At 58.9% G+C, this 55,131-nt stretch carries 56 protein-coding genes and 4 pseudogenes (1 of these 60 only partly in view); 17 read left to right on the top strand and 43 right to left on the bottom strand.

Annotation, left to right across the window (positions count from 1 at the left end; all coding sequences use genetic code 11):
* Nucleotides 1-679 precede the first annotated feature (679 nt).
* Nucleotides 680-970: pseudogene (locus tag WHX55_RS16690) on the top strand (tyrosine-type recombinase/integrase); the annotation flags it as partial.
* A gap of 119 nt (nucleotides 971-1,089) precedes the next feature.
* Here the strand turns inward: WHX55_RS16690 and WHX55_RS16685 are convergent.
* Complete coding sequence (locus WHX55_RS16685) at nucleotides 1,090-1,308, bottom strand: hypothetical protein (protein ID WP_223510931.1); 219 nt, start codon at nucleotides 1,306-1,308, stop codon at nucleotides 1,090-1,092.
* A 267-nt stretch (nucleotides 1,309-1,575) separates the two neighbouring features.
* Between WHX55_RS16685 and WHX55_RS16680 the strand changes: the two genes are divergently transcribed.
* The 3 genes and pseudogenes from WHX55_RS16680 to WHX55_RS16670 all read left to right on the top strand — a co-directional run bounded on the left by WHX55_RS16680 (nucleotide 1,576) and on the right by WHX55_RS16670 (nucleotide 4,472).
* The gene (locus WHX55_RS16680) at nucleotides 1,576-2,949 is read left to right on the top strand and encodes a transposase (RefSeq protein ID WP_218498467.1); all 1,374 of its coding nucleotides are present in this window, start codon (nucleotides 1,576-1,578) and stop codon (nucleotides 2,947-2,949) included.
* A gap of 214 nt (nucleotides 2,950-3,163) precedes the next feature.
* Nucleotides 3,164-3,425: pseudogene (locus WHX55_RS16675) on the top strand (transposase domain-containing protein); the annotation flags it as partial.
* A 285-nt stretch (nucleotides 3,426-3,710) separates the two neighbouring features.
* The gene (locus tag WHX55_RS16670) at nucleotides 3,711-4,472 is read left to right on the top strand and encodes an SDR family oxidoreductase (RefSeq protein WP_110625626.1); all 762 of its coding nucleotides are present in this window, start codon (nucleotides 3,711-3,713) and stop codon (nucleotides 4,470-4,472) included.
* 296 nt (nucleotides 4,473-4,768) lie between these two features.
* On the opposite strand, the gene WHX55_RS16665 is transcribed toward WHX55_RS16670, so the two are convergent.
* Nucleotides 4,769-5,158, bottom strand: a complete 390-nt coding sequence (locus WHX55_RS16665) for a MerR family transcriptional regulator (RefSeq protein WP_218497785.1) — start codon at nucleotides 5,156-5,158, stop codon at nucleotides 4,769-4,771.
* 74 nt (nucleotides 5,159-5,232) lie between these two features.
* Between WHX55_RS16665 and WHX55_RS16660 the strand changes: the two genes are divergently transcribed.
* The 5 genes from WHX55_RS16660 (at nucleotide 5,233) to WHX55_RS16640 (ending at nucleotide 8,399) form a co-directional block, all read left to right on the top strand.
* The gene (locus tag WHX55_RS16660; protein ID WP_218497786.1) at nucleotides 5,233-6,312 is read left to right on the top strand and encodes an SDR family oxidoreductase; all 1,080 of its coding nucleotides are present in this window, start codon (nucleotides 5,233-5,235) and stop codon (nucleotides 6,310-6,312) included.
* Nucleotides 6,313-6,479: 167 nt separating this feature from the next.
* Complete coding sequence (locus WHX55_RS16655) at nucleotides 6,480-7,379, top strand: DMT family transporter (RefSeq protein ID WP_223510981.1); 900 nt, start codon at nucleotides 6,480-6,482, stop codon at nucleotides 7,377-7,379.
* A gap of 241 nt (nucleotides 7,380-7,620) precedes the next feature.
* A complete protein-coding gene (locus WHX55_RS16650; protein WP_223510980.1) occupies nucleotides 7,621-7,872 on the top strand; it encodes a hypothetical protein in 252 nt (83 codons plus the stop codon).
* 28 nt (nucleotides 7,873-7,900) lie between these two features.
* Nucleotides 7,901-8,125, top strand: a complete 225-nt coding sequence (locus tag WHX55_RS16645) for a hypothetical protein (RefSeq protein ID WP_008019294.1) — start codon at nucleotides 7,901-7,903, stop codon at nucleotides 8,123-8,125.
* A gap of 70 nt (nucleotides 8,126-8,195) precedes the next feature.
* Nucleotides 8,196-8,399, top strand: a complete 204-nt coding sequence (locus tag WHX55_RS16640; protein ID WP_218497788.1) for a hypothetical protein — start codon at nucleotides 8,196-8,198, stop codon at nucleotides 8,397-8,399.
* Between the two features lie 138 nt (nucleotides 8,400-8,537).
* On the opposite strand, the gene WHX55_RS16635 is transcribed toward WHX55_RS16640, so the two are convergent.
* Both WHX55_RS16635 and WHX55_RS16630 read right to left on the bottom strand, forming a co-directional pair.
* Nucleotides 8,538-8,840, bottom strand: a complete 303-nt coding sequence (locus tag WHX55_RS16635; RefSeq protein WP_223510979.1) for a hypothetical protein — start codon at nucleotides 8,838-8,840, stop codon at nucleotides 8,538-8,540.
* Between the two features lie 456 nt (nucleotides 8,841-9,296).
* Nucleotides 9,297-13,634: an AAA domain-containing protein gene (locus WHX55_RS16630; protein WP_218497790.1), complete on the bottom strand. Its 4,338-nt coding sequence runs from the start codon at nucleotides 13,632-13,634 to the stop codon at nucleotides 9,297-9,299.
* A 251-nt stretch (nucleotides 13,635-13,885) separates the two neighbouring features.
* Between WHX55_RS16630 and WHX55_RS16625 the strand changes: the two genes are divergently transcribed.
* Together WHX55_RS16625 and WHX55_RS16620 are read left to right on the top strand one after the other, a co-directional pair.
* Entirely contained in the window at nucleotides 13,886-14,554 is a 669-nt protein-coding gene (locus WHX55_RS16625; protein ID WP_218497791.1) for a hypothetical protein, read from the top strand.
* Between the two features lie 165 nt (nucleotides 14,555-14,719).
* Nucleotides 14,720-15,085 (top strand): annotated as a pseudogene (locus WHX55_RS16620) (transposase); the annotation flags it as partial.
* Nucleotides 15,086-15,122: 37 nt separating this feature from the next.
* Here WHX55_RS16620 and mobH read toward each other — a convergent pair.
* On the bottom strand, nucleotides 15,123-16,841 hold the full coding sequence (mobH, locus tag WHX55_RS16615; RefSeq protein ID WP_218497792.1) for a MobH family relaxase: 1,719 nt from the start codon (nucleotides 16,839-16,841) through the stop codon (nucleotides 15,123-15,125).
* 223 nt (nucleotides 16,842-17,064) lie between these two features.
* Between mobH and WHX55_RS16610 the strand changes: the two genes are divergently transcribed.
* Entirely contained in the window at nucleotides 17,065-17,259 is a 195-nt protein-coding gene (locus WHX55_RS16610) for a hypothetical protein (protein ID WP_218497793.1), read from the top strand.
* A gap of 119 nt (nucleotides 17,260-17,378) precedes the next feature.
* On the top strand, nucleotides 17,379-17,744 hold the full coding sequence (locus tag WHX55_RS16605; RefSeq protein ID WP_218497794.1) for a histone-like nucleoid-structuring protein, MvaT/MvaU family: 366 nt from the start codon (nucleotides 17,379-17,381) through the stop codon (nucleotides 17,742-17,744).
* A gap of 86 nt (nucleotides 17,745-17,830) precedes the next feature.
* Here the strand turns inward: WHX55_RS16605 and WHX55_RS16600 are convergent, their stop codons facing one another.
* A complete protein-coding gene (locus WHX55_RS16600; protein ID WP_218497795.1) occupies nucleotides 17,831-18,769 on the bottom strand; it encodes a zincin-like metallopeptidase domain-containing protein in 939 nt (312 codons plus the stop codon).
* A gap of 698 nt (nucleotides 18,770-19,467) precedes the next feature.
* The gene (locus tag WHX55_RS16595) at nucleotides 19,468-19,833 is read right to left on the bottom strand and encodes a DUF3085 domain-containing protein (RefSeq protein WP_218497796.1); all 366 of its coding nucleotides are present in this window, start codon (nucleotides 19,831-19,833) and stop codon (nucleotides 19,468-19,470) included.
* A 461-nt stretch (nucleotides 19,834-20,294) separates the two neighbouring features.
* On the opposite strand from WHX55_RS16595, the gene WHX55_RS16590 reads away from it, so the two are divergent.
* Nucleotides 20,295-20,651: a hypothetical protein gene (locus tag WHX55_RS16590; protein ID WP_218497797.1), complete on the top strand. Its 357-nt coding sequence runs from the start codon at nucleotides 20,295-20,297 to the stop codon at nucleotides 20,649-20,651.
* Nucleotides 20,652-20,655: 4 nt separating this feature from the next.
* Here WHX55_RS16590 and WHX55_RS16585 read toward each other — a convergent pair whose 3' ends face one another.
* The 26 genes from WHX55_RS16585 to WHX55_RS16460 form a co-directional block, all read right to left on the bottom strand.
* Nucleotides 20,656-22,194: a conjugal transfer protein TraG N-terminal domain-containing protein gene (locus WHX55_RS16585; protein WP_218497798.1), complete on the bottom strand. Its 1,539-nt coding sequence runs from the start codon at nucleotides 22,192-22,194 to the stop codon at nucleotides 20,656-20,658.
* A gap of 9 nt (nucleotides 22,195-22,203) precedes the next feature.
* A complete protein-coding gene (locus tag WHX55_RS16580; RefSeq protein WP_218497799.1) occupies nucleotides 22,204-22,509 on the bottom strand; it encodes a hypothetical protein in 306 nt (101 codons plus the stop codon).
* On the bottom strand, nucleotides 22,506-23,861 hold the full coding sequence (locus tag WHX55_RS16575) for an integrating conjugative element protein (protein ID WP_353743056.1): 1,356 nt from the start codon (nucleotides 23,859-23,861) through the stop codon (nucleotides 22,506-22,508). The genes WHX55_RS16580 and WHX55_RS16575 overlap by 4 nt, the downstream gene beginning before the upstream one ends.
* Nucleotides 23,861-24,838: a TIGR03756 family integrating conjugative element protein gene (locus WHX55_RS16570; RefSeq protein ID WP_218497801.1), complete on the bottom strand. Its 978-nt coding sequence runs from the start codon at nucleotides 24,836-24,838 to the stop codon at nucleotides 23,861-23,863. Before WHX55_RS16570 ends, WHX55_RS16575 begins: the two co-directional genes overlap by 1 nt.
* Before the next feature lie 224 nt (nucleotides 24,839-25,062).
* Nucleotides 25,063-27,804, bottom strand: coding sequence for a conjugative transfer ATPase (locus WHX55_RS16565; RefSeq protein WP_218497802.1), 2,742 nt, complete (start codon nucleotides 27,802-27,804; stop codon nucleotides 25,063-25,065).
* Nucleotides 27,804-28,223: a TIGR03751 family conjugal transfer lipoprotein gene (locus WHX55_RS16560; RefSeq protein WP_218497803.1), complete on the bottom strand. Its 420-nt coding sequence runs from the start codon at nucleotides 28,221-28,223 to the stop codon at nucleotides 27,804-27,806. Before WHX55_RS16560 ends, WHX55_RS16565 begins: the two co-directional genes overlap by 1 nt.
* Complete coding sequence (locus tag WHX55_RS16555; protein ID WP_218497804.1) at nucleotides 28,186-29,694, bottom strand: TIGR03752 family integrating conjugative element protein; 1,509 nt, start codon at nucleotides 29,692-29,694, stop codon at nucleotides 28,186-28,188. The genes WHX55_RS16560 and WHX55_RS16555 overlap by 38 nt, the downstream gene beginning before the upstream one ends.
* Entirely contained in the window at nucleotides 29,684-30,490 is an 807-nt protein-coding gene (locus tag WHX55_RS16550; RefSeq protein ID WP_218497805.1) for a TIGR03749 family integrating conjugative element protein, read from the bottom strand. The genes WHX55_RS16555 and WHX55_RS16550 overlap by 11 nt, the downstream gene beginning before the upstream one ends.
* Complete coding sequence (locus WHX55_RS16545) at nucleotides 30,487-31,128, bottom strand: PFL_4703 family integrating conjugative element protein (RefSeq protein ID WP_218497806.1); 642 nt, start codon at nucleotides 31,126-31,128, stop codon at nucleotides 30,487-30,489. Before WHX55_RS16545 ends, WHX55_RS16550 begins: the two co-directional genes overlap by 4 nt.
* Nucleotides 31,125-31,526: a TIGR03750 family conjugal transfer protein gene (locus WHX55_RS16540; RefSeq protein WP_218497807.1), complete on the bottom strand. Its 402-nt coding sequence runs from the start codon at nucleotides 31,524-31,526 to the stop codon at nucleotides 31,125-31,127. The genes WHX55_RS16545 and WHX55_RS16540 overlap by 4 nt, the downstream gene beginning before the upstream one ends.
* Before the next feature lie 7 nt (nucleotides 31,527-31,533).
* Complete coding sequence (locus tag WHX55_RS16535) at nucleotides 31,534-31,911, bottom strand: TIGR03745 family integrating conjugative element membrane protein (RefSeq protein ID WP_154910194.1); 378 nt, start codon at nucleotides 31,909-31,911, stop codon at nucleotides 31,534-31,536.
* Nucleotides 31,912-31,927: 16 nt separating this feature from the next.
* Entirely contained in the window at nucleotides 31,928-32,167 is a 240-nt protein-coding gene (locus tag WHX55_RS16530) for a TIGR03758 family integrating conjugative element protein (protein WP_069557615.1), read from the bottom strand.
* Nucleotides 32,154-32,489 (bottom strand): RAQPRD family integrative conjugative element protein, encoded by a 336-nt coding sequence (locus WHX55_RS16525; protein ID WP_218497808.1) that lies wholly within the window; start codon nucleotides 32,487-32,489, stop codon nucleotides 32,154-32,156. The genes WHX55_RS16530 and WHX55_RS16525 overlap by 14 nt, the downstream gene beginning before the upstream one ends.
* 254 nt (nucleotides 32,490-32,743) lie before the next feature.
* Nucleotides 32,744-33,472, bottom strand: a complete 729-nt coding sequence (locus tag WHX55_RS16520) for a TIGR03747 family integrating conjugative element membrane protein (RefSeq protein ID WP_218497809.1) — start codon at nucleotides 33,470-33,472, stop codon at nucleotides 32,744-32,746.
* A 35-nt stretch (nucleotides 33,473-33,507) separates the two neighbouring features.
* The gene (traD, locus tag WHX55_RS16515) at nucleotides 33,508-35,634 is read right to left on the bottom strand and encodes a type IV conjugative transfer system coupling protein TraD (protein ID WP_218497810.1); all 2,127 of its coding nucleotides are present in this window, start codon (nucleotides 35,632-35,634) and stop codon (nucleotides 33,508-33,510) included.
* A gap of 9 nt (nucleotides 35,635-35,643) precedes the next feature.
* The gene (locus tag WHX55_RS16510) at nucleotides 35,644-36,063 is read right to left on the bottom strand and encodes an integrating conjugative element protein (RefSeq protein WP_218497811.1); all 420 of its coding nucleotides are present in this window, start codon (nucleotides 36,061-36,063) and stop codon (nucleotides 35,644-35,646) included.
* Nucleotides 36,060-36,614: a glucosaminidase domain-containing protein gene (locus tag WHX55_RS16505; protein ID WP_218497812.1), complete on the bottom strand. Its 555-nt coding sequence runs from the start codon at nucleotides 36,612-36,614 to the stop codon at nucleotides 36,060-36,062. The genes WHX55_RS16510 and WHX55_RS16505 overlap by 4 nt, the downstream gene beginning before the upstream one ends.
* Nucleotides 36,596-37,315 (bottom strand): TIGR03759 family integrating conjugative element protein, encoded by a 720-nt coding sequence (locus WHX55_RS16500; protein WP_353740829.1) that lies wholly within the window; start codon nucleotides 37,313-37,315, stop codon nucleotides 36,596-36,598. Before WHX55_RS16500 ends, WHX55_RS16505 begins: the two co-directional genes overlap by 19 nt.
* Before the next feature lie 10 nt (nucleotides 37,316-37,325).
* Nucleotides 37,326-37,997, bottom strand: a complete 672-nt coding sequence (locus WHX55_RS16495) for a hypothetical protein (RefSeq protein ID WP_218497814.1) — start codon at nucleotides 37,995-37,997, stop codon at nucleotides 37,326-37,328.
* Nucleotides 37,994-38,503, bottom strand: a complete 510-nt coding sequence (locus tag WHX55_RS16490; protein ID WP_218497815.1) for a PilL N-terminal domain-containing protein — start codon at nucleotides 38,501-38,503, stop codon at nucleotides 37,994-37,996. The genes WHX55_RS16495 and WHX55_RS16490 overlap by 4 nt, the downstream gene beginning before the upstream one ends.
* 187 nt (nucleotides 38,504-38,690) lie before the next feature.
* Entirely contained in the window at nucleotides 38,691-39,143 is a 453-nt protein-coding gene (locus tag WHX55_RS16485; protein ID WP_353740828.1) for a hypothetical protein, read from the bottom strand.
* Between the two features lie 270 nt (nucleotides 39,144-39,413).
* Nucleotides 39,414-39,908, bottom strand: coding sequence for a JAB domain-containing protein (locus tag WHX55_RS16480; protein WP_353740827.1), 495 nt, complete (start codon nucleotides 39,906-39,908; stop codon nucleotides 39,414-39,416).
* Between the two features lie 66 nt (nucleotides 39,909-39,974).
* Nucleotides 39,975-40,232 (bottom strand): hypothetical protein, encoded by a 258-nt coding sequence (locus WHX55_RS16475; protein ID WP_223527587.1) that lies wholly within the window; start codon nucleotides 40,230-40,232, stop codon nucleotides 39,975-39,977.
* Between the two features lie 67 nt (nucleotides 40,233-40,299).
* Nucleotides 40,300-40,827: an STY4534 family ICE replication protein gene (locus WHX55_RS16470; protein ID WP_353740826.1), complete on the bottom strand. Its 528-nt coding sequence runs from the start codon at nucleotides 40,825-40,827 to the stop codon at nucleotides 40,300-40,302.
* A gap of 755 nt (nucleotides 40,828-41,582) precedes the next feature.
* On the bottom strand, nucleotides 41,583-43,559 hold the full coding sequence (locus WHX55_RS16465) for a DNA topoisomerase III (RefSeq protein ID WP_353740825.1): 1,977 nt from the start codon (nucleotides 43,557-43,559) through the stop codon (nucleotides 41,583-41,585).
* Between the two features lie 109 nt (nucleotides 43,560-43,668).
* On the bottom strand, nucleotides 43,669-44,013 hold the full coding sequence (locus WHX55_RS16460) for a helix-turn-helix transcriptional regulator (RefSeq protein ID WP_150752590.1): 345 nt from the start codon (nucleotides 44,011-44,013) through the stop codon (nucleotides 43,669-43,671).
* A gap of 141 nt (nucleotides 44,014-44,154) precedes the next feature.
* Here WHX55_RS16460 and WHX55_RS16455 point away from each other — a divergent pair, with 141 nt between their 5' ends.
* Nucleotides 44,155-44,382, top strand: a complete 228-nt coding sequence (locus WHX55_RS16455) for a hypothetical protein (protein ID WP_223462070.1) — start codon at nucleotides 44,155-44,157, stop codon at nucleotides 44,380-44,382.
* 93 nt (nucleotides 44,383-44,475) lie between these two features.
* Here WHX55_RS16455 and WHX55_RS16450 read toward each other — a convergent pair whose 3' ends face one another.
* From WHX55_RS16450 to WHX55_RS16405, 10 genes and pseudogenes are all read right to left on the bottom strand, one after another.
* Nucleotides 44,476-44,904: a single-stranded DNA-binding protein gene (locus WHX55_RS16450; protein WP_150752588.1), complete on the bottom strand. Its 429-nt coding sequence runs from the start codon at nucleotides 44,902-44,904 to the stop codon at nucleotides 44,476-44,478.
* A gap of 5 nt (nucleotides 44,905-44,909) precedes the next feature.
* Nucleotides 44,910-45,410 (bottom strand): DUF3158 family protein, encoded by a 501-nt coding sequence (locus tag WHX55_RS16445; RefSeq protein ID WP_274076491.1) that lies wholly within the window; start codon nucleotides 45,408-45,410, stop codon nucleotides 44,910-44,912.
* Entirely contained in the window at nucleotides 45,407-46,162 is a 756-nt protein-coding gene (locus tag WHX55_RS16440) for a PFL_4669 family integrating conjugative element protein (RefSeq protein ID WP_353740824.1), read from the bottom strand. The genes WHX55_RS16445 and WHX55_RS16440 overlap by 4 nt, the downstream gene beginning before the upstream one ends.
* Nucleotides 46,163-46,312: 150 nt before the next feature.
* Entirely contained in the window at nucleotides 46,313-47,518 is a 1,206-nt protein-coding gene (locus WHX55_RS16435; RefSeq protein ID WP_353740823.1) for an STY4528 family pathogenicity island replication protein, read from the bottom strand.
* Nucleotides 47,512-48,063, bottom strand: coding sequence for a DUF2857 domain-containing protein (locus WHX55_RS16430; protein WP_353740822.1), 552 nt, complete (start codon nucleotides 48,061-48,063; stop codon nucleotides 47,512-47,514). The genes WHX55_RS16435 and WHX55_RS16430 overlap by 7 nt, the downstream gene beginning before the upstream one ends.
* A gap of 16 nt (nucleotides 48,064-48,079) precedes the next feature.
* Entirely contained in the window at nucleotides 48,080-49,618 is a 1,539-nt protein-coding gene (locus WHX55_RS16425) for a ParB family protein (protein WP_353740821.1), read from the bottom strand.
* Between the two features lie 14 nt (nucleotides 49,619-49,632).
* Entirely contained in the window at nucleotides 49,633-50,511 is an 879-nt protein-coding gene (locus WHX55_RS16420; protein WP_353740820.1) for a ParA family protein, read from the bottom strand.
* A gap of 4 nt (nucleotides 50,512-50,515) precedes the next feature.
* Nucleotides 50,516-50,731: an AlpA family transcriptional regulator gene (locus WHX55_RS16415; RefSeq protein ID WP_353740819.1), complete on the bottom strand. Its 216-nt coding sequence runs from the start codon at nucleotides 50,729-50,731 to the stop codon at nucleotides 50,516-50,518.
* Between the two features lie 113 nt (nucleotides 50,732-50,844).
* A complete protein-coding gene (locus tag WHX55_RS16410; protein ID WP_353740818.1) occupies nucleotides 50,845-51,582 on the bottom strand; it encodes a hypothetical protein in 738 nt (245 codons plus the stop codon).
* 892 nt (nucleotides 51,583-52,474) lie between these two features.
* Nucleotides 52,475-53,244 (bottom strand): annotated as a pseudogene (locus WHX55_RS16405) (transposase); the annotation flags it as partial.
* Nucleotides 53,245-53,361: 117 nt separating this feature from the next.
* Between WHX55_RS16405 and WHX55_RS16400 the strand changes: the two are divergent.
* A complete protein-coding gene (locus WHX55_RS16400) occupies nucleotides 53,362-54,342 on the top strand; it encodes a LysR substrate-binding domain-containing protein (RefSeq protein WP_201783881.1) in 981 nt (326 codons plus the stop codon).
* A gap of 679 nt (nucleotides 54,343-55,021) precedes the next feature.
* A protein-coding gene (locus tag WHX55_RS16395; protein WP_353740817.1) for an aspartate aminotransferase family protein crosses the window boundary here: on the top strand, nucleotides 55,022-55,131 show its beginning. The gene runs 1,267 nt beyond the window's last position; only the first 110 of its 1,377 coding nucleotides appear in the window; its start codon is at nucleotides 55,022-55,024; its stop codon lies off the right edge, out of view.

Below are 55,131 nucleotides of genomic sequence, written 5' to 3'. Positions count from 1 at the left end.
TCACGATATGCTGCCCTTGAGTCGGATTTTTTATTGCGCAGGAGAGCACCATTTGGCAATATCTCGCCCCCACACTCTCTTGTCAGCTCTCCATCCCTCTCATTTGGGGGCTGCGTCTCGGAGAGGGTGGGTAACCCGGCCTTCGTGTCGGGTTTTTTATTTACAAGCCAACCACAGCCGGCAGAAAAATTTAAATATTTCTCTACCCTCTTAAATGGGGTGCTAGGGGTCGAGTGTTCGAATCACTCCGTCCCGACCATTTATTCTTAAAGAAATCCAGTCACTTAGCGGTGACTGGATTTTTTTATGATTTATTGTTTTTGCGCGGAGCTGATTTTTGCCCCACTTTTTGCCCCACTGAGGATTTCGATTATCCGCTGGTCGAGAGGGAGGGGAATTAACGTAGAGTGCTCCAACGCGGGGTGTTCAAGAGCATCGGGTGCGAGGCGTGCACGATTGCATCGTTAATAGGGAGGAACGTTTTCCTCTTCGGGTATGAACCTCCACGTATCCGCCACATATCTCCAAGCAGAGCCCGTAAGAGACTGGCTCTAAATCTCTACCGCGGGTGGCAGTGAGCGCTCTTTCAGGTGGCTGAAGGCATAACGGGTACGCAGGGCAGGGTCATAGGCGGGGAACGGCACGATTGCCCCTGCGCTGATTTCCTGCTCAAAAGTGCCTTCGCGGCGAGGATTTCTTGTGCCCGAGCTGGTTGCACGCCTCAGACCATCTTTCCACCAGACAATACGCTCGAATAGTCAAAGATTGGGTGGCAGCCATTGGCCTTGATCCAACCATGTACGGTACTCACACGCTTCGGAGAACCAAGGCTTCTTTGATCTATCGCAGGGCAAAGAACCTGAGGTCCGTCCAACTCTTACTAGGTCATACGAAGCTTGAAAGCACTGTTAGGTACCTGGGAGTCGAGGTCGATGATGCCTTGGAAATGGCGGAGCAGACGGAAGTCTGACCATTCATTGTGACGGTCGTGCTAGGCCGTCGCTACTCGTTCCACTATCGGTCAAATGTGCCTATAAAATCAGGGACCGATTCAGATCAGAGGGCAGCCTTAGACTGCACTGAGTGATCCTAAGACTGGCGTATCCTCATTATGGAATCTGTGATGGCTTGAGCATTTGTGTCCAGCGTTTCCATGGCCGATATCGCATTAGCGGCAACACTGCCAACCCCATTTTCTAAAAGCCACTTGGTTATTTCTTCTATTGCTGCACCTAGGGCGTGTTGATTGTGGAGTAGCAATGTCAGAGCGTCAGCCGTCGCGATCTTGCAGTCTGAGCTATCTAGCATGACGGTCATCCTTGAGAAATGTTGCCGGAAGCCTAGCTCATCTCACGCTGGCTGAGACTGGTGGCTAATTACCTAGTTCTATCTAGCTGTTTGCATTCAACATTCACCTGAATTGCGCTTGCTCACGCTCCTAATTTTTGACCGGTAGAGGACGACCTAAAGTTGACTGTGGCGACAGGCAGAAATCGGCCGATTCTGTTGAAAAAGTAGCTCCCCTGTCTGGCCTGCGGCAAAATCTCTGCATTGGCCAGCAGGGAAGCACGCAGCATGATGGGACAGTTATCGAGTGGGCAGGAACGGCTGTTTTACTCGTTCAACCTTGAAGACCACATCCCCGCCAATCACCTTCTGCGTAGCATTGATCGGTGTCTCGATCTGAGCGACTTGCGCCATTACCTCGCCGATTTTTACAGCCCAATTGGGCGTCCGTCGATTGACCCTGAGTTGATGATCCGCATGCTGATCGTGGGCTATTGCTACGGCATTCGCTCAGAGCGTCGGCTGTGCGAAGAAGCCCATTTGAACCTGGCGTATCGCTGGTTCTGCCGGTTAAGCCTTGAAGATGAAGTCCCCAATCACTCGACCTTTTCCAAAAATAGGCACGGCCGTTTTCGGGACAGCGATTTGTTTCGCTGGCTGTTCAACGAAGTGCTGCGTCGTTGCATGGACGCCGGCCTGGTCAAGGGCGAAGGCTTTGCCGTGGACGCCAGCATCATCAAAGCGGATGCCAGCCGGCAGCGCGGTGTACCGGGTGATGAACCGGTCAACTGGAACGATCCGGCCCTGAGCACCCGCGCCGTGCGTGAGTATCTTGAGGCACTCGATGAAGAGGCTCTGGCCGAAACGCTACCGAAGCGCCTATCGCTGACTGATCCTCAAGCCCGCTGGACCGCAGCTCCAGGTGGCCCAGCGTTCTACGCTTATTCCACGAATTATCTGATCGATACCGAGCACGGCGTGATCATGGACGTGGAACCCACACCGGCTCATCGAACCGCAGAAGTCGAGAGCACCAAGACGATGATCGAACGGGTCGAAGCGCAGTTCGACATCAAGCCGGAGCGCCTTATTGGCGACACCGCTTACGGCACCGCGCCGATGCTGGCCTGGATGGTGGAGGAAAAAGACATCGAGCCGCATGTGCCGGTGTGGGACAAAACCGAGCGCAAGAACAACAGTTTTTCGAGCAACGATTTCCACTGGAATGAAGAGGCTGAGGAATACCGCTGCCCGGCCGGAAACCCATTGCGCAGCGAATGGCGAGCCTTCAAAAATGAGCGTTCACACGTCACCAAAGCCAACACCATTATCTTCCGATCCCGGCAGACCGACTGCGTTGCCTGTCTGATGAAAGCCAAGTGCTGCCCGAACACTGCGTGCCGCAAGATCGCCCGCAGCGTCCATGAAGCCGCGCGCGATGTGGCTCGGCGAATCGCAGCGACACCTGGGTACGTGCGCTCTCGCCACGAACGTAAGAAGGTCGAAATGTTGTTTGCCCACCTCAAGCGCATCCTGAAATTGGATCGCCTGCGACTACGTGGCATGAGTGGCGCGACTGATGAATTCACGCTGGCCGCTGCGGTGCAGAACCTGCGACGGCTGGCCAAATTTACATCTCAAGGGCCACCTGCCACGGGATAGGTGCGCCTGCACGAAGCAAAAAACCTCAAATTAACCCAATAACAGAGCAGCAAAGGTCAACGAAGAGCCGAGAAACCACTCGATGTGGTGAGTAGGTTCTCCGATGGTGGTCGTGCCTTAGTTCAGGCCAGCTGAAAATCCGACTTTTTCAACAGAATCAACCCAAAGCAGACATTATGTGTCTAGCAAATCCGGAGCAATTCACTGATGGGGAAATCAAATCCGGCCATGGGCTTTTTGGGCTTTCAAACTGGCTATTCCCGGGCTCCTTACGTAGCGGCAAAGGTGCGGCTGCGATTATCAGTTTGAACCAGTCGGCACGGCTTAACATCCATGAACCGTATGCGTATTTAAAGGGCGTGCTCACGCGCCTGCCGACGCAGCGGGTGAGTGAAGTCGATCAATTGTTGCCGCATAAGTGGCAACCGGTTTCATCACGCAAGGCGTGGTGTCGGACGCATAAACCTAGCCGATAGCTGTGACAAAGGCGGTGTTTTTCACTTAAAAGTACGTGGACACCTTCGCCATTATCGCCAGGATTTCCATGCGTCAGAGAACTTCTTGCCCCAAACCTTTTAAAGCCCAAGTCGTCCAAGAATACGTACAGCCGGACGTCTCAATGAAAAGCGTAGCTTTGCGCCGCAGAATAAGCGCCAACCTGATTTGAAAATGGATACCTGCCTATCGTGACCGCCAGACGCCGACGTTGCCCGCTTGGTGCTACGGTGATGGCTTTTTAGCAACCAATTCGAGATATCCATATGAAACCCAATCCGACAATCGATAACGTATTACGCGTCGCGTTGGTTACAGGATCCACTTCCGGTATCGGCGCAGCCATTGCACGTGTACTAAGCCGTGCAGGCTATGCGGTGGTGCTCCATTCGCGAAATTCTGCGGATGCGGGACGCGCAATGGTTGCCGAAATGAAGCAGGCTATTTACGTGCAAGCTGATCTTGCTTTCGAAGCTGACAGGGTCAGGCTTATTAACGAGGCGATCGCCGCGTGGGGGCAGCTCGACGTATTGGTCAATAACGCCGGTATTAGCAGAGTCATTCCGCACTGCGACCTTGCCTCGGCCAACTCGACGGTGTGGCACGAACTTAACGAGGTTAATGTCGTGGCGCCGTTCCACCTAGTCGCATTGGCCGAGTCGGCATTACGCGATGCCGCCCGTGACCGTCGAGCAGGTTGCGTCGTAAACATCAGTTCGCATGCCGGTATCCGTCCTAAGGGTGCATCGATTCCCTATGCGGTAAGCAAAGCTGCGCTTAATCACATGACCCGCTTGCTCGCGGTATCGCTGGGGCCAGAAATTCGCGTAAACGCTGTGGCGCCTGGCTTGGTCGACACGCCTCTGACCGCAGAGTGGACAGGTGCTCAAGAGTTGTGGCGAACTCGTGCACCTATGCGCAGGGCCGCTAGCCCAGACGACATCGCAAAAGCTGTTGTAATGCTGGTCGAGTCGGACTACTTAACCGGCGAGATACTCCTCTCAGACGGCGGGTTGAATCTGACCTAGGTTTAGCGTGCTCCGGTGTAGCAGGTGAGAAGACGAGTCACTCTGTTTCGCCGACTCGCCCAAAGGACGGATACCATAGCTTTTCAGGGCGGGCTAGAGGACACCGCCGGACGGATACAGATTACCGAGTTGCTGCCGCATAGATGGGCGCCCGTTTAACCACGCAAGGTCTGTTGGGCGGACGTTTGCTGTCCAGGGCCTGGCCAGAAGGCTTTAGAAAATGCATAAGGGGACTTGAAACTTGAAACTTGAAACTTGAAGCAGGCTGCAGCTTCCGCTCTCTAGATGCTGACCGTTCAGTTGGAAGAGTTGTTCAACTGCTGAAGCTCAAGTTGTTTGGCAGCACTGGCTTCGAGGTTTGCACGCTCTTCATCCAGATACCGATAAATACTTTGGAGGTTGGCGATTTTCTGTTTGATTTCCGCCATCTTCTTTTCAATTAGCTTGGCGCCGTCAGCACAATCGATCAGCTTGTTCCGTTGCGCATCCAGAATCTCGCCTATTTCCCCCAGGGAAAACCCCATGCTTTGCGCGCGCTGGATAAAGTCCAGATCCTGCAGAGTTTGCGCTGTGTAATCGCGATAGTTGTTAGTTCGCCGCTGTGGTGAGATCAGGCCGATTTGCTCGTAGTAACGTAGCGTATGGCGGCTGGCACCGCTGCGGGCCTCGAGTTCGCCGATTTTCATGAAAACACCGCTTGACCATAGAGTTGGGTTGATAGTTTACGCTTGGTTCCTCACCTTAAACAAGGAACAGGGAAATGAGCGTGGAGTGCTTTGTCACGGGGGGTACCGGTTTCATCGGTCAACATTTGGTGGCGAACCTGAGTGCAAAAGGTCACACCATTCGGGTGTTGATGCGTCGCCCGGAGCGACTAGCTGCACTGCGTGAGCAAGTCGACAATTTGGGAGGGTGTGCAACCCGGGTATTTGCCGTAGCTGGCGATCTGGAACGGGACAACCTCGGGCTGAGTCTTGCTGACCGAGAAGTACTAAGGCACGCCAGCGTCGTATTCCACCTGGGCGCCCACTTCGCATGGGGGCTTTCAGTGGAGCATTCTCGTGCGGTAAATGTGGAAGGGGCAAAGCGCGTGGCGCTGTTGGCGGCTGAGCAAAAAAGCCGGCTAGTGATGATCGGCGGCTACATGCTGAAAAATCATGAACATCTGCAACGCATCGGAATTGATCCTCGTTATCCGGAGCTGACGAATTGGCCTGCCGTCTACCGACATGTCGGTGGTTACGAGGGGAGCAAGCTGGAGGCGCATTTTGCGACCCTGGAGGTCATGTCCACCAAGGGCGGGGAGATTACCGTTGTCCACCCCGCGACGGTTTGTGGCCACAGCCGCACTGGGCATATCCTTGACGGTCAGCCGCTGGTGGAGCTGATACGAAACCTTGTGCAGAGAAAGCTGACTGCAGTGCCCGGTACCGCCGAGCACTGGCTGCCACTGGTCACCGTGGATTACCTGGTTGAGCTGGTGGCGGTTTGTGCTTTTGATCCTGCCATGGTGGGCCAGGAACTGCTGGCGCTTGATGACCAAACACCGAACTTGCGAGAACTCCTGGTACAGGTGGCACAACCTTTGGGCTTAAAGTCTCCCAAGCATTACATTTCACTCCGATTGTTGAAGTTGCTACTGAGTATTCCTCCCGTCGCGCGGTTTTTGAATACAAAACCCGAAGCCTTGGACTTTATCCAGACCACTCGTTTTGATACAGCGGCGGTCGAGCAATTTGCCAATATGCATGGAATATCCAAACCGGATATACGTCAGTCTTTGCAGCACACTGCAATGTTCGTCAACTCAAATTGCATAGCCAAGGGCCAGGCCCTCTGACTTCTCCCTTGGCGGCGACAAGAAGGCGAATGGCATCCTACTGGACGATCCAGCTTATGCCACAATAAATACTGGGGTCGATGGGATCTTCGTATCCTCAAACTTTGCGCCGTCGATGTAGGGCGGCATTCTATCGAACGACAATTCAGCGACAGGGATCGTCATCAATGCAATCTACTTTCAGCAAAGGCGTCATATTTGCACTCTCCGCTGCGGCACTGAACGCTACGATCGGTGTACTCAGCAAAGTACTCATGAGTAATGGTTTCACCGCTAGCAGTGTCGCTGTCATCAAGACCGTACTGGGATGCGTGCTGCTCTCGATCTTATTATTTGTCCTCAAGCGCCCGGCGGCGTCGACCAAATGGACTCAGGCGGCTATCTGCGCATTCCTTGGCATCTTTGTGCTGTTCCATTTCGAAACGTCCGCCTATCGACACTACGCTGCGGCAGGTGTGGTGGTGGTGCTGATGGCCAGTGCCTCAATTTCCTCGATCATTCTGGGGCGCATTTTTCTCAAAGATGCCATCACCGCGAACGCGACCGTGGGCGCCGCACTGGCTATCGCCGGGATCGCGGTGATCTTCGGCGCCGACCTGCAGCAGGGCTTTACCCTGCAAGGTGCTGCGCTAGCCTCCATGGCCGGCTGCGGCTATGGGGCGTTTTCGGTTGCCATGAAGCGGATGGGCGTGTCGGGGGGACTGCACTTCACCCGACAATTGTTGTTCTTTGGCAGCCTGTACCTGCTGATGCCGGCCGCGGCCGATGATTTCGTGATCGGCGAGCTGTCGCCGCTGGCGATCGCCGCGCTGCTGGCGCTGGCCGCGCTGCCGACAATCCTGGGCTTCTTCTGCACCACCAAGGCCATCGAGTATCTCAAGCCATCCCAAGTGCAGGCGCTGGAACTGACCGAGCCGCTGTTCGCCGCCCTGCTGGCGTTTGTGGCGCTCAATGAAGTACCGCGCGAAAGCCTGTACGCGGGAGCGGCACTGATCATCGTCGGCCTGTGTTTCTCCAATGAACTAATCCGCTTGGGCAGCAAAGCATCCGTACCTTCGACCGAGTGAGCTATTTTCGGATCCTGATTACTTTAGCAACCAGTGGTTTTTAAGTGTTTTGAGCTACTGACCGCTTCTGGCCGTTCTCTGCCGATCATGGTTACAAAGCGTGCTGGTCAAATCCGATGCAATCGGTGGTCAGAACGAATGCAAATGACTGGTCAGGTCGAATGCAAGCGGGTGATCAAGTAGAGTGCAATTTCGCAGCTGAATATCGGATTAGTGTTGTGGGGACTTGTAAGGGGTGATGATGGGGCTCAACAAACCAGTGCAGGACCTGAAGCGCGATCTGCAGGGTGTCGCCTCTGATCTGAAGTGGTCGGCCGTGGAGTTAGTTCGGATTGCCGAGCGGCTAAGCCACGCAGGTAATGGACCAGACGCTGAGGCGCTTCGAAGGATGATCACAATCTTCCAGCAAGGTGAGAATCGGTTAGATGGCTGGATTAAAGAAATCGGTGCAGGCCAGGTAGTCCCGCCGGCGAAGGCTGACCACTGCCAATGATCGCGGAAGGGATTGGCAGGAGGTTGTCATGGCACTTAACAAACCCAATCAAGAGTTACGCCGCGACTTGAAAGCCGCTGCATATTCCCTCGAAGAAGCTGCCCTGGAAATGTTCAGGCTTGCAAAACAGCGCGGGGATACAGAGCTTCTGGAGGCAATGGAGACGATCGAAAAGCTGCATGAGCAAGCTGATCGGCTGACTGCTTACACAGATGAGGTGAAGGCGGGAAGGATTGTCCGGAAGGCTGAATAGCCATGCGTTCTGGCGGGCGTATTCGCGCTAGATCCTGAAATACAAGCAATGCCCTGCAAACGGTTACTCAATGAAGAAGAAGCTGACGGACAGTAAAGCAGCAGTGACTGCTGCTGAAATTGAGCGTTCTATCCAAGCTCTGAACAAAATGGCTGAACGCCTATGGGGGGATGGCCGGGAAGCCGAGGCGAAAGCTCTCCTCGATGCCTTGGACGCGTTAAACCGGGCGCTTGATCGGATCAGGACTGGAGAGAGTCGCAGGGTTCTCCATTGAACGGCACAAATTAGCTGGCGGGTTATGAAGGCGAGAAGGATTGTGCGGGGGAAGGCGGAGTAGGCGCGTGGTATGACGGCGAGATGTTGTAGCGGCCTGGCGGTCGTACCGATGTAACTCAAATGCCCGGTTCAGAGCTTACCGCCAATACTTTGGGTCGCTCTTTAACTTTTCTCGCTCAAGGCGGCGAAGCTCCTCCAAACCCTTGGATCTACTCTTGATCTCGGTCCACGCCTGCGCGAATACCGGTAGATTCAAGTTCGCTTCAATTTCCTCCAACCAACTTTGCCATACATCCGAAACAATGCGTCCACGTGCTCGGAGCGAAACTTGCTCGTTGATCAGATCAACATATCGATACAGTTCGTCGAAGGCCTCTTCATATTCGTCGTCGTTTAAGCACTCGCCCATTAAAGCTTTCTTCGACAGTTCACCGGCCAATTCGCGATATTCCTTCCCCAAGGCGTCTTCGAATTGCAGCTGCGCGATCTCACGACTGGTCTTTAGCTAGTGTCGTGCGTACCAGACGCCGGCCGCAGCTACGCAGGCCGCAAGTGCCGAGATTGCACTACCAACTGCGCTAACGATATCGGTGGTCTCAGACACGTTTCTGTTGAAAAAGTCGGTTTTCTCAAATTGCCAGAGACTGATCGGTGAACGCACCTTTTTAGTACGCTGCTATGTGAAATCCGAGTCCGAATGTCTTCGCGACAATTCAATATTTCAATCTCAAACGCTTACTTTTTGGCCATAGAAACCAAGACCGACTTTCTCAACAGAATCGGCCGATTGCTGCCTGCTGAGAAGGGTTGCAATCGACCTATTTCTATCGATCAGAAGGAACATCCAGCGATCAACGTAAATGCAGGGCAGCCGTTTGTGGCCGCCCTGTAGACGTTATCCCCAGCGACGGCTTTTGCGAAAACCGGTTTGTGTTGTTTTCCCAGTCTGGGAACTGGCCTTGCTGCCCTTGCAGATCATGCACACGCGGCCGAAACCGCCAGCACCGCCGCCTAGTGCCGGATCGTAATAATCCGTCTTTTCCCTAATTTGGCCGCATTTCGAGCACGGTTTGAGCTCTTTGTTTGCCAGGCCTTGAGCCTGAGACTGAATATGGTTGACCGCTTCTGAAATCTGCTCACCCACGGCAATTTCCACTAACTGGTAAAGACGATCTGAAATAGTAGCGACAGGGTCGTCACCCAAGTTGAAACGATTGATGCGTAGGAACCGATAACCGTAGCTCTCCAGCGTTAGCTGGCGTTCCACGTCGGCCTCATTCAGGTAGCGTTCGTGATTGCCCACGTGAACGTGTTTGCCCTTGGCAAAATGGTAATCGAAGCCGTCGTACTCGATCACGATCTGGATGGGGCCCTTGCTCGACTGGTACGTCACCAGAAAGTCAACGCGCCATTTTGGATGCTCGTAGGTCGGGTCAAGTTGCTTGAGATAAGTTCCGATCTCGAACTGAGCAAAGACATCGATGGCGTCGATATTGGACTGATAGAACTTGGTCTGGCGAAACCACTCCAGAACCTTGGCTTCCATAGGGCTGGACTGATCGGTGTGTTCGGCAGAAGGTATTCTATTGGCGTTCTCAAGAATGTTCGCATAGTGGTTAAGCGCTTGTCCGATGGCGCCGCGAAACTCATTGAGTGGCTTGGAGTGAACAAACCAAATCATTTCCTGAGCGCGGCTAAAGCCGACGTTAAGACGCTGTACCTTGAGTTTTTGCTCCACTGCCTGTTCTGCGTCACTCAGTTCAACCGGGAAGATATAGTTGAGCGCATCCTCATCAGCCGTCGCTACCATCGAGTAGAAAATGATGTGCCGTTCCTCTCCCTGGCAGCTGTCGAAGGTCATAACCTTCAACCGCAACAGACGTTCGAAGTCTGCCCCGCGGGGGTGATTAAACAGCTTCTTCGACAGTAGGGTCTGCTGTTCACGAAAGGGCGAGATAATGCCTACGGTCGGTGGCGATTCCTCCTCGATCAGCTCAAGAAGGCGGTCAAGAATGAACTCCGCCTCCGCTTCATTGGTACCTCGTGTCACTCTCTTGTCTGTCGTATCGACTATGTCGAATCGGATGACTTCGTCGACCGGGATGCCGCGGATTTTGATGGCCTGCAATTGGTGCCCATAAAACGTGCCCGAGGAGTATCCGATTAGCTCCTGGTAAGAGCGGAAGTGCTTGCGCAGCATGACTGAGTATGAGGCCGCGTGATTGCAGAATTCCAGAATGGAACGTTTAACGTCGAACATGGACAGCCGCTGTAGGGCGTCGGCTGCGCCGCTGACGTGGGTCGTGAAATAGTTTTTCAGCTCATTGCGGTACTTATCATTCTGCTCAATGCTGGCATTCGCCGATTTCACGTTTGAAAATTGTTTGTCATCGCCCAGCACGACGACCTTCTTCGCGCGTAGTAGCGCCGGTAATGCTTGGGCGACTGAGACCTGTGAGGCCTCGTCGATGACCACCACGTCGAACATGTCAGGGGCCAATGGCATGTATTCACCAAACTCGCGAATACTGGCGATGATGACCGGGAAGCTCTCGCGTACGTGCGTGAACTTGTCTTCTGGAAATTTTTGTCGGTTAGCGATTACGCCAGCTAGCGCCCGTGCGTCTGAGCGGTAATTCTCCATGAAACTCAGTAGGCGAGTGTCTACGTGTGCGTTCATGACCGAGGTGTTGAGGCGCTCGAGCTGGGTCTTGGTGCCGGCATAATCATACTGGGGCGCCGATGCGAAGGCCTCCCGAGTGCGCAGCCAGCCGTGCAGGAACCGAACGGACAGGGGCCAGAGACGGGCATCATCCTTTGGTTGCTCAAGCAGTACATCCACTATTTTGGTATCGACACGACGCAGAATGGCCATGGCTTTTGCCGCATTGCCTGCGTTGAGTTTTGGCGTTTTTCCTCGGGTAAGCAGCCGATAACAACCCTCGAATTCGTCTTCTAGATCTTCGCTCTGAAGCTTCAATCGGAGCTTATTTGCCGCCTCAACGAGGTTGGATAACATTGCTTGCCGTTGCTTGAGCTGCAAGGGGCTGCTGACGGGTAGGGCATTAAGCTGACGTTCAACTTCGCGCACCTGTGCGCCACGGAACAGGTAACCGAACAGAGGCATCTTCAGTTGACCATAGCTGACTAGAAGTCCGCCAAGCGTGCGCAGTTGGGAGGACGACATCGACTCGAACAGATCCCATGGGGCGTCAGAATGTTCCTGAGTGAAGGCTGCCAGTAATGCATCCCTTCGCGTTCTGTTCCAAAGGCTTTGTGGGTTAAAGTCTCCCTCCGAGAAGACCTCAAGAAGATACTGTTCCACCCCCGTTAGGTGCTCGGTGATGCTCTCGAGCTCTGAAATCAGACCGGCTCCACTTGCGCGTTTCAACACTTCCAGTACTGACGGGGCAAGCTCAGCGAGCTCGGTTTCGTCTTTGAGCATTGCTTGTACGCTGGTCATTTCGATGGCGCCTAATGTCGCCACAGTCAGCTTGATCTGTTCCTTCAGGTTCTCCGACCGACTTTTTCGCTCCTCTTCGAGCCGGGGCTGATTCGCCTTCATTGCCTTGGCGTAGGCCCCGATCTGGGTCACAGCCTGATTCGAGGTCAGTTTGCGGAAGTTATGGGCTTGCTGGCCGAGCCGCAGTATCGGATTCGGGAAATCACGATCGTGGCGTACGCGTGACATGGCTTCCGACAGTTTGTCGTAGACCACATCCAGCGCTTCGGTCTTATCCGATAACACCAGACAGGAGCGCTGATTAAAGGCGCAATCGGCGGCGATTGCTGTGATCGTATGGCTCTTGCCGGTACCTGGAGGGCCGGAGACAACAACGATCTTTCCTTCAGGCTGTCGCACGGCAATCAATACTTTGCGTTGCTCTTCGTTCAGGGGGATCGGTGAGTCGAAGACCATTCGATCCACCATCGGAAGCGCATCCCAGGTGGTCTCCACAGCAGCAGCGATGGACTTGGGGTTCTCGCGCAGTACACCACCAACGATGCCCTCGAACAGTTCAACCACGGCCGATCCGCCATGCTTAAGTGCTTCGAGGATCTCTTCGTAGTCGTTGAGCAATGCCTCGTCCGAACGTTCATACGCAGCCAGGGACAGAGAGCTGGACAGCCCAACCGCAATTGTCGAGGTATCGGTAGCAGAGGAGGAGAGGCTGATCTTGCCACCGAGGTCCAAGGCATTGGCTACGCGCTGGAACAGGACGCGGGCCTCTTCGTATATGGACTGCTCGGGTTTGATGTAATGGATTCGTTCGGGGATCGGAGAAACCCATGCGCGTTCAAGCCCAGCAGCCAGCTCCTGCAGAATAAAGTCGATAGCCTTGCGGTTGGTATAAAGCTGGTTAAGCAGCTTTAACTTAAAGCCGGCCCCCTTTTCCTCCCTCTGTACCTCAATGGGAAGAAAGAAGAGTGGGTATTGGTTTCCACCGTACTTCACTGCACCGATGTATAGGTAGAGCTGCATCCCGTCGCTGGTGGCAACATAGGTCTCAAGATCGCGGAATTCGTGGTAGGCGTCAGCCGCCACAAACCCTTCAAAGAACACCATCAGCGCCTGACGAGTTCCTTCAAGAGTCAGGAACTGTGGGATCGCCTCCTTGAGCGGGGCTGAGTCCTGGGTGGCGAGCAGCTTGGCCAGCAGCTCTGGGAGGACTCGGGATAGGTCACCGCAGACACGATCAACGAGGTCCTTCTCCGCGGCGAATAATGAGTCCATTACCCAGTACGCCTGATTGCGCAGTGGACCATCCAGGTGAGCAATCAGGGGCTTGATGATGTGCTCGGCGACTTTGCTGCCCAAGTGGTTTTGGACTGACTCCACCCACAACTCCGGGTCTTCTATCGCTTTTGCGTAGGACTCTGCGGCTAGTTCCTCCACCGAAGTATGTACAGTTTGTAGGGATGAAGCAGGGATGGCGTTTACTTGCTCGTGGATCACTTTGCGAAGCACATCACTGATCGGACGCGTATAACGCCGTGGGTCGATCGTCAGTGACAGGTCCTCGCTAGATGGACGCCCCAATAGATTCCATAGGTCGCGATCCAAGGAGGGGTAGGGCGAGGTACGCATCCCCGATCTGAATCCGGTGTCGGTGGTCAGCACGATTCGGCGGCGCGGAGCTTGTTGACGCTTGAAATCCGAGTCTAAAAAGTCGCGGAAGTACTGACTGATCCGCGTGGCGACCGGCCGAAGTTGCTGCCCCAGAGCTTCCATTAGATTCCCCTAAAAACGAACACTGGACTTCGCTGCTCGAAACCCCGTGAAATCGGTATCGAGAGCAATCCAAAAAATGACAATGAGATGGGCGTCACAATACTGGCTCTGGCTCGACCGCGCCAACACACTTGCGTTTCCGCTACCGCCCGACATATCGAGACCGCAAGCAGCTAACCGGAAACGGTCTTTACTAAGCCGTCACAAGTGCGTCAAAGTACAGTGGGCCATCATGGTAAGGAGACAAGAGCATGCCACGAGGCGCAGCTTTTTTTGCAGGGATGACCAAGGCTCAGTTACGAGCCTGTATCCGGTTACGACTGAAAGAGCGGGAGCTTGAGGAGGTCTTTCAAGACGACTTGATCTCAGACCTTATCGCCGAAAAACACTACTACTGCTCTGTCCACGATCTGCGGCCGAGCCAATTCCGCATGCTGTATCGACCTGGTGGCGGCTATGACTTTTATGGTCTGTTTGATCCAAGTAGATGGCATAAGGTGTCTTGGTCTCAGTGCTTAGATCCAAGGGATCAAAACGACTGGATTCAATCTGCACTGCGCCTGGCATCAGCGCCCTTTTTATCCGCTCGAAGGCTTGCATTTCCGATCTGTGAGCGTTGTGGCGTTCTTCCCTCTACCGAAGTGGATCATGTGAATCCCGAATTCCAATCGATAGCCCGTCAGGCGATGCAGTTTATGACGACGTCTGAGTTTCGCAACGCATTTCGTGGTTTCGATTGGTGGAGCGACCAACCTTTCACATTACCTGTAGACAACTCCGCTCTCGCCTACACGCTACAGGCGCATCAGAGCGCGACGCTACAAGCCGTGTGTAAGGATTGTCATCTGCAAAACGCCGCTGACCGTAAGACGTTGCGGGCGGATCCGCCTAAAGCGCTTCATGGGCGATCCCTGCGATGAAATCCTCAGAAATCATAGCAAGGGTTCGCGGAGGCGTTTTTACACACTCTGGGCCGTTTTTTGCCTGTCGCGAAGGACTGCAATCGACCGATTCTGTTGAAAAAGTAGCTCCCCTGTCTGGCTAGCGGCAAAATCTCTACATTGGCCAGCAGGGAAGCACGCAGCATGATGGGACAGTTATCGAGTGGGCAGGAACGGCTGTTTTACTCGTTCAACCTTGAAGAGCACATCCCCGCCAATCACCTTCTGCGCAGCATTGATCGGTGTCTCGATCTGAGCGACTTGCGCCATTCCTTCGCCGATTTTTACAGCCCGATTGGGCGTCCGTCGATTGATCCTGAGCTGATGATCCGCATGCTAATCGTGGGCTATTGCTACGGCATTCGCTCAGAGCGTCGGTCGTGCGAAGAGGCCCATTTGAGCCTGGCGTATCGCTGGTTCTGCCGGTTAAGCCTGGAAGATGAAGTCCCTAACCACTCGCCGTTTTCCAAAAAACGACACGGTCGTTTTCGGGGCAGCGAACTATTTCGCTGGCACTCCACGCGCGCATGGGGCTGCCCTTGCGATGCTAAGAAGTAAGATTGAGGAAAGGATTGTCAGTAGGGACAGGGCTCAGAAGAGTTTCAGCATTTTGCAACATGTAGCCATTGAGGGAAGCCCTCCGGCGGGGGCCCTGCACTGTGCAAGTCCATATGTTCTGCCCGTTTGGTCGTTTGAGATGTACGCCTAAGTGCTCAAAGTGACGTTGAGTGCGCCGCCATGCATCGGTCTTGTCGTCACCTGCAGATAGCTCAGGGTGCTCCGAAGCGTAGCGCTGGAAAATGCCGGGTGTGACCAGGTAGAACGTGCCGTCGACTGTGTGAATCTTTGCCTTACAGTCGTTGACGAGCAGGCGATGGCTTTGAATCCCCTCGCGTAGCCAGTCGACAAAGGCCAGCCCTGGTGCCTCGCGGGGTGACGCAGTTGAGGATTTCAGTCCTTGAGCGCTCGACTCATCCTCGTGCTCAACCGTCTCTTGCAACATATCCATCAAGTCATCGAGATAGTCGAAGTCATGGTTCGGAGGTAAGGGCTCTGGCGTTTCCTGGGCCGAAGTTGCTTGTGGCTGATCCAGGGCCGACTCGATAGCTTCACCGCTCGGCACGGTATTGTCAGCAACGAGCTCAACTGTCCCTTCAAAGCATCGGGGCCGGCTTTCATCGGCCCAGATCAGGCTCGGTTGGAGACGCAAGAATGTGAAGCGATGCTGCCATCTTTCATCTGACACGGTTGCGCTCCATACCGCTTTGCCTTCTGGCGTGGTGTCTACCAACCCGTGGGATTGCAGTTCATCGAACATGGCAATGTTGGAGGAGGGGATGCCACTTACGGCCTGGGCCAGGAGGTAAGCGCGAAGTTTGTCGGTTGCGGTCTTGCTGACTAGCCACAGATGATTTTCGGTGAGCCAGCCAGCAGCCCCGGGCTGGTTGAGTTTGAACTCGTTCTTGACCAGATGGCGTAAGCCAGTCAGCAGGTGATGCTGAAGCGACCGAGTGGGCGCCTGTAGTGCCTTGGTGGGATTGGCTCCGATGTTCTGCGCGGTAGATACCCGGTCAGCTTGCAGCACCAGTTCCCCCAGCGTCGCGGCGTATTCATAGTGGTTGGCCAGCAACGACAGCAGGTTGCCCCATAGAGTTGGGTAACCGCTGAGCCAGTCGAGCAGGCGCGGTGTCAGTATTTGGGTGTAGAGCAGCCCAGCGGCCGCAGCATGTAGCTGGTAGTCGCGCCCTGTCACGTAGCGGAAGCGGTAGGGCTTGTTCAGGGGGCCGTGCCACGGATGCCAGAGCTCACCATTTTGGTACTCCACCTGCAGGTCGACGGCAATCTTGCCGATGTCATGGAGCAGGGCGCCATAGGCGATGGCGGCGCTCCAGGCGTCGGTCTGCGCGGCCTGGTCTTCGGGCGCGGCGCCGCTGGGTAGCAGGTACGACTGGCGCAGTTTCAGGCTGCAGGCCATCAGCTCCAAACCGTGGTCCAGCATGCCTCCCGGATAGGCATGATGATGGCTTTCGCTGGCAGGTAGTTGCTGTACATACTTGGCGTAGCGGTGGATTGGATCGAGATAGAGCTGATCGAACTGAGGTTGGGAAAGGGCGGTGTATTGGCAGATGCGCTCGAGCAGCCGCTTCCGGTGATCGGCGGCAAGGAGCGATTCTGATGACTCAGGCAAGAAGTAACCTTCGGCGACAAGTGCTGGCGCGGGGCTGGCGGCGTTGCCTTTTTCATGTTTGAGCCACCAGCGCATCATCGCAATACCTGCTTTGTACCTGGGAGGTCCTTTTGCCTTTTCGGATAAGCCTCTTACCCTTGCAATCCCTTCCATTGGCGCCGTTATCCTTTACTGTCTTTGTCCTTTTCGCGAACGCGAAAATCCGAAGGCGGGAGCGTCGAGTTAGTCGGTCGATCGGGATAGCCGGTCCCTTTTACAGGGGGTAAACTGGCCGGCATCATTTTTCGGAGCAGGGGCGCTGATGACGCTTATCGATGCAGTGTTGATCGTGCTGCTGGTCGACCGGATTCATGGAACTGACGTTTCCATTCGCTCAGCTGCGAAGCGCTGCGCGAAAAAGCTGCCACGTGGTCAGCGCGATATTTTGTTCAAAATTGGGAATAGCCCTGCACCTCGGCAACTTGTGGGCCACCTGTGCCAATACTTGGCAGAGTGAAAAGTCAGGCAGATCTGTTAAAGCTGGACACCAGACGAGCTGCAGTGAGGATCAAAACCTCGGCTAAAGTGCGGGTCTCAGATACTATTCCCACACTTGTCTCATACTAGGAAGAGCCCATGTCTAAGCTTGCCGAATTCAAAGCGCTGGAAGCGCAGCTGGCCGCGCAACTTCAACAGCTGGATGCGATGAAAAACGATTCCGGGCTGAAGCAGGAAATCGAGTTTGAACAAAAGCTTAAGGCCTTGCTGGAAGAGTACGGCATGAACCTGCGGCAGGTGATCACCATTCTTGATCCGTCCAAAGGGGTGAGCGTAAGTACCGCAGGCGCCTCCAGCAGCGTCCAGCGCAAGCCTCGTGAGATCAAGCGCTACAAAAACCCGCACAGCGGTGAGGTCGTGGAAACCAAGGGCGGCAACCACAAAGTCCTCAAACAGTGGAAGCAGGAGCACGGCTCCGACACCGTCGAGAGCTGGTTGCAGTAATCAGTCGTCCAGTTATAGCGGCGGATGACCGGCGTTGCAGGCAAAACAAAGGCCCCAGATGGGGCCTTTTTGATGCTTGAGTGAAGTCACGCCGTTAACCGTTCAGTCGTTTCAGTGGCCTGATCGGACTGCAGCGCCAGTAGGTACTCGGAGGCTTCACGTGCCTGGCTGCTGGCGCGGAAGATCGCACGCTTATCCTCCTTGAGTATCTTCAGCCAGGACGCCAGGTACTCCTCGTGACGTAACTCACCCTGGGTACCGGTCAGCGCACAGAGAAACGCTGCGCCCATTTCCGCTACCAGTTCCTCGAAGGCGTACGCCGCGGAACCAAACGCGTGCCCGCCAGTGATGCCGTCGCGGTTGAGGCGCGAGTGGTGACCCGACCAGTGCGTCAGCTCATGAAGGGCCGTTGCGTAGTAGCTGCCGACGTCCTCGAACTGTGCCTTGGTAGGCAGTTGGATGAGATCCCGCACCGACTGATAGAACGAGTGATCGCCGTAGCGATGCTCAATCCGCGCCCCACTGGCGACCAGCAGTTGCTCGGCTGGGGCATGATCAATGAAGGCCGGCTGGTCGTCACACTCATCGTGTATTTGCTCTTCGGCAGGCAAGTCTTCGGTCTGCTCGATGTTGAACAGGCAATGCGTCCGCAGTAGCGCGAATTGCACCATTTTGATGTTGCCCTGTTCATCACGAACGACCTGACCGTCTTCGTCGTGCGCCTCCTTGCTCATCGGTTTGTATAGCACCGCGAGGGTTGATTGCTCACCCTTGCGAACATGGCCACCGGCTTTGCGCGCCTGGTTGAACGTGAGCCAGCGATCCTGGCGGAAACCACGCAGGCGCGCTTCGGCCCACAGCAGCGGAATGTTGATGCCGGCGTAGGGGCGTCGGCTGATGGCGTTGATCGGGAAAGGGCAGTCAGCACTCGAGCCTGTGGTTGTCCAGGGTTTGATCCAGGGAATGACTCCTTGATTCAGGGCGCTGACGATCTTGTTGGTGACGTCCAGGTAGATATCGGACATGGCGTTCTCCGGTCGTGAAGGGGGAACGCTGCCCGGCCGGGAAGGGTTCCCGGTGGGGTAGTGGACAGGGGGTATGCAGGCTGTGTCAGATGGCCGCGATATCTACAGCGATCTCACTTGGCAGCCGGATGAGCAGAAAAGCCGGGCCACTGCGAGGTGTGATGCGATCCAGCTGTAACAGCGTTGAGTGTTCGACTGCTGATGAGTCGTCGCTCTGTGGGTGATCGAACTGCAGCTCGATTGGACACTGCAAGGTGCGAGGGACTGAGGTCAGGGCGCTCTTGAGCAGGGCTGCCAAGCGCTGGGCTGACCGTCTGACGGGGTCGTTGCTTGGGGCAGGTTCAATGACGTGTCGCCATACACCTGGACTCAGGACAACGGCGGTTGAGAAGAGCTTCTTTCTGGACATCGGAACCTCCGGGTAGCTGATCCCGCGACACCTCAGCTGAGGTTCTTGCGCGGGCTTGTCACTCAGCGAGACATGGAGTGTTTGTGTATTAAAACGCGTTCGGACGTGGGGTCAATCTCCAATCCAGACACCAGAAATGCGCGGTACTCCACGGCGTTCCAAGGAAGACTATCTGGCTCAAGTTCCAGATAAACGGCGGTGTCCATCCGGGTATGAGTTGATGCGAGAGGCGCTCCAAAGAGGCCCGGCTACAGAGCCACTCTGGAAACGCTGAGACTCGCATTTGCGTTTAAGATTTTCTCGTCGAGTCAACCTCGGCGGCTAGGTACAGGTGCGTGGAGGTTGCCTCCACCACCAGCGACCCTGCTGTCCCACGAAGACTTGCCAGGACCGGGTCGTCGATATCGAAGTACTCGGCAAAATCATCGCCACCCAATTCAGCTAGTGCGCGATTCCACCAGGAATCGAAGTCGTCGACGTCAGGGTTGCAGCCGGTGGCGTAGGCCACGCTTTTGCGGCCTCCTCCATCCGGTTTGTTCTCGCCGATCTCGGACATAAGGTAGACACCGTGGTCCTTGACCAATATCACTCTGCAGCCATTGATAACGGCTTCGGCCAACACGGCGTGGAGTTCAGAGCCTGTAAAGCGCAGCATTATGAGATCCTCCAGAAGGTGCGGAGGAATGCCACCCGTGCGGGGGAATTCCCAGCACTGGAATGGATTGAGTAGGGATGCATCGAAGACGCAGGCTCAGGGAGCCTGGGGATTAGAAGGCGTTCATCACCGCGGAACGGTGACCGTGCGAGCTGCCGAACGCGAATCGCATTTGGGGATAACCATCACGAGCGTGACGTAGCTTCAAAGGTTATGGCTACCTGGGGTGCTGGAAAACCAGCGATTGCCCAGTTGGTGTATCAAGCGGATCGGCATAGCGTCAACGATGTTTTTTGTTTGAATGAGCGGCCCAGATCCATATAGCTCCACTCGCCATTATCAGCGCAGTCCAGGTGATCAACGGTCATGGAAATCAGCGGGAGAGGAGTAAGCTAAGGCTTGGATCCAAACTCTCGGTGGATCCTTGGCCGCGAGTGCAGAGAAGAAAAGGGAGGCATTAAATGAGTGTTCCAACGTCTTCTACTTCGAGCCGTACCCCTGTCGGCAAGTATTTAGTTCGTGCCGCGGTGCGTGCTGGTCGGCTGCTCCGCCAACTCGAAACGACAGTTTTGCAGTCCAGCATGTTGGCTTCCGTGCCGCTCAAATATCGCCAAATCGGCGTGCAGATTTTTAGGTTGATATTCGTGCTTGCGGTTGCATCAGTCGCGCTTACCCTGGCGATCGGGATGGTTGCTCTGTGGACCATTGCAGCTCTGCCCATTAGTGCTGATAAGCAACCTCGTATTCACGAAGTGAGCCACCCCCAACATCAACTCAAGTATCCCGAGCTGTACGACGACAATGGGGCGCTCAGATAACAGGCTATTTTAACCTTCGGGCTCCAGACATGAGCTGAGAGGATCCCTTCTCTGCTTGGACCTGAGCAGCTTCTGTTCCTCGAGTGAGGAGTGTTTGGACGCCACTGCCCACGTTGTACCCCGCCCAACTCATCGAACCGATAAAAATCATTGGTAGCACTACAAACATCGCACCCATCACGTACTCGATCACTTGCGCGGTTACCGTCCCGTCCATGAACCCTGCCGTCGGCAACGACAACAGCGTCTGGTCTGTGGCAGACACCTGGTTGTACAGCGTCTCCAGCATGCTTGAGTCGATCCAGCGTGCGAGCTCCCACCAGAACGTCAGCATGTGCAGGGTAAACAGCGCGAACGTGACAGTCATCAGCGCCTTGAGCTGATAGGTGCTGATCAGCAGTACCAGCGGCAAGCTGATGATCGTGCCCATGATCAGAAAGGCCTGGACCATCGGTAGTGCGGCGCGCAACGCATTCATCGCCGGGAAATTGCTGAACGAGCCCAGGGCCAGCCCAGTGTTCGTGGCCAGGTTGTTGAGTCCTTGCGTCAGTGATCCGCCACGGGCCCTGCTGCCGTAATCCTGGTACACCTGTCCTGGCGCCATGCTCAACGATTGCTGCCGTGGGCTCACCAATTCGCGAAGGGTGGCGTCTTCGATCTCGGTGCTCGTACGCCCGGTCAGCCAGCCGCGCAGACTCGACATCAGCGACGGATCGACTTCGGCAACCAGACGATCACGCAGCCCGACCGTAGTATCGCTCCACCATTGCTTGCAGGTAGGGTAACCGGCGCCGTTGTCGAGCCGGGGCAGGGAGGTATCCCGGTTCTCGTCGTACGGCCAATCGACCCTGGGTGTGCGCGAGCGGTCGATGTCGTAGTAGCCCGTCGTGTTGAGTAAGTACGTCGAGCCAATCCAGGACGCGTCGTAGCTCTGCGACTCGTCCAGTTCGGGGCGATTGGTGAACAACCGCGAGCGCGAGTAGCCGTAACAATCCCGGGTGAAGTCGGCGACTTCCTGCAGCAGGACCTGGTCGTTGATACGCGAGCTGTCGATTTCCATGCGCATCGCGCGGATGTCAGGCGCGCATGGAATCGACGCGGTAGCGGCCGCCGTGATGCCTTTGCTCATGGCATGCACGAGGAACCACCACACCGGCACATTCGCTGATTTCTCGCCGATGGTGTTGAAGGTTGTGCCCCAGGCCGTTTCGGCGGGCTTGATCATGGAAATACCACAGCGTTGGCTCGCCGTATCGTCGAAGGTCACGGAGGACAGGTTCAGCGGAAAAAACGGCATGCAGCCAAACAGGATGACCACGTAACTCATCCACAACCGGTTCTCGATGCGAGGGATCGACAGCAAGCCCTTGTTGCCCTCGTCAGCGCCTTGTTGGCGAGCGGACAGCCATTCCTGCAGGATGATCGCACCAAAGGGCGCGGCGAACAGCCCAGTGTCTGCCAGTGTGTTCCAGATGCCGTTGTTGATGATCCAGGCCAACAGCGACAGGTAGTACTCGAGGTAGCTGTTGGTGCTCATGCTCATGATTGCACCTCACACGCGAAACAGTTCGACCAGGATGATTGAGCTGAAGCCGATCAGTCCCAGGCGTTTGAGCCGTTGCTGGTCTGCAGGCGCCGGCCGCAAGCGCAACGCCGCGGTCCAGCCTGCGAGGATCAGGGCATACAGCAGGGCACGCCAGGAGGCGAGGTAGGGCGTAGCGGTGCGCGCCTGCCCGAACCAATCAAGCTGGGCACCTGTCAGCTGCAGCGCCATCCAGGCAATCAGGAGCATCAAGGCCATGGCGCTGAGGATTAGCAGCACATGTGCAAGAGTGGACTTCACAGTAAACAACTTCATGGTGTGCTCCTCCCCTGGTCCGCGCGGTGCAGCCGGTCCGACTCAGGATCGCGCTGATCGATGCTCCGGGAAGCGTCGGCGCCGCCGGCGTGGCGATCGAGGACCAGGCTGGCGGTGTTGGTGGCCAGCGACTGGCGTACCTGCAGCTCCGTTTGCAGCAGGCGTATCTCGCGCTCCAGCATTTCGACGTTACCGTTGAGGGCGTGGGTGGCGGGCTGCGCCGACGCGACATTAGGTTCATGACTGCCGGCAAGGAGTGTGCGCTGCAGCAGCATCGACTTGTAGATAATGCTCGACAGCGCGGTCTCGCTGGCCAGGCGCCGGGCTAGCAGGTTCTGGTCGGGATCGTCGCGCAGGCCCTCGATGACGCCTCGTGAGACCTGCAGCAAAGGACTGGAGACTTTGCCAAGGTTCTCCGGCGTGGGTTGCTCGGTGCCCGACAACATTCGTTGCAGACCCTCAAGGTGTTCTGTGTAGGTTTCCTGGATCAGCGGCGAGAGGCCTGTCCCGGCGGTAACGCGCAGCGTCTCGCAGTCGTCGCAGGTCGCCACCTCGGTTTCACCAAGCACGCGGGTGGCCCATGCGGAGGCCTCTTCGGGGCTCGACCAGGCCTGGCAAATCGCACCATTCTGGCAACCGGAACCGACGGCCGATGCGTCCTCGACCGTTCGGTTGTGCAGTAGGTTGTAGCCTGCCTTAACGACGTCCGAGGTCACCCGTATGGGTTCCTGACCGTTACCCCCCGCTTTCTGCCCACCGACCCAGCTGACACCGTTGTTGCCGTTGTTCGATTCGGTGTCCTTCACCGCCACCACAGCATCACCGTCGGACTGCTCGAGGTTTTTCTGCATCTCCTGGTTCTGCGCCAGTGCGCCCCAACCGGCCTGGTCCACCTTGTCGGCCATTTTGGCCGCCATCGCCTGGCAGGTGAGCTTTGAGCGGTCAAAGTCGATGCGCCCCTGCAGTACGCCGTTGCTCAGCAGCTCATACAGACCGGGATTGGCGCGCTGAATGATCATCGCCGGCAGAGACATCACGGCCTGTGTGGCATTCTCGATCACATTGCCCATGATCTGCTGGAAGCCTTGGGTGGCGCCATTGAGCTGATTCTGCAGAGTGTTGGAGAGGTTCATGTTTCCGCACATCATGTTCGCGCGCCAGGACATGCCCACGCCAAGGCCATTGGGGCGGTAGAGCGAGGAGGGGGACCCCGTCGCCGATCCGCCGCCAATGGTGTACATCACGCGGTCATCCAGGACCTGGGCCTGGTCACCAAGGTGGTAGCCGTTTTCTGCGGCATAGCCGACGGCACTTACGAGGGCGCACACCAACCCGAGCGAGAGGTTATTCATCATTGGCCTCCATCAAAGTCGATGCTGAACAGGAAGGTCTGGCCCATCCGCTGGCAGCAGTGGTAAGGGCGCCAAAGCGACCAGGCATAGGCGCCGTCGGCGCTCTGGATCGTCGGGCTGGGGAAGATGGCGCAGGTGGTCTGGATCACCGGGGCGAGCAATTGCCAGCGGTGGTTGTTGATGTTGTTCTCCATCATCGGCTGCGGCGGCCAATAGCCGGGAGATGGCATCGTCTGCAGCGGCAGGTAGACATGCGGTTGGCCGACGCGCGTGATGAAGTCGCTGGCACGCTGGGCCATGACGGCGGATGCTTTGAAGTCGTCAGGCTGCACCAGAAATCCGTGCCGCGGATAGACACTGCCCCACATGTTCCTAAGTGCCTGGCTGCCAATCTCGCGCATGCCCGGAATGAGCGCTTGTGGGTAGATGGATTCGGGAACGGCCTGACGCCAGGCCAGCGGGTCGAGCGTGCTGAGGTAGTATGGCGCAAGGGGAGTCGCCCCACTTGGGCACGCATAGCCGAAGCCATGCGCAAAGGCTGTCAACGCCGAACCGCCGGGATGCCCGATGCCGTCGACATTCTTGAACCGGGGCAGATTATCGCGCTGCTTCGAAGGCGTGATCAGGTTGCCACCCCCTTGTGACGCCGGTGTGGGCATCGACAGTGCGGACACCTCGTCCCAGGGATTGCCGCCTGTGTCGGAATAGCTCGATACCACCAACTCGGGAATAAAGTGGCGGACCTTGGGCGAGGTCTTCACCGTGCAGCCAAACGGTGTACAGAGCAGCCAGAAGCAGATCCCGACGACTCGGTACTCCAGGCACTGCAGCGAAGTGACGGAGGCGATGATGGTGGGGGTAGTCAGTGCCGCGCACTGCTCGGCCGCGACGAGCAGTGCAGCCGCGGTGAAGGCTCGGCCACGGCCAATCTTCCTGGACTTTGGCGATCTGCAGCGGGTGGTGGCGGTCACGATCATGGGCAGCGCTCGACATGTGGCAGCGGTGTGCATCCGTGCGCCAAGCTTCAGCATCCAGGATCCGACCGAATAGGACGGCGGACAAACCGAGGCCGGAGTGATCGGTTTTGTCAGTCACCGGGTTGAGGGCCGCGAATTGTGCAAAATCACCGAAGGAGTACAAATGTGCTTATGCCGATTTTTGTTGATTGAAAGTCTTTTGAAAGTCGCCGGCGCTCGGGTGTTCACGACATGCCGCGCAACCGATCGATCTCCGCCGCGACCTGGAGGGCGGCGTCCAGCTCGGACTGTTGGTGCTGTTCCATCAGTCGCCAGCGCTGAGCTTTTTCCTCGGGCTCGGTCATGGCCAGGGCGAGGTACAGGCTCGGCGGCACCGCGCGAAACAACGTCTCCAGGTTCTTCGACAGGACCACGCCCTCGGTGTATTTGCCCGAGGCCTTGCTCGCGGAAAGCAGTAGGGCCTTCTGAGCGGATGTGAGCTTTTTAAAGCGGGCAATCTCTTCAATTTCTGCCGGTGGCATGTTCAGACAGATCCACCACTCGATCATGTTGAGCATGGTCTGGGCTGCATCGGGGAAGTCGGCCAGGTTCTGCGTCGCCATCCAGAACCACGCGCCGAGTTTGCGCCACATCTTGGTGCCCTTGACCACAAACGGCGCCAGCAGCGGGTTCTTGGTGATGATGTGGCCTTCGTCGGTGACCATGATGATCGGGCGACCGAGGTACTGATCGCGTTCGGCGAGGTTGTTCACCGTGTTCATCAGGCTGATGTAACTGATCGACATCTGCGCCTCGTAGCCCTCACGGGCATAGGTGGCGAGGTCGACGATCGTCACATCGCTTTCTGGCCAGGGTGTGCCTGGCCGGTCGAAGAGGGCACCCTCGAAGCCTTGGCAGAACAGGTCGATGGACTCGGCCATCTCCTGCGCCCGCTCGCGACGCTTATCGGGCAGATGGGCGTCGCTGGCGACGTGGCGCAGTGCATCGCGAACGTGGCGTGTCATGACCTGCTGCTCGGTGGCCGCGCAGTGTCTGGCGGCATCCAAGATGCACTCGCGGATCAGGCTGCGGTCTGCCCGGGTCAGCCGCGCCTCTTCCTTGGCTTCGCCGCCGGTGATCATCAGGCGGGCAGTGATTTCCAGCTCGCCCAGCACGTCGCGTTGCTCATCACTGTCCGTCTCGGTTTCATCCAGGTCCTCGGTCAACAGGCTGGCCACCTGATCGGGGTGTTCGATCAGACGGCGAGCATCGGCGAAAGGCGCCAAGCTCAAGCCACTGCCGGGTTTGAGCTGAACCTTGTTGACGGATAGCCCAAGGGTAGCGAAGTAGTCGCCCTGCAGGCCAAAGGAGTTGCCTGCTTCGACAATGAACAGCCGCGGTCGATACACGGCCATGACCTGCATCAATATCGAAACCAAGGTGGCCGACTTGCCGGCGCCGGTCGGACCGAACAACAGCAGGTGGCCATTCATGGAGCGGTCGAAACGCGACAGCGGGTCGAACGACAAGGGCGCACCACCACGGTTGAAAAAAGTGATGCCCGGATTGCCGGTGCCGATGCTGCGCCCCCAGAGGGGCAGCAGGTTGGCGACATGCTGAGCAAACAGTAGTCGGGTGTACCAGTTGCGCGTGTCTCGAGCCGGGTTGTAGGCCATCGGCAACCAGCGCAGGTAGCTGTTGCACGCCGCGACTTCGTCGCCCTCGCGCACCGGCTGCAGGCCGGCGCCGAGCAGCACGTTGGCGGCCTGGGTCGAGCACTGGCGCAGTTGCTGTTCATCGGCACCGCGCAGGTACAGCGCCAAGGTGCCGCGGTACAGCTTGTGTTGTCGGCCGATCAGCGCGCGGGCCTCTTCCACGTCCTGGCGGGTTTGGGTCGAGGCGAGGTTCTCGCCGATGGCTTTGCGCGCCAATCGGTTGAGCTGCTCCTCGAGCACATCCTGAGGCGTGATTACCAAGGTCAAACACATGACGGCCTGCTCGGGTAACTGATCGAACAAGGCGTTCAATGCCTCGCCCTTACGCGTTTCGCCGGTCAGCTGACCGATATGGGGCGGTCTGCGCAGCTTATCGACCACCATCACGGCATGCGGTTGCTGATCGAAGTACCACAGGCCCTGGTCGCTATCCGAGCGTGGCTCCTGAAAGAACAGTCGCTCGGCAAAATTGTGGTCGAACGGCAGCGGCAGTCCATCGCCGTCGTCCTCTTCGGGGTAGGGCACTTGACGATAAAACGCTGCGGGTGATTCGCCGGTGAGGGCAGGGGCCGGGTTGAACCAGGGCAACAACCAGGTGTAGAAGTCACGCCCGGTTAGACGCCGCGGGCTGACCCCGCAGGCCTGCAACGAGGCCACCAGACGGTCACACGTCCGGCTCAACAGCTGAGCCGGGCTCTGCGTATCGTCGTCACCTTGATCCTCCAGCCAGCGATAGACCACTAGCCGAATCCGCCGATTGCTGCCGCGCCAGGGCAGGTGAGACACGACATGGTCGTCGAACAGTCCGCCCGGTTTGGCGATGGCGTCGAGGTGACAGTGCATCGACGCGAGGAAGGCCTCGGTGAATGGTGTGCCTCGTGCCCGTGGCGCGATGTAGCGCTCCAGGCGTTCGAGGTACGGGGAAAAGTCACTGTCGTCCTGGCAGAAGAACTGCACCACCCAGGGCGCTTGGTCAAGCTCGTCGAAGCTGTCCTGCAGCGCATCTTCCAGGGCGTCGCGTGCCGCCATCAGCCACTCGGGCTCACGGCCCTCGGTGCCGATCGGCTGCAGCTCGAACACGGCGCCCACTGAGCGGTTGTCGTCGAGCAGAAAACACAGCTCATCCTCGAGGTACTCGACCCAGGGCAAGTGGTCGGCGAAGCTAGGATTGTGTGCGTACTGGGCTGCTTCATCGGCAAGGGTTGCCCGCCGACGCTTGGTCGAACGCCAGGGCTTCCAGCGCGGTGGGTCGCGACTCGTGTCATCGGCCATCACAGATCTTCCAGGCGCTCGCCGGGCAGCGCGTACTGGACTTTCTCGTACAGCGGGAACACCGTCGAGTAGCCTGGCACCGGCGTCTGTTGGGTGCCGGCGAGGTGCGGGTAGACGTACATCACCAGGTCGGGGTTGGGTAGGCGTGGGAACTGGTTGCGGATCTCGTTGGCGGCCGTGCGGGTATAGGTACTCTGGTCGCTAATCAGCCGCTCCGGATCGAGCACCGACCTGCGCAGTTCGCCGCGAGCCTCCTGCAGCTGTTGCTGCGCTCCGACCGAGCCACTGCCGTTCCAGATGTCGAGCATGGTTTGATCGCCATGAGGCAGCATTTCATCTTTGCTGGTGGAGCAACCGGCCAGGTGCAGACTGAGCAGCAGGCTAATCCAGATCCAGTACCGAAACGGATGGGCTTTCATGATTCACTCTCCGGCCTTTGGGTTCGTAGTCGATGCTGATTTCATGGTCCAGGTGCAAGGCCACTTTGGCCCCGGGTGGGACGTAGATGGCCGCGAAGGCTTCACCGTAGAGCTTGTTGATCCATTCACGAATGTCGCCAATGCCACCGCTGATGACCGAGTTCAACGCGCTGTTGCCGCTGTTCTGGGTCAGGCCCAAGTTGCCGCTGGCCGAGTTGATGAAGGAAGTATTGGTCTGCTCACTGCCCAATGCGGCGGCGAAGCCGGCACCGGCCGCAGTGATCAAGCTCTGGCTCCCCAGGTACTGCTGAGCATTGGAGCGGCGTTCGCCGGAGATGCACGGGATGCCGTAGGGGTCGGAGATGTAGCCCAAGCCGCCGCGGATTTTCTCGGTGTCTGATGTCTGGGCGCTGGTGCGATTACGGCTGACGATTTTCTGCGGCTGCGGGACCGTGCGGACGGTGCCGTCGCTGAAGACAAAGGTGATTGATTCAACCTGGCCGCGTACACAGGACAATGTCCAGTCGCCTGCGGCGGTGCCGCTCATCACTGCGCCGACTACGTCCGGCAGGTCGATGCCATTGGCGGTGAGGTTGTCCGGACCCACCAGCACCTTGAACGGATAGGGGTCGTTCACCGTGCCATCCACCGGCACGCGGCCAATCAGGGCGGTCATGGCGATGGAACCCATTAAGGTCGAGTTTTCGGGGATGGTGTAGACGGGCCTGGCACCTTCGGTGCGGTCTTGGGCGCTTCCCAGGTCGCGCTCGCCCTTGGCAGCGGCACGCAAGTGGTCCTGGCCACGGTCGATCGCGTTATTGTCCAGACCGTGCAAGTCCTTGAATTTCGAGGTGAGTGTCGACAGCGGACCACCGGCTTTCGTGGTGTCCTCTTGGCTGGCGCGCGCATTCGACGGTTCGATCCACTGCACCACGTCAGCCGATGCTTGCGCGCCTGAAAATTGCTGCTCGTCACCTGGCTCGAGACCAAAGCCCACGGGCACGTCGGACTTCGTTGTAGGTTTGTCGGTGAGTTGGTCCTTGAGCCTGGACAGCAGCCCTTGGGTTTCGCGATGCTGCTGCTCGGCCTTCTGCCGGGCATCATTGGCCTGCTGGCGCTGTTCGGTGACCTGCTGAGTGACACTGCTCAACGTGCTCTGGATGCGGGTGTCGATATTGCCTTCGCGCGTGCGTAGCCGGCTGTTCTCGGTCTGCAGCCCATCGTTGCCTTTCTTCAACGACAGCATCTCGCTGCGCATCGCCTTGACCTGTCCAATCAGCGTGGCCACGGTGTCGCGCGGAGTGTCGCCGGCGATGCCCAGAGCCTTTGCCTGTTCCGGACTGAGTGTTGCCTTGTCGGGATCGTGAGCTGGCTGGCTACCAGGTGCGACCACCCAGGATTTGCCGATGATTAGGACAATGCCCAGCAGGACGCCGGGTACAAGCCACTTCAGCAGGCTGTTAGCTTTCATGATCGGCAGCCTCCGGCGTCGGCGGGGGCAGCAGCAACGCGTGCTTCAGGTCGCCACCGCGGGTGACGAGGTAGACCACGGTGGTGTCTTCGGGCGTGCCGGCGTTGCCGAGGTACGCATGCTGGAACGTAGCGGCGTACAACGTGGCTTGCAGATGACGCGGGTCGAGCGTGACTTTGCCGGGTCCGCGATTCACGATCTTCACCGCCGTCACCCAGTAGTCGCCCAGGCGCCAGGCCGCCAACCCCTTAATCGAAACCCGTTCGGTAGGCAGCAATGTGCTGAAGGCGATGGAGTCGCTCAGCGGCACCCGACGTACACCGGGCAGTGGCGCCACCGTGCGCAGAGGCGCATACAGGTTCTGCGCCGCATAGCGGGTGAGCACCACCGGTACCGGGGTCGCTGCAGGTGCTGAGCCCCGTGCGATTTCCTCATCCGGCGCCTGGGTCTGGGTGATGATCTTGACTGGCTCCAGCGACTCACTACCGTTGAGTGCTTCGATGTCGATCAGAATGATGTCTCCCGATTTCACCGACTGCAGTTGCAGTCGGGTAGGGGGAAGGGCTTCCGTCGCGCGGAGGTAGACCGTCCCACCGACGGACTGTACGCGCAGCTTGCTGGCGATCGCACTGGGCAGCCCGACACGGATGTCTTCGTCCAGTATCAAGATGCGTTCTTGACCCACCGTAAGCGGGATGGCCAACGGCAGGCGGTCCCAGTATTTGACCTCGACGGCACCCGCGGCTGAGCACCAGCCAGCGGCAGTCACGAGTATCAGGAACAAGGCACGCATCATGATGCACCTCCAGGCAGCGTCAGCTTCTGCGGTGTACCCTCGTAGCAGTCCAGGGCCAGGCCCCACTTGTTGTGTTCGGGGTCGACGTCGAAGCGCACCACCCGCAGCGGGTAGCGCACCACCACGCGTTTCACCGGCTCGGCGGCGTAGTATTCGTCGGCATTGAGGTCGAGCTTGACCAGCCAGCTGTGCTTATCCAGCTGCTTCACTCGCAGGTTGGGATCGTCGCTGTAGCCGCGGCCCAGCACCTCGTACACACCGCGCACTCGGCCGCGCAGTTCGCCTGCTGCCTTGCGGTACTCGAAGTCGCCGTCGAAGAAGGTTTTGCATGCCGGGGTGAGGTAGGGTTGCAGGGCGAAGATGGCGCGGTGGTAGTCGATCTCGCCATCGGTGGGCCAGCGGTTGAGCTGGCCGAAGATGTACAAGGCGAAGGCATAAATGTTTTCGGGCGGTACGTCCCACCATTTGCGCGTACTGCCGGAGCGCAGGTCGGGCGGCACGTGTATGGTCAGCTCAGAGGGTGCAGTCTGCCAGCCGTACCAGAACCCCGAGCACAATAACGCCAGGATCGCCACGGCCAGACGCAGGCTGAGGATATGCGCCTGCTGCGCGTCCACCTTATTGCGGAAGCGGCTCATGTGGCGGCCCTCACGTGCCGGCGCGTACGCCGGACGGTCCAGGGGCCGGAATGCAGGATCGTTTGGCTGGTACCGATGCCCCAGTGCACCGCCAGTTGCCACTGCAAGCGCCGGTATAGCCAGGTTTCGGGGCGGGCACGCTTGGCCCGGCGCAGCAGTTGGCCGCCGCCGAGTAACACCAACGTCATGCACAGGAACATGCAGGTGGGGAGGGTGGCGATGGAGGCGGTGGCTACCGCCAGCGGCGCACCGAGGATCACGCCCAGCGTGGCGCCGACGATCAGCGCGACCCACATCTCGTCGTTGGTGAGGCCACGGAGGACGGCCGGATCACGGTTGAGGCGCTCCGGCAGGAAGGTCAACGTGCCGTCAGGCAGGGTGGTAGGGGTGTCGGACATAGTGACCTCACAGAATCGTGGCGGCTTTGGTCAGAAACCACAGGATCACCACCACCAGCAGTGCGCCGACACCGACCACGGCGCCGAGGTCTTTCCAGGTTTTGCGCTGGTTCTGCACGTCGGCGTAGACGGTGAGCGAATGCCAAGCCACGCCCAGGAACGCGAGGGTGGCGATCAGCAGCCCGAGTAGGATGCCGCCGTCGTAGGCGTAGTTCTTGATGGTATCGATCAGCCCCGAACCTTCGCCGCGGGAGGGCGCTTCCATGGTCGGCAGGTCAGCCCAGACTAGGGTCGAGCCCAGCAGCACCAGAGCGCCGAGCAGGGCTTTCGAACACGTATCCCGCAGCATGGCGAGCTGGCGGTGGCAACGGCGGGAGAAGTTCATGGCAAGGTCTCCTGATTTACGACAGCATGAAAAACATCAGCACGATCAAGACGAGGGCGAGGCGCAAAGTGCTGCCGCCAAGCGCGCCGAAATTAGTGTTGCCGGCCGCCCAGCCGCGGTAGCCGCTCCACAGCGCCCAGGCGCACCAGAGCAACGCCAGCACCAGAACCGAGGAGCGCCACAGCACCGAACTGAGCTGGGGGGTAAACCCGGCCACTGCGGAGAACGCGGTGAGTTGGGCGTCAGTCATGCTCATCGGGCGAACTCGGGTGAGGCGCTTCAGCGCGATAGTCACTGGTCAGCTCGGCTAGATCGGTAGGCTGCGCTCGGGAGGGCGACAGGTACTTGCTGATGCCGCGGCGCATATGCTCGAGGTCGGCTACGAACCTCGGGTAGTCGAAGTGATACCGAGACGTTTCGACATCGACCTGGCTACTGCGCGCGTGATCGGCCAACTGCTCGATGACAGTGATCTGCCGCTGCATAAGGCCTAGGTCCGAACGCTCGCGAGCATCCTGTGCAGCGGCAGATAGCGTCACAAAGCAAGCAAGCAGCAGCGGATAGCGTGAAGAGATCATGGCGAAATCCAGCCGAGAATCTGGCATTCACCTTGATGTATTAGGCAGGTGTTGACATGACCTTAAAGGATTGTCGGGCCATCGATTTACAGGGGGCTTGATAGATAGGTTTCGAGGCAAACCGGTGCGCGGGAGATAATAAACAGGCCAGCTAATTGACCGGTATGCGAATTTTTCTGTGTGTAACTGTGCGCTGGACACTGCAAACCTCAAATGCACTATTTCGTCAGCTTTTAGAGGTAAAAGGTGAGTGATCAGAGGTATTTTTTGAAAGTCGCAGCAGTAATGGCGACCATGCAGCCGAGCAGCGTAGCGCATGGGAGCAGCACCCAGTTGGGATTAAGCGACCAAGGTAGAGAAAGATAGATTACCCAGGGGCTCACCGTCAGCGGCAGTAATGTCCGCTTCGCTCGGTGGTAAACAAAGCTGCTCTCCCGGTCGGCTCCGAACTTACGAAGGTCGCGTCGCATCAAGCCATCGACGGCACCGGTGATCACGGCGAGCAGGAACAGGGGCATGGCCAGGATGAGGACGGCCAGGCGAACCACGAAAGTGAAGACCGTGAACAAGGCTGCCAGCAAGTAGTCCTGCAGCACGACGTATGCTTGGGCAAACTGCCCCTGTAGTGACGCCTCTCGACTGAGCAGCTTCAGTTGAGCATCGGATTGCGCCCACCCGGAGCGGACCACGACCCAGTCGTTGAGGTGCTGAAGAACCTTAGCGGTCGCTTGCGCCGGTTCTTGCACGAGCAGTGAACTCTTGAAATGACTGCTGAGCCAGCCCAGTTCACTCAGCCACATGGTATGGCTGTGATGCCAGCCCTGTTCCGGCCAGAACCACAGCAGGCCCACAAACTCCAGCACGATGGAGAAAACCAGCGAAGCGAACAGCAGGCCGAACAGCCGTAAGCACAGTTCGACCGTGCCGAAGATGAGCCCCGGACGTCGTGGCGCAGGAGTCGCGCTAGCAGTGGTGGTGGGCATATGGGCTCCACAATACTCGGTTGCTGCCTGGGCGTTTACGGTTCGCGTCTACGCCCAGACGGTGGCATCTCGGGATCGAAGTCGACGGTCGGTGCACCTCCCGCAGTGGTCCACCAGTTACCCGCATTGGCGTTGTACGAGTCGCGCATGCACGCGGCCAAGGTCTGCAGATCCGCCGGCATCGCATCGTCGCTGGCCGGTGTGGGCAGCGGCATACGCACCTTCCACAGTTGCCCGCCCTCCTGGAACGAAAACATCTGTCCCTTGGGCAGGGCGATGATGTGTGCGGGTTCGATCAGCGGCACGGCGCTGGTAGTGACACGGTCCTGCGAAGAGGAGGTGAAGTCCGTACGGGCTTCGGGATCCGCGGTGTCCGTCGCCCCTGAGACCAGGGTGCGGGTCTGCACGTTGACCTTGGGCAGTTGATTGGTCAGCAGTTCCGCGGTTGCGGTTTCCCGTACACGAAGCATCTGCAGAGTGTTGAAGTTGCCGATGACCTGGCCGGCTTTGGCCCGGCTGCCGATGCGCGCCTCGATGTCACTCAAGGTCTGGGTGTAGGCAGTAACCTGGATACCCGCACCACCGCCCTTGTTGATCAGCGGGATGAATTCATCCCCCATCAGCTCGTTGAACTCGTCGGCGTGCAGGTTGATCGGCACCTTGTCCGCCGCGCTGGAGGAACCCGGCAGGCCGTGGTCGATGCCGTGCTTGTAGATATGGCCGGCGACGGAGACCAGGTCGGCGAACATCGAATTACCGACAGCGGCGGCGACTTCGGCGTCTGACAGTGCATCCAGGCCGACGTAGACGATGCCGCGTTTGCGGATGATTTGCAGCCAATCGAAGATCGGCCGTGGATCGTCCAGGTCGGCGTAGTTGGGGGCCAGCAGTTGCGCCGTCTTGCCACTGGTGAGCTTTTCCAACAGGGGCAGTAGCGAGGCGACGATCTTGTCGAAGTAGGTGCGGTCATAACGTACGGCCGAGCGCAGACCATCCATCACCGGGTCAAAGATGCGCTTCGCAGCCAGGTACTGCTCGATGGCGACCACGCGCTTTTCCCGGCCGATCATATGCCGCGGCACATTCTTCTCGTTAAGGCGACCCTCGATTTGCACGATCGCTTCCCAGGCCTGCGCGTCGTGGTGGGCGAAGAAATGTTGGGCGTATTCGATGAACAGCGCGTCGATGTTCACCACATGGCGCTGGATCTGCAGGTAGTCCGGACGCCGGCCCAGTTCGATCAGAGCCCGGGCAATGATGTTTACAAAACGCCAAGCGAACTCGCGAAACGCGGCGGAGTTGCCTTCGCCGCTTAACTGTCCGGCGATACGGGTAGCAACTTCCGAGATGCGACCGAAGCGGCCGATGGCGTTGTAGCGTGCGGAGATTTCCGGCCACCCGAGGTGAAATACGTAGAATTCGTGCTCGCGGCCGGCGCGGCGTGCCTCCACGTACATGCGCTTGAGCAGGTCGGCGTCGCCCTTGGGGTCGAAGACAATCACCACCTCTTGGGTTGGACGGTGGATGTCCTGGGTGATGTAGACCTCCGCCAGGCGCGTCTTGCCGACCCGGGTGGTGCCCAACACTAGGGTGTGCCCAACACGCTCACCCAGCGGCAAGGTGGCTTCCTGCTCACTCGGCTCGACGCCGTGCAGCAGCGGTGAGCCCCCGACCGGTGGTAGCGGGCGTACCGGATTGAGCGGGTTGTCCCAGGCGGTGAGGCGGGGTAGCAGCGAGAGCCCTGAAGGCGCCTTTTCCAGCAGACACTCCAGGCGCCTGGCCCACTGATACGCAACCGATTGGTTCATATAGCAGGCCAGCGCCGGGTCCTGAGCTTCGAGCAGGCGCTGGGTGTGCAAGCGAGTCCAGCGGAAGCCACGCCCCATGAACAGTCGCTTGCGGCTCACCGGAATCTGTCGGCTGGTCAGCGAGTAGCGCGGCAGGCGACGAATGTTGCGCCGATAGCACAGGACAATCCGGGCCTCGTTAAGCCGTTTGAGGCCGAACGCGGTGTAAGCCAGGGCCATGCCCGTACCCACCTCAGGCGACAGGGCCACCGCCCAAGGCGAGTGCAGGCACAGGGCGCCAGCTCCGGCGCAGATACCCACGGTGTACAGCTCCACTGCAGGGCGCAGCAGGGATTCCATCGCATGGTCGCCCATGATCCTCCCTCACTGTTCCAAGCCGGTGGGCGTGATGAGCACCGGGTAGTGTTCCAGCTCCAGCCGCTCGGCGATGTCGTCGCCACTCACCGGCCAGATGTTCAGTCCAGGGGCTGTCGCCTGGATGCGGCGCAACGCCTGGGCGTCGGCGACCTCGACAGCTAGCCCGCTGGCGCCCAGGTCCTGCAGGGCCTGTGCATGCTGCGCCAACCAGGCCAGCGAGGTTGCGTCCTGCCCGACCAGGAACAGCGGCGTGATGCCCGGCAGGTCCAACTTTCTAGGCGGCACTGCGCCCGGCGTGAGGCGCGCGCTGTGCACCGGCAGCACCCAATTCAGCGCGCGTGGATCGAGGGGCTTGGTGGGAGCGGCGATCACGGTTAGCGACAGCCACGTACAGATGGCCAGTGCCACCAAGCGCGAGAGACTCATGGCTGTGACCCTCCGCGAAGGGACGCGATCGCTTGGATGCGCTGCCAGTGCCGACTGAACTGTGTGCGGTAGCGCGCCGCGGGCGCACCGCCGGCCGGACGGTGATAGCGCCCAGCAGCCACGACCCAGTCACCCACATCGGCATAGTGCGCACGCAGTAGCTCGGCGGTGATGGCCAAGTTCGCCCGTGGATCGAGTGCATTGCAGGCGCTGGGGTAGCGGTCCGAGTGGTAGCCGAGGTTGGTCTGTCCCAGACCGACATCGATGCGCTTGGGGTCATGGCGTGTGAGTTCTAGCCTGAGCGCAGCACAGGCCTCATCGCGACTGGCAAAACGCTGCGGTGTGCCGGCGACATTCAAGGTCCAAGGCCAGGGCATGAGACGACCGCGTAGCGGGGTGCCACTCTCCTGCAGGGCGATGGCGAACAGTACCGAGGCGGGGATGCCGGCCCGCGCGGCGGCCAACTGGTACGCGGGCGGAGGCAGGGCGTCCGCCTGGACCACGGTCACGCCGGTCAAGGCCAGCGTGAGGATCAGTCGATGCGCTGCCATTTACCATCCACCTGCTGAAAACGCGCCGGCAAGGGTCGGGCCGCGCCCAGGGCGAACCACCGGCCGTGGTCGTGGTTTAGGGTGACCTGGCCGCTGCTAACCTGGGCTGGGGTAATGCCTGCGCCACGCGCCCAGTGTCGGAGACTCGCGTCGTCACCCTGGCTGCCCACCAGGTACACGTCCAGGCGGGCGCCGGCATGGAGCCACTGCTGGGTGTTGGTCGCGCAGTCAGGACAGCGTTCTTCCACGAACAGGGCATAGCGGGTGTTGCTCGACGTTGCGGACTCATCGGCCAGACCCTGCACCGGCAGCATTCCCGGGAACAGTCGTGCCCAGGCGGCGGTGTAGGCCTTCTGGTAAGCCAGCTCGCGTTCTGCGCGTTTGGCTTCGAGGCGAACCTGTAGTTCGGCGTAGCGCTGCCGCTCCTGCTCAGAGTCGGCCTCCACGCCCAGGGTGGTGAGAGGGTCGAGCTGCGGCGACCAGTAGTGGCGCGGCCCGGACTGCAGTTGCTCGAACTTGGCCCATTCGTCATCCGTTAGCCCCCAAACTTTGGCCTGCGTCGCGACTGACGGCTGCCGATCCAGCGGCGCCTGCTCGCTGTACTGCTGGTCTGATCCGAGCATTTTCGGTGCACTCCATCCCGGCCCTGCCAGCAGGCAGGTGGGAAGCAGGATCAGCGGGAGGGCGGAGAGCCGAAGCATAAGCACCTCTTCACGGCAGGGGCAGTGTGCGATCGCCATGGCCGGGGGCGTGGAACACGGCCTCGTCCTCGTGGATCGTACGCAGCTGCCAACCGTTCAGGCTGTCGCCGGGCTGCAGCAGGTGCACGGTCGACAGCGAGTGGGCACCGGTGGGCAGGGCAGTAACGAACCTCATCACGCCTCGGGTCTCGATACCCAGCAGGGTCAGCGGCGGCGCCGGGGCTTTGGCCTTGGCTTTCTGGCCCATGGGCGCCAGCGGCCGTGTTGTGTCGGCCGCTGGCACGGAGGCTCGTGCCGACTGGGTCTCAAGCGCAATTTCTGTCCTGCCAAGCCTCTGTTCCAGTGCACTGAAGTCGGCGCTGCTCGGCCCACTCGGTGCCGCTTGAACGGCCTTAAGCGATGCGGCCATCTCATCCAACTGCTGGCTGAGCGTCGTCTGCGCCGAAGCATGCTGACCTTGCGCGTCTCCCAGCGCCGCCACCTGCAGCTGCAATGTCGCGAGCGTATTGCCGAGCGCATCGACGTCGCGCCGCAACGCGGGAGCCGGGTCGGCAGGGGCACCGCGGGCTGCGGCCTGGAGTTCGGCCAATTGCTGGTGTTGGTTGTACGTTTCGCCAGCCAGCACGGCGGCGCCCAGGCACAGGCCGCCGATCACTAGGGCCTGAAAGCGGTGGACCTTCATGGCGCGATCTCCGATGTCGAGAGTGGCGGTTTGGGCTGTGGCGAGCGAAGGGTGTAGCAGACGGTCCGGTCGACCGGATCGATGTTGATCCTCCAGGCCGGTCCGCCGATGATGGTCAAGGCGTCCAGCAGCGAAATCGGTCCGAGTTGGTGGTGCACGGCGGGCAGGGGACGGCTGAACAACCGATCCACCGCTGCGCTGTCGGGGCAGAGTGAGTAGCCCGACCGTTGCAGCACGTGACGCAGTGCCTCCCCGACATTCGCGTGCAGAGCAGGGGCGATCTGTACGTTGATGAGCTGATACAGCGGCTGGCGCTGTTCCAGGGTCGGCTGTGTATTGGCCAGGGTGTATCGGTCCTGGCGGACCCATTTAGGTAGCTTGGGTTTCTGCTTCTGCAGTGAGGCCGGCGATACGGATGGCGCTGCTGGGGCGGGCGCCGGTGGCGACGTGTTACAGCCGGTCAGCGCGATCATCAGTCCGAGGGTGAGGAGTGTGGGGGTATGCATGTCCGGGTCTCGACAAAAGTTGCCGTTACCTTGGCGAAAGTGCGAGCCGCGCTCCTACCGAAAAACCGAATCTGGCCGTCCGGATTACCGTGAAGCATTCATGAAAAAGGCGCCCTGTGGGGCGCCTTGGGTCAGTCTTCAGTGAATAGGGACAACTCCGGGAGTGGCGCTGCGTCGGGGTCAAAGATCAGCAAACGGGTGTCGGCGTGACCTGCCAGCAGCAACAGCTGTACAACACGGGCGGGACATGGTCGTCGCGCATGCGGGTGCTGACTTCGCTGGCGCTGCAGCCGCAGTGCGCTTCGGCCTCCATGCTCCAGGGGGTCGAGTACAGCTTGCACCCCACGGCATGACTGCTGCGGAGTTCGAAGCACTCGAAGAAGCCTGTCGGTGAATGGTGCCAAGCTCGCTCTTGCAGGTACTCGAATTTCGTCGTTGGCAGGTGGGCAGAGCTGATCTCCCAACTGCGGCTGTAGTGTCCCGTGGAAAAGGACAACAATTCGATCAGGGGCCGTGCTGCCTCTTCGCTGAGGAGGTCGCCAAGATGCATCGGGTATCCAAGGTGATGGCCGATGGTCTGGTAGATCACGCTACTCCCCAAGCCGGCGCCCGGGCAGCGCATGCGGACAAATCTGGGCATGCTTTGGCCGTCGGTGATGACCGCGCAGTTGGCATCGAACAGGCAGGGTTGGAAATTGATGGCCTCATTGGGCAGTTGGATTTGCGCCGGGTGCAGAGGGCGGTAGCAGGGTGGACAATTGTCGGCCTAGCTAATTTGGACGACGCGTTCGTAGCTCAGGTCGCGGAAACCGCGAAGGAAGGGATTGCGAAAGGATGGGGGCATGATGGTTCTCCAGAGGCGCAGAGGCCACCCCGAACTGGCGGTGACCTCCTGGGCAGGGATGGGCTGTCAGATCCAGCCATTTTCGGCGAGCGAAAGCGGGGTGCCTGCGCCGACGATGATGTGGTCCAGGACGCGCACCTCAACCAGGGCCAGTGCCTCGGTCAGGTGAGCGGTGAGTACCCGGTCGGCGGAGCTCGGTTCCGGGCAACCGGAAGGGTGGTTATGACTGAAGATCACGGCGGCGGCGTTGTGCTCCAGCGCCTTGATCACGACCTCGCGTGGATAGACGGAGGCGCCGTCGATGCTGCCGGTGAACAGTTCGTCAAAGCTCAGCACGCGATGGCGTGAGTCCAGGCAAAGCAGCGCGAACACCTCGTGTTGGTAAGGGGCGAGCTGCAGTTTCAGGTAGGCTGCAGCGTCGGAGGGGGTCAACAGCAGTTCGCCGCGCTGGAAGTAACGTTGATCCAGCAACTGCAGAGCTTCGGTGATCAGTGCATCCTCATGGGCGCGTTGGGCCAATGCCGGGTCGAGCGCGTCGACCAGGTTCAGGGCAGTGTTCATGGGCAATTCCTCGTGGGAGATGGAGCGCCCCCTGGGGGAGTGCCCCAGGCTGGTGAAATGTATGATTCACAGACGCGTGAAGCGATGACGCGCACCGTGTAGCGGGCTTTGGCATCCCTCGCACGCTCGGGTGGAAAAGGACTCGATGCCGGCGCCGGTCTGCGGATCGAAATCGGCGCTCAGTGGCATCAGGGCCTGCAGTTCGGTGCGCAGGTGTGCGATGCGCTGCTCGATTTCAGCCTCGCTGTAGTACAGCGAAAGCGCGCTGAAATCGTCATACGCGACCGCTTGCAGGCATTCCTCGCAGAGCCAGAAACTTTCCATGACGGCCTCCGACGTGAGTGGATAACAGGCGCTCGTGGGAGCGCCTGTTGGTGGCGGTCAATGTGCCTCAGGCAGACTGACGTGCTGCGGTGGAATTGCGCGTGGGGGCAGAGGCGGGTTGGTGCTGTTCGGCGACGGTGTCGGCTTGGTCCGATTCCGCTGCAGCGTCGATAGCGGCGGGGGAGTCGGTGCGAGCCGGTGCTCGGTAGCTGAACTGGCCATCGACCTTGATCCACTCAATGAAGATCAGCCGGCCTTTGAGGCTGGCACCGGGTTGGCCTTTACGCTCGCCTTTTTCGTAAAGAAAGGGGTCAATCCAAAGGTCGCCAATGCGAAACGCGATCAGGACCTTACGTTCAGCACGGACGTCTTCCAGGTGTTCACGGATCAGCCGTTCGGCTTCACCGCTGGCGACCTTGCAGTCGAAGCGGGTGTACTCGACGTCGTCCGAGGCCCCGTGCAAGGCGGCAATGTCACAGGCCATGAACGGTTGCCCGCGACGTACAGGGACTTCGCGAACGCGGTTCAAGTAACCAATGCCTTGGGTGTGCAGGTTGAAGTAAGTGGTGGGAGCATTATTGCTTGCAGTCGTCATGGTGGAACTCCTGTTCAGCAGAAACGCGGATATCCACCGGCCCTGGCGGCTGGTGAGTTCCGCAAGGGGGAGGTGCAAAGAAAGCGTGGTCGGTAGAAGGACGCTCATCACCGACAGGTGACCGTGCGAGCTGCCGAGCGTTGATCGCACTGAGGGAGAACCACCCGAAGCGGGCGTAGCCTTGAAGGTTCCGGCTACCTGAACGCTGTCAGCGACAACGATGTGCAGTTCATCTATAAGACTACGCCAATGGCTCGTCAACAGTGGATTAGGGGAGGCTCGGGCGGGCGGAAGTGGGTGGCACTCAGTGGATTCTGGGTGACGAAAAAATAGCCCGACGGTCATCAGGCTAGGAAGAGCTAGACCACCCTTGACCCGGTAACGTGACACCGGAGTCCATCGCAAAACCTCCGCTGTCGATCCACCTGGATCAACCGACCCTTGTCGTGGCCTGGGCCGAAATCAACTGGCGCGCATCCGCGCACAAAAGGTGCCCAGTGTTTCGCCGGCGGGCACCGGTGCTGAGCATCGTCGCCGAAGCGGATGACCCCTGAGACCTGACACAAGCCGCACGGGTCATCCACCTTGGGGACCTGAAACGCTGGGGAGAAATCCGAAGAAAAAGTGAAATGCGGCTCCGAACTCTTCGAGTCTGACCGAGCTGCCCGGAGCGAATCGGTCTGGGTACGCCAAGCGGCGACGGACCTGATTACTACACCAGTGCTGCCGTACGCCGTCAAGTCACACATGCCCGCTCAGAAGGCGCCTGGCTGCTTGGTGCGCTTGGGTTTGGCGACCGGTTTGGTGCCCTTGCACTCCGGATAGCGGGTGCACGACCAGAAGCTGCCGGTGCGGCCTTTGCGCTGGCGCATGGCGCTGCGGCACACGGGGCAGCGCGGGCCTTTGGTAGCCGGTGGCTGCAAGGTGAGCGAGGCGTGGCCACGCACCAGCCGGGTCAGCCATTCCGCCTGCCTGGCGAGAAAGGTTTCGACGCTCAGCTGTCCCGTCTCAATACGATCAAGCGCCTGCTCCCAGAGTGCGGTCAGCGCCGGATCGGCGACCTCCGCTGGCACGGCCTCGATCAAGGTGTGTGCCGCCGCCGAGGCGACCAGGCTGCGTTTTTTCTTGGTCAGGTACCCGTGATCGATCAGGCCCTGGATGATCGCCGCTCGGGTGGCCTCGGTCCCGAGGCCGCAGCTGTCCTTGAGTTTCTGTTTGAGTCGTGAGTCCTCCACCTGGTTGGCGATGGTTTTCATGGCCTTGACCAGTGTGCCTTCCGTGTAGGGCTTTGGGGGCTGTGTGCGCTGCGCGTTGATCGTGGTGTCGGTCAATGCCACTGCTGCCGATTCGCGCAGTGTGGGCAAGCGTTGGGTTTGCTCTACAGGTTCGTTGCCGTCAGCCTCGTCGATCACCGCCTTCCAGCCGCGTGCCAGGATTTGCTTGCCACGCGCCAGCAACTGATCTTCGTAACTGTGCAACACCACCTGGGTTTTCAGGTACTCATGGTCGGGCAGAAATTGTGCGAGGTAACGGGCGCGAATCAGCGTGTAAACCGCTCGCTCGCGCTCAGAGAGCTGGGTCAGGTCTAGCGTCACAGCAGTGGGGATGATGCCGTGGTGGGCGGTGATCTTGCTGCTGTTCCAGGCCCGGGAGCGTCGGCTGGGGTCAGCCTCCTTCAGCCATTGTCCGAGTGACGGGGCGGCCGCCGCCAGGGCGTAGAGTACGCGCGGCACCTCATCCAGCATGCTTTCCGGCAGGTAGCCGCAGTCGGTGCGTGGGTAGGTCGTTGCCTTGTGGGTTTCATACAGGGCTTGGGCCACCGCCAAGGTTTCCTGGGCACCGAGGCCAAGCTTAGCCGAGCAGATCTCCTGCAGCGTGCCCAGATCGAACGACAGCGGAGGGCCTTCGCGCACGTGCTCGACCTCGATGCGGCGGATCTGGGCAGTCCCCAGTTGGCTCAAGCGCAGCGCCGCGCTCTGTGCGACCGCCTCGTCAATGCAGTGACCGGCTTCGTCACAGGCTGCGGTCGGTGGCTGCCAGCGCGCCTGAAAGACCGTCCCGTCGGCCTCCAGCTGCGCATCGACGGTCCAGAACGGCTGAGGCTCAAAGCCCGCTATCGCCCGATCTCGCTCGACCACCAAGCGCAGCGTCGGCGTTTGCACACGCCCCACCGGCAGCAGGCCGTCGAAGCCGGCGCGGCGCCCGAGCAGGGTGAAGAGCCGGCTCAGGTTGATACCCACCAGCCAGTCCGCGCGTGAGCGTGCTAAGGCGCAGTGGTACAGCGGCAAGGTCTGTTCACCTGGGCGTAGCGTGCCCAGTGCACGGCGAATCGAGGTTTCGTCCAGGGCGGAGAGCCACAGGCGCAGAATCGGTCCCTGGTACTGACAGCGCTCAAGGATTTCCCTGGCGATCATCTCGCCTTCACGGTCGGCGTCCGTTGCGATGACCACCTCGGAGCAGGAGCGCAGCAGTTGCTGGATGACCTTCAGCTGGCTGGCGACCTTGGGTTTGATCACCAACTGCCAGTGGGCAGGAATGATCGGCAGGTCCTCCAGCGACCAACGTTTGTAATTACCATAAGCCTCAGGCGGTGCTGTTTCCAGCAGATGGCCCACGCACCAGGTGACGGTGGCCCCCTGGCCTTGCAAACAGCCGTCGCCACGCCGGGTGGCCTGCAGCACGCGGGCGATGTCGCGGGCTTGAGATGGTTTTTCGCAAATAAACAGCCGCATACGTCGGCCCTCTCGGTGAGGTACCGATAGGGTGGCGGTGTGGCGTGAGAGAACCAGCGAAAACCTGAATGCGCCGAGTTCATATCGGCGGTTTAATGGAGGTGAATGGTTACTTTCTTTGCGCGAGGTGAGCGGCCAGCGTTTGCAGAAACTCCAGGGCAAATTTTTTATCTGCTTCGCCAAGCTCCTTGATCAGCGATGCAATTTTCTGGCCTTGGTCCTGGGGGCGAGGACTGATGGCTAGCAGCAGCTCATCGGCGGGACAGCCGTACATATCGGCCAATTGCAGCAGCTTGTTGACAGTTAGTTCGACCACGCCGCGTTCAAAGCGCGATACGGCTTCGGCGCCGATTTCTAGACACTCGCCGACTTGCTCTTGGGTCAAACCACGTGCGCGGCGATACTTCGCCAACTGGCGACCGATGTGTTGTGGGCTAGGCTCTTTGACTGGCAACGGGGGCGCTCTCCAATTCGACCCGTATGGTTGACCAGCAACCCGAATATATGAACGCCTCATAAGGTTGACTAGCAACCCTATGAGGCGTATCACCTGAATTGAGTGTGATCACCCGCCCGTCAAAACGGAGCTTACGACTTGGACGGATCTAACGAGCGTGAGGCTGATGCGTTAGCGATCAAGGCCTATGAGTTGTTCATGGCAACCCACCTGGAACCGGACAATCTGAAGGCGCGCGCGAGGTTGATCGCATGGGTTCAGGAAAGCCAGGCGCACTGGCGGGCATTTCTTGCTCTGGACCAGTACCTGGCTGAGGTGACGCAGCTGCTGGATGCTGATCAGCGGGGAGAGGCCCGGCGGCATTGAACCACCTGCAGTATCCAGCGTTGCGCGCCGAACGGGCAGCGAGCCCTCAGGGGTATCGCGTTGCAGGCTGTGATTCCACTGAGGACCACCCGCTTAGCCGGACTTGCGTGGAGTCTTCTTGCTAGCCCCCTTGCGTCCGGAGCCGCTGCTTTCATTGGCCTTTTCCCGCATGGACACCGAGGCCAGACGGTGGGGTAGGATGCCGATGCGTCGGGCCTCCACCTTGAACGTGACCCGCGCGTTGTCCTCGCTGTCCTCCCATTCATCCTTGACCGTCCGGCCCTCGACCAGGATACGCATGCCTTTCTGGTACAGGGTGCTCCAGTGCTCGGCGTCCCGGTGCCAGAGCTCGACGGGGGCCCAGTAGCCGCCGCGATCCTCGTAGCCGCCCTCGCGCGGTACCGGATTGTCGAAATAGACGTTCAGCCGCAACAGGCGTCGCGGTTCATCCGGGGGGTTGTTGAACTCCTGGAACTCCGGGGCGCTGCCGATGTTGCCTTCACCAACAAAGAACGTGCTCATGCTTGCTACTCCTCGGTGGGGGAACGGGATAGATCGAAGATGGTCTCGGCGGCGTGCAGCTTGCTGACGCCGGTTTCGGCCTGGCGATACAGCGACTGCAGGCTACTCATCTGCAGGTTCAGGGTGACGCGGTTGACCTCCAACTGGTACAGCGCCTCCCGCAGCGAAGGCGCCAGATGCGGAAGTGCCATCGCCTGCTGCCACACCTGTACCCCCATGCGCTGGAAGTCCGGGCTGCGCCAGCGCAGGAAATCGGTTCCGGAGGCGCTGTGCTGGACGACCAATCGCAGGTCCAGGAGCGAGAAGGGAGGCTGCGCCATGATGGTCAGCATCACCCCCATCAATCCGGCGACCCGGGTGCGCAGGCGCAGGATCGTCTCGGCGAATTGCTGCAGTTCCCCCTTACCCTTAAAAGGCTTTAAAAGGCCTTTTAGGGAGGCACCTTGTTCGAACTCGCGATAGGCATCCGCTGACAAACGTCGGACGATCGCTTCGGCCAAGGTCATGCTTCACCCCCTTCGGATGGAATGCCCTGCGCAGGATGAGCCTCTGTCTCTGCCTGATCTGGCTCATCGCGAATCGAGGCCGTGGAACTGCGTGCGATGGGTGGGGCAAATTGGGAGCGGCGGCTGCCCTCGAGAATGTTTCGCGGTGGCGTGCCGAACTTGTCGATGGCCTCGCGGGCGCGGGCGTTGTTGGCGGCCATGTCATCCCGGCTGACCCCGGCCAGGCGGTAACGCTGCGCCAAACCGAACAGGCTGCGCAGCAGATGGGCGCCACGATCGATCCAGACTTCCATGTCGCTGCGGCCGATCAAGGCGGTGTGATGGGCGAGCAGCACGCGGCGCACCAAGGTGTCGTAGTCGGTCAGCAGGTAGACCGCGAGAAAGCCGAGCTGGCTGCCGATGAACAGCGGCAGGGTGACGGGATGGATGTTGAGGTTGTCGCCGACATCGACTTGGGTGGGCAGGTCGCGTTCCACCTGGCTGATCTGGCTGGTCAATGTGAGCATTTCGACCTTGGCCTGCAGCAGCTTGTCTTCCAGCTGGAGCATGAACCAGTCGGCAAATGGGTCGTCCTGGCTGCTCGCGTGCTTGAGCAGGTTGGTGACGCTGATGTAGCCGGCCATGCCCATGATGGGGTGCACACCTTCGCGGGCCATGCGGCCTTGCCACAACCGCGCGGCATGATGGGTGTGCAGAGTGAGGGTGATGCTGCTGCGCAGAGAGCCCAGGTTGAGCTGATAGTGATCGACCATCGCCAGTACCTCGCCGTCGGAATGACGCAGACAATGGGCTGTTCAGTGAGGCGCGGCGCGGATCAACGCGAAGCTGATGTGCTCGCATTTACTGGCAGTGGATTTCCCTAGATTTGATGGCACCGGCATTGATTCCGCTGGCGTCCAGTATTAAGACGTTGCGCCTATGCCGCGACAGCGTTGCTTCAGTTCCTCCAGGCACGCCAAGGCGAGTGGAGAGGCCGTGCGTTCGCCGCTGCGCCGTGGCCGCTCGCAGGGTGGTTCCGCTTTCGGGGCGCGGTGGGGCTTGTTCACTGGCATAGTCGTTTCGGCACGAGCCGCCCACAAAGTAAATTCGCCTTGGCATGCGCGCTTGATCAAGCCCATCAGGTAGGCAACCGGTTTGCGGATCTCGCCGCGGGCGCACCGCACCGCCGCTTCGTTGATCACTGCTTGTTGCTGTTCAGGTTCGAGCTGGCGCATCGCCTGGATGGCCAGGCGACGCTCGGTTGGGCTTAGTGGTAGGTCTTCTGGCCATCGGGCTTGGCCAAACTCCACCTGCGCCAGTACCGTACTTGTTTTGCTTTTCTCTTTTTGTACTGTACGGTCGGCGTCGGCATTCCGAATCACAGTCGAAATCGGCGCGTTGCTGCAGGGTTCGGAATCCGCTGGCGATGCGCCTGCAGTTTGAACCTGGTGGCTTTTTCCAGGTTCGGAATTTTCCGCACCTTCGCTGGTTAGCGGTAGCGATTGCTGCTGAGCTGGCATAGCAGGTGAGGCGAGTTTCTCCTTATCGACCGCCGCCACTTGTGGGTCTGCGTAAAGCTCCTCAATCACATGCTGCGCCACGTCACGCACGCCTTTCGTGGCGTGGGTGAGGTTCTGCTGGAGCAGCGATGCGTAGCCGCCGTCGAGCTCAAGCTGTTCGGCGGGAGTCAACGGGTCACCGTGCAGCACGTAAACGCAGCCCCGCAAGCAGCCTTGCGCATCGCGGGATCGGTCGACCAAGCTGAGCCAGCGGGTCGTGCGGAGTACGTTGAGCGCTCGGGCGATGGTTTCGCGTGATGCCTGGGAACCGCAGGGGCTGGTGGCCAGGTAGGGCTGCAGGTCCTGGTAGCGAGGCGTTTTCACCCGGCGTTCGGTGATCAACCAGCGCAACACCTGCCAGGTGTTGCGCTCCAGCGGCGTCAGCCGGCGATCAAGCAGCAACGCTTGGGGCAACGGATCATTGTCGCCATAGTAGATGGTCCGTAGCGGTGCCTCCGCAGTGGAGGCAGCCATTTGGGCCTGTGACGCCTGCCACTCCAAGCGTCGCCGGAGCGCGTCGTAGCACTGGCGCACCACATCCTGCCAGTCGACCTGGTAGAAGTTCAGCATGGCGCACCTCCGTACAGTTCAATCTGCTGCCAGATCAGGGTCAGGCTGATGTGTTGTTCCTCCGCCAGCATCATCATCGCGTCCAGTGGATCGTTGTCCGGATCGTCTCCCCGCAGTTGGCTCCAGCGGTTCCATACGGCATGCTCTTGCGCTTCGCTGAGCTGAACCGGCCGACCGCGGTGGGTCTGGATTTTAAGCACGCGACGACGCAGCGCGGTTTCCGAATGGTCCAGGCCAAAGCAGCGGTACATGATGCTGGAACTCGCGCCCAATTTGAGAGCCCGGTTGATCAACCGCTCGTTTTGTTCATCCCGTTCGGCCTGGGCGATGAGGCGTCGCAGCACGGTCGTGTCGACTTTGACCTCCACCCAGGCTATGGACGAGTGCGCCAGATGGGACAAGGTGGTTGGTGGTAGCGACTGCAGTACCTCGATGTCTTCATCTGCCAGCCCCAAGGCCTTGCACCGCTGCAGGCGTCCATGGCGCAGCTCATACAACACCTGGTTCAACATGGCGTGGTTCAATAGGTTAAAAGTCGTGGTCATGAGGCAGTTCCTCACGTTAACGAGTGGGCGACAGCGTCATATCGATCAGCCGCCGGGCGTGGCGGATCAACGCAAATAGTTGCTCCAACTGGGCATCGGGGAGCCGCTCGAGGCCAACTGTCAGAGAGGGGCGTTCGGCAAATGGCAGGTCGTAGGCCCCGATCAGCAGCTGACCAAACAACGCGGCCGGCAACTGCTGACGTTGTTCCCAGGCCACGTCATCTTGCAAACGCAGCAGGGCTGAGAGCAGAAGCTGAATGCCGGTGTATCGCGGGCTGAGCCGCTCGCGGTACTCCAGTGACAGGGTGAAGCCCAGGCCGTCAGCTTGCGGCCTGACCAATGCACTGGCGTCGGCATATTTGGCTAAATCGGTCGCCAGCGCAGCGCAGGTCTCGCGCAAGCCACGGATGCCATCCAGCACGATGGTGTGTGGTGTAGCTGAGCTCACCGGTGATTGAACGTCATGAATACCGCCGGGCTGCTTCACAGCCGGCAGCTCGTCACTCAGCGCCTGTCGAATATGGGAAAGGCGGGGTTCTTGCGCCGACGAAGGGTCGCCGCCACTTCGCCGTTGCTCGGGACTAGACGACTCGATTGATGTTTCGGAGGCGTGCACGTTTTCTGGTGACGGGTGTGGAGGATCGTCCTCCACGCTTAGAGGCAGAGGGTGAGCGTTGTTTGATGCGTGAGGCGGCACACGCTGTTCCTGGTGCATTTCCAGGGCCAGCAGGCGGGGTGTCTGGTTCAGGATCACTGCCATTTTGGCGATCAGCTCGTCCTGCAGCGCACTCGAATCCAGTTCGGATTTTTCACCTTCGAATGTCGACAACACCTCTAGCCACAGCAGAGCGAATTGTTGGGCATCACCAAAATACTGATTCCAGATCGACTCCGCTCGGCGCCGCAGTGTGATGAGCCGCTCGATGGCGGGCTTGCCGAGACCTGCATAGAGGACCTGTGGAATTGCAGGTAGCAGATGCTCGAGCGCATCGAACATTCGGCTGATATGAGATTGCGAGACAGGGTATCCACCTTGGTTCAAACGCGTGGAGAGCTCACGCTGGCTCAGGGGGGCACCAGGCTTCTGAAACATTTCCTCGAGCTTCGCCACAGCCAATGCTCGCTCAATGAACGTGAGCTGGCCATGCAAATCGCTCTCGGCCAAGTGCCCGAGCAAGGCATGCGATTCGGATTGCCAGGGACGGAACAGGCAATGGATACGAAAGAAACGCTCCTCGCGGGTTTCCTGCCAGAGCTCACCGAGGATGCTCAAGCGGGTGTTGCCGCCGTTGCGGATGATGAAATGCTGTTCATTCGGGCGACGCGTTATGGAAGGCGGCTGGTCCAGGCCGCGTTCGCGTATCGAGGCTTTGAGCTCGTCATACAGCGGATTGCGAATGACACGCGGATTGAGCTCGTAGGGACGCAGTTGCTCGAGGGTGACGACCATCGGTGTGTCGCCGACGGGAGCGGCCGAGACCTCACGGTCCGGCTTCTGCGGGAAATGGGCTTGCTGCAGTTGACGTGTGATTTCTTCGGAGGTCGGTGGCTTCATCACACATCCTCGGATCAGCTGCGACGGATAAGTCGGCTGTCAGCTGTTGACGTTAGGCTAGTTTCGTACGCTGTTGGGGAGCTCAGTAGGTCGGTCCATTCTGGAAACAACTCGAGCGCCAGTGCACGCATGACCTCAGCGGCGCAACGGCTATGGCTACCAGCCGGTGGAGTGAAGTCGACGCGGTGCACGGGCAGCCCCAGTGAGGCCGCATTGAGGTAGGCCACCCGATCGGGAATCACTGTGGCGCAGAGGCTGACATGAGGATCGGCCTTAAACGAATCTTGGAGGCTCTCCATAATCAAGCGGGTATCGCGGCGATTGGCGTTGACCTGATTGAGCAACAGCTTCACCGACGGCAACGCGACCCCCAGGTAGCGGTACGGCTCCAATTCCTCAAACAGCCCGAGCGTGCCGCGGCGCAGCTCGCGCGCTGCGAGCATTTCCGGCGGGACTGGGCACAGTGCGCAATCGGAGGCGAGGATGGCCATCTCCACCACGACGCTGCGCGCGCCTTGGGTATCGACGATGAGCACATCGTAGCGATTCTGGAAGGCTGGCAGCAGGTTGCGCAGTCGTAGGCGGCCATCGTCCGCTTGCGACAGCAGGGTGTTTATATGCCCGGCGCGGTCGTTGGACACGATCAATTCAAGGTGTTGAATGACGGTGGTGGTGATCACCTGCTCGGGAGCAGTGAGCCGTTGCGAAATAAGTTCGTAACTGCCGGCCTCTCGGAGTTCGCACAAGGCGTAGTAGCTGGACAGCGTCGGTTGGCTGTCCAGGTCCAGCAGCAAAACTCGCAAGCCTGAGTCAGCGAGCAATCCACCAAGATTGGCGGCGACGGTGGTCTTGCCGGCGCCGCCCTTGGTCGAGATCAACGAAAGAACTTTCATGACACTAGGCTCCCGTCGACAAGCGATCCTGAACCCACTGCTCAATCTCCAGTGAGTCCCAACCGACGGCACGCGTGCCGATGCGCCGGCATTTCGGGAACAGTCCGGCTTTCATCAAGTTGTAGATGTGTGAGCGTTTGAATCCGGTTTTTTGTTCGACCTCATCACGACGCATGATGTGGCGCTCGGCTAACAGAGGGGCAGGGCTGGTGGATTGCATGATGTCACTCCGTAGCGCCATGTGGCGCGTGGTGGGATGTGACAATCAGTGAAGGTCGGCAAAGGAGAGAAATCATTGCCAGGCAATGGCGGTCATTGCCTGGCAATTCGGCCTTAGGCCTGTAAGGCCTGGGCCAAATGACGGCGAGCCTCCGCAAATTTCCGATCAAGGGTGCGTTTACTCAGTCCAGGAACACCAGGGAATTGTGTAGTAATGGCCTCGACAACCGCAGCCTGGTTTTTATAAATCGACTGCAGACGGCCGCTTTTGGACTTGCCCAGCGCGACCTCCAGCAGTGCGCCGATGATTGTGTAGTGCACGAAAGCGGACGCCTCGGAGGGGACCTCAAATGTGCCAAGCTGTGCTGATAGCTTGTGATGGTTGAGGGCGTGAGCCTTCGCCTCATCGACAATTGCCGAGTGCTCTTGGCGTAGTTTTTCAATCTCGCGGGCGCCGGCGTCTCGCTCCGCTTGCAGGGCCAGATGTGCGGTCAGGCTGACGCATTCGGAATGGTCGATATTCTGGGAAAACAGGAACGCTGGCTTTTCTTCCGGGCAGTTGCGTGCAAACCAAACCCGCAGATCAGAATGGCGGATGGACCAATAGACACGTTCAACCTGATCGATAGAAGTAATGGGTCGTCCAAGGTAGGTCGCGGCTAACTCGCCACAGACGATGGCGTCGTAGATGCGTTCGGCGTAGGCATGGAGAAAGGGCCATTGCGGAAAATGCTTGAGCAGACTACCGGGGTGAGAAAGATCTACCTGCAGAATTTCGCCTTGATGGTCGGCGAGGTTGCACCAGAGGATCGCGGCATCGATAGGGTGATAGGAGCTTCTGATCGAGACCATTGTAAAAGCCTCCTGCTAAATTCGTCCTAGAATCGCTGGCGCGGGCAATCCTTCTAGACCTCCGAGCGAGCCAGATTCCAAACCTCAATTGGATCCAATTATGGAGACAGCTCTACATGGAGATAGTTCGCTGCACGAGACGCGGTTGCGACAGGTTTTGACGTAGTGCAGGGGGAAGCGCCGATCATTTGAACAGGCAGTTGACTTACGCGCATTGTAAACTCCGGCTTGAGCGCCTCGATCACATTGAGCATCTTGGTGTTGGCACTGATGCGATTTTGACCCTGCCTTTACTGGGTCAGATCTCTGTGAGCGGCAACAGGCTTGAAACGGTTGTGTCCGGTGAAGGCGTATGAGGATTGGCTGACGTTCAGTCAATTACAGGCGAGGCCGGTTTGCCGTTTGTTTGGAGGCCCTGTCGATGACGGGAACCTATGACTCGTAGAGCCAAATTTTTGACAAATAGTATGTAGCGCCCAATTGCCTGCGGATTCTAAGGATCAATCACCGCACGCTAAAAAACCCAATTTCAGTTTTTGGTCCGGTGCTGTTTCGGTGCAGCGAACCATTGTAAATTGCGCAAAGGCAATCGCTCGTAACAGCTCGGTGAGTATCGCACGGACGCAAACTCAACCCCTGTAGGTCTGGATACGGCATCCTCCGTCGTTCACCCACTTAATATCCGGCCGTCAGCCCTCCAAATGGAGCAATGGCAAAGGGCTGCGTTCGGCTGATTATGTTGAAAAAAGTCGGATTTTCATCTCGCCTGAACTCAAACACGACCACCACCGGAGAACCTACTCACCACATTGAGTGGTTTCTCGGCACTTCGTTGACCTTTGTTGCTTTGTTATTGGGATAATTTGAGGTTTTTGGCTTAGTGCAGGCGCATCTATCCTATGACTGGTGGCCCGTGAGATGTCAATTTGGCCGGCCGTCGTAGGCTCTGCACCGTAGCGCCAGCGTGAACTCATCGGTCGCGCCACTCATGCCACGTAGTCTCAGGCGATCCAGTTTCAGTATGCGCTAGAGGGTGGACGAACATCATTTCGAACCTCTTACGTTCGTGGCGAGAGCGCACGTATTACGCCCTCGCTGCGATGCGCCGATCCACATCACGAGTGGCTTCATGGAAGCGGCGAGCTTGCGAAACAACACTTGGCTTTCATCGGACAAGCTACGCAGTCGGTCTGCCAGGATCGGAAGATGATGGTGTTGGCTTTGGTGAGGTGCAAACGCTCGTTCTTGGAGGCTCGCCATTCGCGGCGTAATAAGTTGCCGGCTTGGCAGCGGTATTCCTCGGCCTCTTCATTCCAGTGAAAATCGTAACTCGAAAAGCTATCGTTCTTGCGCTCAGTTTTGTCCCACACCGGCACATTCGGCTCGATGTCTTTTTCCTCCACCACCCAGGCCAGCATCGGCGCAGTACCGTAAGTGGTGTCGCCAATGAGGCGTTCCGGCTTGATGTCGAACTGCGCTTCGACCCGATCGATCATCTTCTTGGTGCTCTCGACTTATGGTTCGATCAGCCGGTGTGGGTTCCACATCCACGATGACGCCGTGTTCGGTATCGATCGGATAGTTCGTGGAATAGGCGTAGAGCGCCGAGCGACCTGAAGCTGCGGTTCAGCGGGCTTGAGGATCCGTCAGCGATAGGCGCTTCGTCTTACCTCTGTGCGTCTCTTCGGGAACGAGCCCCGGATTTCATTTCGCACAGGAGGGGTTTTCGGCATTATGACGTTTAGACTTGTGGAAACACTCACTTTCAAGGAGGCATGCTTGCGCAAAACCAAATCGCCAGAAGAGGAGCTAGAAAGTGGCGCCAAACGCGGACGTCTACCGCCGCTTTCGATGGTCCGCGCCTTTGAGGCAGTGAGCCGGCTCGGCTCGATGCGCAAGGCTGCGGATGATCTCAATGTCGGCCATACGGTCGTTTCCCGCCATGTGCGAAATCTTGAATCCTGGCTTGGCACGCGACTTGTGGATGCTGGACCACGAGGCATTCGGCTGACTACGGAAGGCAGGCTTTTTGCCGAGACTGTGGGAATGGCTTTCGACATGATCGCCAAGTCGACGGCGGAATTGCGTCCGGCGGTAAGCCGCTCGGTTTTACGAATCTGGTGTGTCCCTGGTCTCGCGACGCGCTGGCTGGCGCCGCGTTTTAACCAGCTCCAACTTGCGCTGCCCGGTATTGATTTCGTCATGCGCGCTACCGATCTAGAGCCCGATTTCGCGCATTACGACGCCGATGTCGATATCCGTTATTTGGATGAGCCGAAGGGGAATGTGCGCTGGATTTTGCTGGAAAGGCCGCGGATTTTCCCGGTCGCTAGCCCGGACTGGATCAGCAAGAACGCACCCATCCGCTCTCTTGACGATCTTGTGAGTCAGCCGTTGATACATGAGGAAAGCCGCGATCAATGGCGACAATGGTTCCATCAGGCTGGCTATGGGCATGAAGTAGTGTTGAACGGGCCGCGGCTCTGGTCAGCCAATCTTACGGTCGACGCGGCCCTAACGGGGCAGGGAATCGCACTCGCGACACGCCTAATTGCCGCCGATGATCTGCGCACCGGGCGGCTGGTCGAGTTGCTTGGAACCGATGTTCGGCTCGGAGGCTATTATTTAGTTGGACCGCGTGAGCGTTGGAATGAAGTGACATTGGCGCGTTTCCGCGCTTGGATGCAGCAGTCTATCGCGGAGACGACGGGTGGCCAGTCAGCTGGTGTGATAAGTCAACACGATTGCGCTGAAGAATAATTTAGCCGTCAATTAAAAGTTCTGTTTGATACTTGAGTAGATCCAGGTCTAATAGCCTCAAACTGATCTTCCGCTCAACACATGCGCGCATGTTCCTCCTGCCATTGACGCTGGCTCGTCAAAGTTTCGTCCATCCACAAAAGTATCTCCCAGTTATTGTCGCAACCGCGCTCATTCACCAACATGCTATGCACGCGCCCATCACGAACGGACCCGTTGCGAATGACTGGCGAATGACCTTCGACTCGGCTTGGGGGGGCGCTGTCCGCTAGTTTCGCTGTTAGTGGCAAAGACTTGCCGTTTATGGCGATTTGCTCTGGATAACGATCCGTTCGGAATGTACGAAGCTCATGGGGGAGGAATTCCTCCGTACTAGCTATGGAGTGGTGACATGAAGGCACCACTGAGGAAGTAATAAAGTGCCTGTCTGAGCAGGAGAAACTGTATCAAACTCAGCTCTCAAATGAGTGGGCACGGGCTGAATATCAAAAACAGCGAAGGGGAAAACCACGTTAGAGCACAGCGATTCTCATGCCATAACCGCGTTATAACCAAGTGCCGCAAGCTAGTCTGGAACGACTGTGTTCCGGACTAATTTCCCAGCCAAAACTTAAATCCAGACCCCGCCAAGTTGCTATTAAGGTGAGCGGGGTCGTCACTTCCTTTCTTGGAGACCCCCATGTCCAATGCCACTGACACACTGTACGCGAGGGATATAGCCCATCACCTTCATAGCTATACCGATGCGCGGATGCACGAAGGTGTCGGTCCGTTGGCAATTGAGCGCGG

The organism is Pseudomonas fluorescens (assembly GCF_040448305.1).
GTDB lineage: Bacteria > Pseudomonadota > Gammaproteobacteria > Pseudomonadales > Pseudomonadaceae > Aquipseudomonas > Aquipseudomonas fluorescens_BH.
This window is presented reverse-complemented; position numbering and strand designations above follow the sequence as displayed.

Bases quoted from the DNA above. Each gene is read 5' to 3' on its own strand.
- WHX55_RS16470 (WP_353740826.1), bottom strand. From the start codon at position 40,827: ATGACGACTGCAAGCAATAATGCTCCCACCACTTACTTCAACCTGCAC.
- WHX55_RS16465 (WP_353740825.1), bottom strand. From the start codon at position 43,559: ATGCGGCTGTTTATTTGCGAAAAACCATCTCAAGCCCGCGACATCGCC.
- WHX55_RS16595 (WP_218497796.1), bottom strand. From the start codon at position 19,833: ATGCTGCGCTTTACAGGCTCTGAACTCCACGCCGTGTTGGCCGAAGCC.
- WHX55_RS16425 (WP_353740821.1), bottom strand. From the start codon at position 49,618: ATGAAGCCACCGACCTCCGAAGAAATCACACGTCAACTGCAGCAAGCC.
- WHX55_RS16500 (WP_353740829.1), bottom strand. From the start codon at position 37,315: ATGCTTCGGCTCTCCGCCCTCCCGCTGATCCTGCTTCCCACCTGCCTG.
- WHX55_RS16575 (WP_353743056.1), bottom strand. From the start codon at position 23,861: ATGAATAACCTCTCGCTCGGGTTGGTGTGCGCCCTCGTAAGTGCCGTC.
- WHX55_RS16525 (WP_218497808.1), bottom strand. From the start codon at position 32,489: ATGATCTCTTCACGCTATCCGCTGCTGCTTGCTTGCTTTGTGACGCTA.
- WHX55_RS16535 (WP_154910194.1), bottom strand. From the start codon at position 31,911: ATGAACTTCTCCCGCCGTTGCCACCGCCAGCTCGCCATGCTGCGGGAT.
- WHX55_RS16490 (WP_218497815.1), bottom strand. From the start codon at position 38,503: ATGCATACCCCCACACTCCTCACCCTCGGACTGATGATCGCGCTGACC.
- WHX55_RS16680 (WP_218498467.1), top strand. From the start codon at position 1,576: ATGATGGGACAGTTATCGAGTGGGCAGGAACGGCTGTTTTACTCGTTC.
- WHX55_RS16580 (WP_218497799.1), bottom strand. From the start codon at position 22,509: ATGAAGTTGTTTACTGTGAAGTCCACTCTTGCACATGTGCTGCTAATC.
- WHX55_RS16640 (WP_218497788.1), top strand. From the start codon at position 8,196: ATGAAGAAGAAGCTGACGGACAGTAAAGCAGCAGTGACTGCTGCTGAA.
- WHX55_RS16505 (WP_218497812.1), bottom strand. From the start codon at position 36,614: ATGGCAGCGCATCGACTGATCCTCACGCTGGCCTTGACCGGCGTGACC.
- WHX55_RS16550 (WP_218497805.1), bottom strand. From the start codon at position 30,490: ATGATGCGTGCCTTGTTCCTGATACTCGTGACTGCCGCTGGCTGGTGC.
- traD (WP_218497810.1), bottom strand. From the start codon at position 35,634: ATGGGCGACCATGCGATGGAATCCCTGCTGCGCCCTGCAGTGGAGCTG.
- WHX55_RS16435 (WP_353740823.1), bottom strand. From the start codon at position 47,518: ATGCTGAACTTCTACCAGGTCGACTGGCAGGATGTGGTGCGCCAGTGC.
- WHX55_RS16610 (WP_218497793.1), top strand. From the start codon at position 17,065: ATGACGCTTATCGATGCAGTGTTGATCGTGCTGCTGGTCGACCGGATT.
- WHX55_RS16590 (WP_218497797.1), top strand. From the start codon at position 20,295: ATGAGTGTTCCAACGTCTTCTACTTCGAGCCGTACCCCTGTCGGCAAG.
- WHX55_RS16630 (WP_218497790.1), bottom strand. From the start codon at position 13,634: ATGGAAGCTCTGGGGCAGCAACTTCGGCCGGTCGCCACGCGGATCAGT.
- WHX55_RS16665 (WP_218497785.1), bottom strand. From the start codon at position 5,158: ATGAAAATCGGCGAACTCGAGGCCCGCAGCGGTGCCAGCCGCCATACG.
- WHX55_RS16555 (WP_218497804.1), bottom strand. From the start codon at position 29,694: ATGAAAGCTAACAGCCTGCTGAAGTGGCTTGTACCCGGCGTCCTGCTG.
- WHX55_RS16625 (WP_218497791.1), top strand. From the start codon at position 13,886: ATGCCACGAGGCGCAGCTTTTTTTGCAGGGATGACCAAGGCTCAGTTA.
- WHX55_RS16600 (WP_218497795.1), bottom strand. From the start codon at position 18,769: ATGTCCGATATCTACCTGGACGTCACCAACAAGATCGTCAGCGCCCTG.
- WHX55_RS16540 (WP_218497807.1), bottom strand. From the start codon at position 31,526: ATGTCCGACACCCCTACCACCCTGCCTGACGGCACGTTGACCTTCCTG.
- WHX55_RS16485 (WP_353740828.1), bottom strand. From the start codon at position 39,143: ATGCCCAGATTTGTCCGCATGCGCTGCCCGGGCGCCGGCTTGGGGAGT.
- WHX55_RS16655 (WP_223510981.1), top strand. From the start codon at position 6,480: ATGCAATCTACTTTCAGCAAAGGCGTCATATTTGCACTCTCCGCTGCG.
- WHX55_RS16570 (WP_218497801.1), bottom strand. From the start codon at position 24,838: ATGATCGTGACCGCCACCACCCGCTGCAGATCGCCAAAGTCCAGGAAG.
- WHX55_RS16545 (WP_218497806.1), bottom strand. From the start codon at position 31,128: ATGAGCCGCTTCCGCAATAAGGTGGACGCGCAGCAGGCGCATATCCTC.
- WHX55_RS16480 (WP_353740827.1), bottom strand. From the start codon at position 39,908: ATGAACACTGCCCTGAACCTGGTCGACGCGCTCGACCCGGCATTGGCC.
- WHX55_RS16510 (WP_218497811.1), bottom strand. From the start codon at position 36,063: ATGAGTCTCTCGCGCTTGGTGGCACTGGCCATCTGTACGTGGCTGTCG.
- WHX55_RS16445 (WP_274076491.1), bottom strand. From the start codon at position 45,410: ATGACCTTGGCCGAAGCGATCGTCCGACGTTTGTCAGCGGATGCCTAT.
- WHX55_RS16670 (WP_110625626.1), top strand. From the start codon at position 3,711: ATGAAACCCAATCCGACAATCGATAACGTATTACGCGTCGCGTTGGTT.
- WHX55_RS16650 (WP_223510980.1), top strand. From the start codon at position 7,621: ATGGGGCTCAACAAACCAGTGCAGGACCTGAAGCGCGATCTGCAGGGT.
- WHX55_RS16450 (WP_150752588.1), bottom strand. From the start codon at position 44,904: ATGAGCACGTTCTTTGTTGGTGAAGGCAACATCGGCAGCGCCCCGGAG.
- WHX55_RS16495 (WP_218497814.1), bottom strand. From the start codon at position 37,997: ATGAAGGTCCACCGCTTTCAGGCCCTAGTGATCGGCGGCCTGTGCCTG.
- WHX55_RS16440 (WP_353740824.1), bottom strand. From the start codon at position 46,162: ATGGTCGATCACTATCAGCTCAACCTGGGCTCTCTGCGCAGCAGCATC.
- WHX55_RS16565 (WP_218497802.1), bottom strand. From the start codon at position 27,804: ATGGCCGATGACACGAGTCGCGACCCACCGCGCTGGAAGCCCTGGCGT.
- WHX55_RS16645 (WP_008019294.1), top strand. From the start codon at position 7,901: ATGGCACTTAACAAACCCAATCAAGAGTTACGCCGCGACTTGAAAGCC.
- WHX55_RS16685 (WP_223510931.1), bottom strand. From the start codon at position 1,308: ATGCTAGATAGCTCAGACTGCAAGATCGCGACGGCTGACGCTCTGACA.
- WHX55_RS16410 (WP_353740818.1), bottom strand. From the start codon at position 51,582: ATGGTCTCGATCAGAAGCTCCTATCACCCTATCGATGCCGCGATCCTC.
- WHX55_RS16420 (WP_353740820.1), bottom strand. From the start codon at position 50,511: ATGAAAGTTCTTTCGTTGATCTCGACCAAGGGCGGCGCCGGCAAGACC.
- WHX55_RS16475 (WP_223527587.1), bottom strand. From the start codon at position 40,232: ATGGAAAGTTTCTGGCTCTGCGAGGAATGCCTGCAAGCGGTCGCGTAT.
- WHX55_RS16605 (WP_218497794.1), top strand. From the start codon at position 17,379: ATGTCTAAGCTTGCCGAATTCAAAGCGCTGGAAGCGCAGCTGGCCGCG.
- WHX55_RS16560 (WP_218497803.1), bottom strand. From the start codon at position 28,223: ATGAAAGCCCATCCGTTTCGGTACTGGATCTGGATTAGCCTGCTGCTC.
- WHX55_RS16530 (WP_069557615.1), bottom strand. From the start codon at position 32,167: ATGAGCATGACTGACGCCCAACTCACCGCGTTCTCCGCAGTGGCCGGG.
- WHX55_RS16520 (WP_218497809.1), bottom strand. From the start codon at position 33,472: ATGCCCACCACCACTGCTAGCGCGACTCCTGCGCCACGACGTCCGGGG.
- WHX55_RS16430 (WP_353740822.1), bottom strand. From the start codon at position 48,063: ATGACCACGACTTTTAACCTATTGAACCACGCCATGTTGAACCAGGTG.
- WHX55_RS16660 (WP_218497786.1), top strand. From the start codon at position 5,233: ATGAGCGTGGAGTGCTTTGTCACGGGGGGTACCGGTTTCATCGGTCAA.
- WHX55_RS16415 (WP_353740819.1), bottom strand. From the start codon at position 50,731: ATGCAATCCACCAGCCCTGCCCCTCTGTTAGCCGAGCGCCACATCATG.
- WHX55_RS16585 (WP_218497798.1), bottom strand. From the start codon at position 22,194: ATGAGCATGAGCACCAACAGCTACCTCGAGTACTACCTGTCGCTGTTG.
- mobH (WP_218497792.1), bottom strand. From the start codon at position 16,841: ATGATGCGCTGGTGGCTCAAACATGAAAAAGGCAACGCCGCCAGCCCC.